Annotated in this window: 51 protein-coding genes and 2 tRNA genes (2 of these 53 only partly in view); 24 read left to right on the forward strand and 29 right to left on the reverse strand. The window is 59.0% G+C overall.

Features of this window, described 5'->3' with window-relative positions; translation table 11 throughout:
• Both P2081_RS09095 and P2081_RS09100 read right to left on the reverse strand, forming a co-directional pair.
• Positions 1-181 carry the 5' portion of a PaaI family thioesterase gene (locus P2081_RS09095; RefSeq protein ID WP_278922557.1) on the reverse strand. The gene continues 338 nt to the left of window position 1, outside the view, so 181 of the gene's 519 nt are visible here — the first part of the coding sequence; it begins with the start codon at positions 179-181; the stop codon falls past the left edge of the window.
• Positions 178-600: a PaaI family thioesterase gene (locus P2081_RS09100; RefSeq protein WP_278922558.1), complete on the reverse strand. Its 423-nt coding sequence runs from the start codon at positions 598-600 to the stop codon at positions 178-180. The genes P2081_RS09095 and P2081_RS09100 overlap by 4 nt, the downstream gene beginning before the upstream one ends.
• A 127-nt stretch (positions 601-727) precedes the next feature.
• Here P2081_RS09100 and P2081_RS09105 point away from each other — a divergent pair, with 127 nt between their 5' ends.
• From P2081_RS09105 to P2081_RS09145, 9 genes are all read left to right on the forward strand, one after another.
• A complete protein-coding gene (locus P2081_RS09105) occupies positions 728-1,102 on the forward strand; it encodes a MerR family transcriptional regulator (protein ID WP_232402046.1) in 375 nt (124 codons plus the stop codon).
• Between the two features lie 429 nt (positions 1,103-1,531).
• On the forward strand, positions 1,532-1,936 hold the full coding sequence (locus tag P2081_RS09110) for a MerR family transcriptional regulator (protein WP_278922559.1): 405 nt from the start codon (positions 1,532-1,534) through the stop codon (positions 1,934-1,936).
• A gap of 75 nt (positions 1,937-2,011) precedes the next feature.
• Positions 2,012-3,793, forward strand: coding sequence for an acyl-CoA dehydrogenase C-terminal domain-containing protein (locus tag P2081_RS09115; protein ID WP_278922560.1), 1,782 nt, complete (start codon positions 2,012-2,014; stop codon positions 3,791-3,793).
• Positions 3,794-3,882: 89 nt separating this feature from the next.
• Positions 3,883-4,095 carry a hypothetical protein gene (locus tag P2081_RS09120; protein WP_278922561.1) on the forward strand — a complete coding sequence of 71 codons (213 nt, stop codon included), beginning with the start codon at positions 3,883-3,885 and terminating at the stop codon, positions 4,093-4,095.
• A gap of 42 nt (positions 4,096-4,137) precedes the next feature.
• Entirely contained in the window at positions 4,138-5,289 is a 1,152-nt protein-coding gene (locus tag P2081_RS09125) for an acyl-CoA dehydrogenase family protein (RefSeq protein WP_278922562.1), read from the forward strand.
• 280 nt (positions 5,290-5,569) lie between these two features.
• Entirely contained in the window at positions 5,570-6,202 is a 633-nt protein-coding gene (locus P2081_RS09130; RefSeq protein ID WP_278922563.1) for a glutathione S-transferase family protein, read from the forward strand.
• 10 nt (positions 6,203-6,212) lie between these two features.
• Positions 6,213-7,424 carry an acetyl-CoA C-acetyltransferase gene (locus P2081_RS09135; RefSeq protein ID WP_278922564.1) on the forward strand — a complete coding sequence of 404 codons (1,212 nt, stop codon included), beginning with the start codon at positions 6,213-6,215 and terminating at the stop codon, positions 7,422-7,424.
• Positions 7,424-7,909, forward strand: a complete 486-nt coding sequence (locus P2081_RS09140; protein WP_278922565.1) for a cupin domain-containing protein — start codon at positions 7,424-7,426, stop codon at positions 7,907-7,909. Before P2081_RS09135 ends, P2081_RS09140 begins: the two co-directional genes overlap by 1 nt.
• A complete protein-coding gene (locus P2081_RS09145; RefSeq protein ID WP_278922566.1) occupies positions 7,906-10,110 on the forward strand; it encodes a 3-hydroxyacyl-CoA dehydrogenase NAD-binding domain-containing protein in 2,205 nt (734 codons plus the stop codon). Before P2081_RS09140 ends, P2081_RS09145 begins: the two co-directional genes overlap by 4 nt.
• Positions 10,111-10,220: 110 nt before the next feature.
• On the opposite strand, the gene P2081_RS09150 is transcribed toward P2081_RS09145, so the two are convergent.
• From P2081_RS09150 to P2081_RS09165, 4 genes are all read right to left on the reverse strand, one after another.
• A complete protein-coding gene (locus tag P2081_RS09150; protein ID WP_278922567.1) occupies positions 10,221-10,736 on the reverse strand; it encodes a fasciclin domain-containing protein in 516 nt (171 codons plus the stop codon).
• 290 nt (positions 10,737-11,026) lie between these two features.
• The gene (locus tag P2081_RS09155) at positions 11,027-11,689 is read right to left on the reverse strand and encodes a Hint domain-containing protein (protein WP_278922568.1); all 663 of its coding nucleotides are present in this window, start codon (positions 11,687-11,689) and stop codon (positions 11,027-11,029) included.
• A 105-nt stretch (positions 11,690-11,794) separates the two neighbouring features.
• Positions 11,795-12,484 carry a sulfotransferase family 2 domain-containing protein gene (locus P2081_RS09160; RefSeq protein WP_278922569.1) on the reverse strand — a complete coding sequence of 230 codons (690 nt, stop codon included), beginning with the start codon at positions 12,482-12,484 and terminating at the stop codon, positions 11,795-11,797.
• A 57-nt stretch (positions 12,485-12,541) separates the two neighbouring features.
• Complete coding sequence (locus P2081_RS09165; RefSeq protein WP_278922570.1) at positions 12,542-13,474, reverse strand: DMT family transporter; 933 nt, start codon at positions 13,472-13,474, stop codon at positions 12,542-12,544.
• A 77-nt stretch (positions 13,475-13,551) separates the two neighbouring features.
• Between P2081_RS09165 and P2081_RS09170 the strand changes: the two genes are divergently transcribed.
• A complete protein-coding gene (locus P2081_RS09170) occupies positions 13,552-15,180 on the forward strand; it encodes an AMP-binding protein (protein ID WP_278922571.1) in 1,629 nt (542 codons plus the stop codon).
• Between the two features lie 203 nt (positions 15,181-15,383).
• On the opposite strand, the gene P2081_RS09175 is transcribed toward P2081_RS09170, so the two are convergent.
• The 5 genes from P2081_RS09175 to P2081_RS09195 form a co-directional block, all read right to left on the reverse strand.
• Positions 15,384-16,448, reverse strand: coding sequence for an NAD(P)H-dependent flavin oxidoreductase (locus tag P2081_RS09175; RefSeq protein ID WP_278922572.1), 1,065 nt, complete (start codon positions 16,446-16,448; stop codon positions 15,384-15,386).
• A gap of 198 nt (positions 16,449-16,646) precedes the next feature.
• On the reverse strand, positions 16,647-17,513 hold the full coding sequence (locus P2081_RS09180; protein ID WP_278922573.1) for a LysR family transcriptional regulator: 867 nt from the start codon (positions 17,511-17,513) through the stop codon (positions 16,647-16,649).
• Positions 17,514-17,774: 261 nt separating this feature from the next.
• Positions 17,775-18,650 carry an RNA polymerase sigma factor SigJ gene (sigJ, locus tag P2081_RS09185; protein WP_278922574.1) on the reverse strand — a complete coding sequence of 292 codons (876 nt, stop codon included), beginning with the start codon at positions 18,648-18,650 and terminating at the stop codon, positions 17,775-17,777.
• Positions 18,647-19,189, reverse strand: a complete 543-nt coding sequence (locus tag P2081_RS09190; RefSeq protein ID WP_278922575.1) for a hypothetical protein — start codon at positions 19,187-19,189, stop codon at positions 18,647-18,649. The genes sigJ and P2081_RS09190 overlap by 4 nt, the downstream gene beginning before the upstream one ends.
• The gene (locus P2081_RS09195) at positions 19,186-19,572 is read right to left on the reverse strand and encodes a hypothetical protein (RefSeq protein WP_278922576.1); all 387 of its coding nucleotides are present in this window, start codon (positions 19,570-19,572) and stop codon (positions 19,186-19,188) included. The genes P2081_RS09190 and P2081_RS09195 overlap by 4 nt, the downstream gene beginning before the upstream one ends.
• 373 nt (positions 19,573-19,945) lie before the next feature.
• On the opposite strand from P2081_RS09195, the gene P2081_RS09200 reads away from it, so the two are divergent.
• Positions 19,946-20,956 (forward strand): hypothetical protein, encoded by a 1,011-nt coding sequence (locus P2081_RS09200; RefSeq protein WP_278922577.1) that lies wholly within the window; start codon positions 19,946-19,948, stop codon positions 20,954-20,956.
• A gap of 240 nt (positions 20,957-21,196) precedes the next feature.
• Here P2081_RS09200 and P2081_RS09205 read toward each other — a convergent pair whose 3' ends face one another.
• The 6 genes from P2081_RS09205 to P2081_RS09230 all read right to left on the reverse strand — a co-directional run bounded on the left by P2081_RS09205 (position 21,197) and on the right by P2081_RS09230 (position 27,661).
• Positions 21,197-22,591 (reverse strand): SPOR domain-containing protein, encoded by a 1,395-nt coding sequence (locus P2081_RS09205; RefSeq protein ID WP_278922578.1) that lies wholly within the window; start codon positions 22,589-22,591, stop codon positions 21,197-21,199.
• A gap of 150 nt (positions 22,592-22,741) precedes the next feature.
• On the reverse strand, positions 22,742-23,374 hold the full coding sequence (gene upp / locus P2081_RS09210) for a uracil phosphoribosyltransferase (protein ID WP_278922579.1): 633 nt from the start codon (positions 23,372-23,374) through the stop codon (positions 22,742-22,744).
• 90 nt (positions 23,375-23,464) lie between these two features.
• Complete coding sequence (locus tag P2081_RS09215) at positions 23,465-24,676, reverse strand: phosphopentomutase (RefSeq protein WP_278922580.1); 1,212 nt, start codon at positions 24,674-24,676, stop codon at positions 23,465-23,467.
• Positions 24,676-25,980 (reverse strand): thymidine phosphorylase, encoded by a 1,305-nt coding sequence (locus tag P2081_RS09220; RefSeq protein ID WP_278922581.1) that lies wholly within the window; start codon positions 25,978-25,980, stop codon positions 24,676-24,678. The genes P2081_RS09215 and P2081_RS09220 overlap by 1 nt, the downstream gene beginning before the upstream one ends.
• Before the next feature lie 3 nt (positions 25,981-25,983).
• Positions 25,984-26,376 carry a cytidine deaminase gene (locus tag P2081_RS09225; protein ID WP_278922676.1) on the reverse strand — a complete coding sequence of 131 codons (393 nt, stop codon included), beginning with the start codon at positions 26,374-26,376 and terminating at the stop codon, positions 25,984-25,986.
• 160 nt (positions 26,377-26,536) lie between these two features.
• Positions 26,537-27,661, reverse strand: a complete 1,125-nt coding sequence (locus tag P2081_RS09230) for a cupin domain-containing protein (RefSeq protein WP_278922582.1) — start codon at positions 27,659-27,661, stop codon at positions 26,537-26,539.
• Positions 27,662-27,844: 183 nt separating this feature from the next.
• On the opposite strand from P2081_RS09230, the gene P2081_RS09235 reads away from it, so the two are divergent.
• From P2081_RS09235 to P2081_RS09245, 3 genes are all read left to right on the forward strand, one after another.
• Positions 27,845-30,118: an NADP-dependent malic enzyme gene (locus P2081_RS09235; RefSeq protein WP_278922583.1), complete on the forward strand. Its 2,274-nt coding sequence runs from the start codon at positions 27,845-27,847 to the stop codon at positions 30,116-30,118.
• A 167-nt stretch (positions 30,119-30,285) separates the two neighbouring features.
• Positions 30,286-31,038, forward strand: coding sequence for a sirohydrochlorin chelatase (locus P2081_RS09240; RefSeq protein ID WP_278922584.1), 753 nt, complete (start codon positions 30,286-30,288; stop codon positions 31,036-31,038).
• A gap of 167 nt (positions 31,039-31,205) precedes the next feature.
• A tRNA-Cys gene (locus tag P2081_RS09245) sits at positions 31,206-31,279 on the forward strand.
• A 365-nt stretch (positions 31,280-31,644) separates the two neighbouring features.
• Here P2081_RS09245 and P2081_RS09250 read toward each other — a convergent pair.
• From P2081_RS09250 to P2081_RS09260, 3 genes are read right to left on the reverse strand one after another with little or no spacing between them, the layout of a single operon-like run.
• Positions 31,645-31,842, reverse strand: a complete 198-nt coding sequence (locus P2081_RS09250; RefSeq protein ID WP_278922585.1) for a hypothetical protein — start codon at positions 31,840-31,842, stop codon at positions 31,645-31,647.
• A gap of 52 nt (positions 31,843-31,894) precedes the next feature.
• Positions 31,895-32,902 (reverse strand): tyrosine-type recombinase/integrase, encoded by a 1,008-nt coding sequence (locus P2081_RS09255; RefSeq protein ID WP_278922586.1) that lies wholly within the window; start codon positions 32,900-32,902, stop codon positions 31,895-31,897.
• Entirely contained in the window at positions 32,889-33,026 is a 138-nt protein-coding gene (locus P2081_RS09260) for a hypothetical protein (protein WP_278922587.1), read from the reverse strand. Before P2081_RS09260 ends, P2081_RS09255 begins: the two co-directional genes overlap by 14 nt.
• Before the next feature lie 1,010 nt (positions 33,027-34,036).
• On the opposite strand from P2081_RS09260, the gene P2081_RS09265 reads away from it, so the two are divergent.
• Both P2081_RS09265 and P2081_RS09270 read left to right on the forward strand, forming a co-directional pair.
• Positions 34,037-35,335, forward strand: a complete 1,299-nt coding sequence (locus tag P2081_RS09265; RefSeq protein ID WP_278922588.1) for a hypothetical protein — start codon at positions 34,037-34,039, stop codon at positions 35,333-35,335.
• Positions 35,336-35,640: 305 nt separating this feature from the next.
• Positions 35,641-36,408, forward strand: a complete 768-nt coding sequence (locus tag P2081_RS09270) for a DUF8608 domain-containing protein (RefSeq protein WP_490363264.1) — start codon at positions 35,641-35,643, stop codon at positions 36,406-36,408.
• Between the two features lie 169 nt (positions 36,409-36,577).
• On the opposite strand, the gene P2081_RS09275 is transcribed toward P2081_RS09270, so the two are convergent.
• Entirely contained in the window at positions 36,578-36,808 is a 231-nt protein-coding gene (locus tag P2081_RS09275) for a thermonuclease family protein (RefSeq protein ID WP_278922590.1), read from the reverse strand.
• A gap of 760 nt (positions 36,809-37,568) precedes the next feature.
• Here P2081_RS09275 and P2081_RS09280 point away from each other — a divergent pair.
• The 3 genes from P2081_RS09280 to P2081_RS09290 all read left to right on the forward strand — a co-directional run bounded on the left by P2081_RS09280 (position 37,569) and on the right by P2081_RS09290 (position 42,902).
• A complete protein-coding gene (locus tag P2081_RS09280) occupies positions 37,569-41,072 on the forward strand; it encodes an ATP-binding protein (protein WP_278922591.1) in 3,504 nt (1,167 codons plus the stop codon).
• Positions 41,073-41,100: 28 nt separating this feature from the next.
• Positions 41,101-41,358, forward strand: a complete 258-nt coding sequence (locus P2081_RS09285; RefSeq protein WP_278922592.1) for a DUF4242 domain-containing protein — start codon at positions 41,101-41,103, stop codon at positions 41,356-41,358.
• A 116-nt stretch (positions 41,359-41,474) separates the two neighbouring features.
• Positions 41,475-42,902, forward strand: coding sequence for an FAD-binding oxidoreductase (locus P2081_RS09290; RefSeq protein WP_278922593.1), 1,428 nt, complete (start codon positions 41,475-41,477; stop codon positions 42,900-42,902).
• Positions 42,903-43,308: 406 nt separating this feature from the next.
• Here the strand turns inward: P2081_RS09290 and P2081_RS09295 are convergent.
• Positions 43,309-43,395, reverse strand: a tRNA-Leu gene (locus tag P2081_RS09295).
• A 229-nt stretch (positions 43,396-43,624) separates the two neighbouring features.
• On the opposite strand from P2081_RS09295, the gene hemN reads away from it, so the two are divergent.
• Positions 43,625-44,980 (forward strand): oxygen-independent coproporphyrinogen III oxidase, encoded by a 1,356-nt coding sequence (gene hemN, locus P2081_RS09300; protein WP_278922594.1) that lies wholly within the window; start codon positions 43,625-43,627, stop codon positions 44,978-44,980.
• A 139-nt stretch (positions 44,981-45,119) separates the two neighbouring features.
• On the opposite strand, the gene proS is transcribed toward hemN, so the two are convergent.
• Entirely contained in the window at positions 45,120-46,475 is a 1,356-nt protein-coding gene (gene proS / locus P2081_RS09305; protein ID WP_278922595.1) for a proline--tRNA ligase, read from the reverse strand.
• A gap of 263 nt (positions 46,476-46,738) precedes the next feature.
• Between proS and P2081_RS09310 the strand changes: the two genes are divergently transcribed.
• From P2081_RS09310 to P2081_RS09320, 3 genes are read left to right on the forward strand one after another with little or no spacing between them, the layout of a single operon-like run.
• Positions 46,739-47,836, forward strand: coding sequence for an AI-2E family transporter (locus P2081_RS09310; protein ID WP_278922596.1), 1,098 nt, complete (start codon positions 46,739-46,741; stop codon positions 47,834-47,836).
• 1 nt (position 47,837) lies between these two features.
• Positions 47,838-48,557 (forward strand): P-loop NTPase family protein, encoded by a 720-nt coding sequence (locus P2081_RS09315; RefSeq protein WP_278922597.1) that lies wholly within the window; start codon positions 47,838-47,840, stop codon positions 48,555-48,557.
• Between the two features lie 57 nt (positions 48,558-48,614).
• On the forward strand, positions 48,615-50,159 hold the full coding sequence (locus tag P2081_RS09320) for a Ppx/GppA family phosphatase (protein ID WP_278922598.1): 1,545 nt from the start codon (positions 48,615-48,617) through the stop codon (positions 50,157-50,159).
• Positions 50,160-50,204: 45 nt separating this feature from the next.
• On the opposite strand, the gene P2081_RS09325 is transcribed toward P2081_RS09320, so the two are convergent.
• Genes P2081_RS09325 through P2081_RS09340 form a run of 4 tightly spaced genes read right to left on the reverse strand, consistent with a single transcriptional unit; the run spans position 50,205 to position 52,966 of the window.
• Positions 50,205-50,609 carry a hypothetical protein gene (locus P2081_RS09325; protein WP_278922599.1) on the reverse strand — a complete coding sequence of 135 codons (405 nt, stop codon included), beginning with the start codon at positions 50,607-50,609 and terminating at the stop codon, positions 50,205-50,207.
• A 31-nt stretch (positions 50,610-50,640) separates the two neighbouring features.
• Positions 50,641-51,636 (reverse strand): endonuclease/exonuclease/phosphatase family protein, encoded by a 996-nt coding sequence (locus tag P2081_RS09330; protein WP_278922600.1) that lies wholly within the window; start codon positions 51,634-51,636, stop codon positions 50,641-50,643.
• Entirely contained in the window at positions 51,617-52,315 is a 699-nt protein-coding gene (locus P2081_RS09335) for a molecular chaperone DjiA (RefSeq protein ID WP_278922601.1), read from the reverse strand. The genes P2081_RS09330 and P2081_RS09335 overlap by 20 nt, the downstream gene beginning before the upstream one ends.
• 48 nt (positions 52,316-52,363) lie before the next feature.
• Positions 52,364-52,966, reverse strand: coding sequence for a VOC family protein (locus tag P2081_RS09340; RefSeq protein WP_278922602.1), 603 nt, complete (start codon positions 52,964-52,966; stop codon positions 52,364-52,366).
• 261 nt (positions 52,967-53,227) lie between these two features.
• On the opposite strand from P2081_RS09340, the gene P2081_RS09345 reads away from it, so the two are divergent.
• Positions 53,228-53,698: a hypothetical protein gene (locus tag P2081_RS09345; protein ID WP_278922603.1), complete on the forward strand. Its 471-nt coding sequence runs from the start codon at positions 53,228-53,230 to the stop codon at positions 53,696-53,698.
• A gap of 116 nt (positions 53,699-53,814) precedes the next feature.
• Here the strand turns inward: P2081_RS09345 and scpA are convergent, their stop codons facing one another.
• Together scpA and P2081_RS09355 are read right to left on the reverse strand one after the other, a co-directional pair.
• On the reverse strand, positions 53,815-55,944 hold the full coding sequence (gene scpA, locus P2081_RS09350) for a methylmalonyl-CoA mutase (protein WP_278922604.1): 2,130 nt from the start codon (positions 55,942-55,944) through the stop codon (positions 53,815-53,817).
• Positions 55,907-56,673 carry the 3' portion of a hypothetical protein gene (locus tag P2081_RS09355; protein ID WP_278922605.1) on the reverse strand. The gene runs 169 nt beyond the window's last position, so only the last 767 of its 936 coding nucleotides appear in the window; its start codon lies off the right edge, out of view; its stop codon occupies positions 55,907-55,909. Before P2081_RS09355 ends, scpA begins: the two co-directional genes overlap by 38 nt.

Consider the following 56,673-nt stretch of genomic DNA (forward strand, 5'->3'; position numbering starts at 1 on the left):
GCAAAAACGGATTGCCAATGTGTTTGTCGCTAAAGTTCAGCTGCGCTGTCAGCTCGTCGCCGCGACGATCAAAGGTGACGTTGAGAAATCGGATATAGGGCACCGAGTCGAGCAGAGCATTCAGCGCCGCATCGCGCCGCTGCTTGACCACCTGGATTGGTTCTGGACGGGGGCGATTCAAAATCCACTCTCCACTGTAAAGGCACCAGAAGCGGTTGCGACTGGACGATCGGTATCGTCATCGCTGGCCACCGCCCGCACAAAAGCAACGCTGCGGGTGATATGATGACAGGTGGCGCGGGTGGTGATGCTTTGCCCCGGCGTGGCACCGCGCATGTAGTCGATGCGCAGATCAATGGTAGCGGTGCCGCCAGGGGCATCAGGGTGACACATCACCGCAGCACCGCAACAGGTATCCATCAAGGCCGACACCGCCCCGCCCGCGATGACCCCGCTTTGCGGATCGCCGATAAGCTTTTCATCGTAGGGCATTGAAATACATGCAGTTCCATCGCCAATTTCTTCCAGGACCATCCCCAGCTCTTTGGCATGCGGTATCGCCTGAATGAACTGACGCGCGAGATCTGTCTTGTCTGCCATATGGCTGTTTCCTATCCTGACTTGGCCCATTTGTGGCCCCGCTCGAAACAAAGCGCAAGCCCACAGCACGCAGGGAGGTTGCACAGGTCATTTCAAGTGCATAGGTTGCGCGCAAGGGAGATGATGGATGACCGAAGCAAGATTGTCATTCAAGGAAATGTGCGCAGCCTTTGACGTTACGCCGCGAACCTTGCGATATTATGAGTATATTGAACTGCTGAAACCCGATCGCGAGGGGCGATCACGGTTTTACGGTGCCCGAGAGCGCGCCCGGATGAAGCTGATTCTACGTGGCCGCCGATTTGGCTTTCAGTTGGAGGAGATCCGCCAGTGGCTGCTGATCTACGAAAACGAAGGCAATCAGGCCCAGATGCAGGCTTTCATCGAGATGGCCGACCACCAGATGGGTGAGTTGCAGCAGCAACGCGAACAGCTGGACGAAGCCCTGGATGAGCTGGGCAGCCTACGCGCCACCACCAAAAGCCTTTTGTCGCAAAGCTGACGCCCGGCTGCCCTACCAAGGGTAAGCGCCAAACAGACGCGGCCAAGCAGATGATCCGCGCGCCCTGCCGCATCAATTGCTGCACAGGGCCTTTCCAATATGTTGACCCAGGATAGCGTGCCGCCCCAACCGGGCAGCACGCTGCTTTGTCATGTCCGGTTGACGACCTAGATCAAGCGACGCGCTGCCCGCTCTAGCACCGCCCGCGACCGGAACAGGCGTCACGACAGGTGACCGTGACGTCACCTTTGAAAGTGACGCGGCGTCCAGCTTACGTCAACGTCAAGAAGATGTTGTAAATCGCCTCAACCCGGGCCAGCTTGGTCAGGCAGGCCTTGCCGGTTCCCCCCGTTTCCCGGGGCCGATCCGCTGGCCAGCATTGCACTGGCAAACCACCGCCCCGCCCGGCACCGACAAAGAGTGACGACGATGACAGAAGAAGAGACAAAATCGATCCGTGAGATGTGCGACGCCTTTGGCGTGACCCCCCGCACCCTGCGCTTTTATGAGGCCAAAGAGCTGCTGTTTCCCCAGCGCGACGGGCAAAAACGCCTGTTCACCAAAAGAGACGGTGCCCGGCTAAAGCTGATCCTGCGCGGCAAGCGCTTTGGCTTTAGCCTGGAAGAAATCCGCCAGCTGCTGGATCTGTATCACATCGGCGATCAACAGATCACCCAACTGTCGCGCACCTATGAAATCGCCTGTGATCGCCTTGCCGATATGATGCGCCAGCGCGATGAACTGAACGAAGCCATCGAAGAATTGCAGGACCAGTTGAAATGGGGCGAAAAAGTCATCGCCTCGATGAAATCCGACCAGGAGGCCGCCGAGTAGCGGCCGCCCCCGCGCACCCCGCCAGCCTGCACGGGCAGGCCTATTGACCCGAACTCTGCCACCACGAGGACCGCAATGACCGTCTATTCAGCCCCCACCAAAGACACCCAGTTCATCCTGCATGACGTCTTGAAAGTCTCTGAGGCCGCAACTCCAGGCTACAACGATCTGGAACGCGACTTCACCGCCGCCATCCTGGAAGAAGCCGGCAAGATCAGTTCCGAGGTATTGCACCCGCTGAACGTCGTGGGCGACACCGAAGGTTGCCGCCTGGAAAATGGCGTGGTTTCAACCCCAACCGGGTTCAAAGCGGCCTTTGAACAGGTCAAGGAAGGCGGCTGGACCGGGCTGGACATGCCCGAACAATATGGCGGCCAGAACATGCCCTATGTGCTGGGCACCGCCGTTGGCGAGATGTTCTCCTCTGCCAACCAGGCCTTTGTGATGTACCAGGGCCTGACCCATGGGGCCGCCGCCGCGATCCTGGCACATGGTACCGATCAGCAAAAAGACACCTATCTGCCCAAGATGGTCTCGTGTGAGTGGACCGGCACCATGAACCTGACCGAACCGCACTGCGGTACCGATCTTGGTCTGATGCGCACCAAGGCAGAACCGCAGGATGATGGCAGCTACAAGGTCTCAGGCCAGAAGATCTTTATCTCGGCGGGGGATCACGACCTGGCCGACAATATCATCCATCTGGTGCTGGCCAAGATCCCCGGCGGCCCCGAAGGCATCAAGGGTGTGTCGCTGTTTATCGTGCCCAAATTTGTGGTCAATGACGATGGCACACCGGGGCCACGCAATGGCGTTTCCGTAGGCAATATCGAGAAAAAGATGGGCATCCACGGCAATTCGACCTGCGTGATGAACTATGATGAGGCCACCGGCTATCTGCTGGGAGATCTGCACAAGGGCATGCGCGCCATGTTCACCATGATGAACGAAGCCCGCATCGGCGTTGGCATGCAGGGCGTTAGCCAGGCCGAAGCCGCATACCAGAATGCGGTGGAATACGCCAAAGACCGGCTGCAGGGCCGCGATGTCACCGGCGCCAAGAACCCCGACGGCCCGGCCGACCCGCTGATCGTGCACCCTGATATCCGCCGCTCTCTCATGGATCAGAAAAGCTTTGTTGAAGGCGGCCGTGCCTTCCTGCTCTGGGGTGCGGGGCTGATCGATCAGGCGCACCGCGATGGCAACAAAGACGCCGACGGGCTGATTTCACTGCTGACGCCGGTGATCAAGGGCTTTTTGACCGACGAAGGCTATGACATGACGGTCAAGGCCCAGCAGGTCTTTGGCGGCCACGGCTATATCGAAGAACACGGCATGAGCCAGTACACCCGCGACGCCCGCATTGCGCAGATCTATGAAGGCGCCAACGGTGTTCAGGCGCTGGATCTCGTCGGCCGCAAGCTGGCGGTTGATGGCGGCAAGCACCTGATGGGTTTCTTTGAGATGGTAAAAACCTTCTGCAAGGACAACGCTGATCTGAACGAAGCCTATAGCAAAGACTTTATTGCGCCCCTGAAATCCGCCTCGAAGGACCTGCAGGCCGCCAGCATGTATTTCATGCAAAACGGCATGAAGAACCCCAACAATGCCCTCGCAGGATCGACTGACTTCATGCATATGTTCGGCCATGTCTGCCTGGGCCTGATGTGGGCGCAGATGGCCAAAGCCGCAACGGAATGCCTTGATGCTGGGGCCTCTGACGCGGCGTTCTACGAGACAAAAATCGCCACCGGCCGGTACTATATGGCACGGAGGCTGCCCGCCACCAAACTGCATCTGGCCCGGATCGAAACCGGTGCCGATACAGTCATGGCCCTGGATGCGGCAAACTTCTGATCCATATGAAAAACCGGGCCTCCCCTGACAACCTTAGGGGAGGCCCGCCCCAGCCCGGGGGCTTTGACACCACCAACAAGGAGCCTCCGATGCCAAAACGTTTTCGCCTGACCCGCCGCTTTCCCGTCGCCATGACAGAAGATGGCTACCGTCGGCTGAAACGTTTTGCATCCGAGGCAGGGCTGGACGAAGGCGAAGCCCTGTCATTTCTGTTTGAAAATTTCGACAGCGTGACAGACCAAGAAAACCTCGGCCACCGGCTGCGACTGTTCAACAGCGCGCTGGAGGATCGCAAAAGATAGGGGTCCGGCGCTTCAGCGCCAGAATGGGCCAAAGGGAGCACTATGACGCGCGAAACACGTTCCGCCTGGATGACCGACGAGCACCAGATGCTTGCTGATATGACAGCACAGTTCATCACCAATGAATGGATGCCCAAATACGAGACCTGGCGCAAACAGGGCATGATGGACCGTGACACCTGGACCCAGGCGGGCGAGCTGGGCCTGCTCTGCCCCTCTATCCCGGAAGAATACGGCGGTGTTGGCGGCGATTTTGGCCATGAGGCCGCAATCCTGATCGAAGGCAGCCGCGCCAATCTGGCCAGCTGGGGACATGGTATCCATTCCGGAATCGTCGCCCACTATATCCTGGAATACGGCACCGAAGAGCAGAAAAAACGCTGGCTGCCCAAAATGATCAGCGGCGAACTGGTCGGAGCCCTGGCAATGACCGAACCCTCAACCGGCTCCGACGTGCAGCGGATCAAGACCAAGGCAATCCGCGACGGCAATGCCTATCGGCTTTCGGGTCAGAAAACCTTCATCACCAATGGCCAGCATGCCAACCTCATCCTGGTGGCGGCCAAGACCGATCCCAGCCTCGGGTCCAAAGGGGTGTCGCTGGTCGCGGTGGAAACCGACGGTGCCGAAGGCTTTTCGCGCGGCCGCAACCTCGACAAGATCGGTCTGCACGCAGCAGACACCTCTGAGCTCTTCTTCGACAATGTGGAAGTCCCACCAGAAAACATCCTCGGCCAGGAAGAGGGCAAGGGCTTTTATCAGATGATGCAGCAGCTGCCGCAGGAACGTCTGATCATCGCCTGTGGCGCCGTCGGCGCGATGGAGGGTGCTGTGGAGCGCACCATCGCCTATTGCAAAGAGCGCGAAGCCTTTGGTGGCCCGCTGACCCAGTTCCAGAACACCCGGTTCAAACTGGTTGAATGCCTGACCAAAACCAAAGTCGCCCGCGCCTTTCTTGATGAATGCATGGCCGAACACCTGCGCGGTGAACTGACGGTGGAAAAGGCGGCTATGGCCAAATACTGGATCACCGACACCCAGGGTGAAGTGCTGGACGAATGCCTCCAGATGCACGGCGGATATGGTTTCATGCAGGAATATGCGGTCGCAGAAATGTGGACAGACGCCCGGGTGCAACGGATCTATGGCGGCACCAACGAAATCATGAAGGAATTGATCGGCAGGTCATTGTGACACAACACCGGTTTCGCTCAACAGGACCTGATGGATGCCTCCGGCGGAGGTATTTATGGCAAGATGAAATCAACGGCGCGTCCCTGCCCCCAAGCCTTCGCCAAATGGGCAGGGACGACTTCACCTTACGCGGTCATCGGCTCCTCAGCCTGTACCGCGCCATAACAATAGCACACAATCATAGAAAGAGTGTTAATTCTCTTTCATCTTACTCAAAATACCTCACGGGGGTCCGGGGGTGTGAAACCCCCGGTGCCACATTGGCGACAAGGAGAACAACGTGACGATTAAACTGCATTGTTTTGGCGAGTCGGGGCATTCCTACAAAGCGGCGCTGGCACTAGAGCTGTCGGGTTTGGACTGGGAGCCAGTATTTGTTGACTTTTTTGCCGGGCAGCACCGCGGTGAGGACTATCGCAACCTAAATGTCATGGCAGAGGCTCCGGTGCTGATTGACGGTGATATCCGCCTGTCACAGTCCGGGGTCATCCAGCAGTATATCACCGATAAGACCGGAAAGTTTGGCGGCGCACCAAAGGATAAGTACGAGGTGCTGCGCTGGGTCTTGTGGGACAACCACAAGCTGTCTTCACAGGTGGGCATGACCCGGTTCTTGATGAACTTCGTTCCAGCGGACAAACGCCCGGCGGAGATTATCGGCTTCATGCAGGGGCGCCTGAAGGCTGCCTTTGCCACACTCAACGCCCATCTGGCGGGCCGCGACTGGCTGGTTGGCGATGGCATGACCAATGCTGATCTGACCTGCTGTGGCTATCTGTTCTATGACGAGCCCTTCGGGTTTGACCGCAAGGACTACCCCAATATCGACGCCTGGCTGACGCGCATCAGTGAAACGCCCGGCTGGAAACATCCCTATGACCTAATGCCCGGCAATCCGTCGGACCGCGCTTGAGGAGAGACTCATGACCGAAGCTTATATTTACGACGCCATCCGCACCCCGCGAGGCAAGGGCCGCAAAGACGGTTCCCTGCATGAAGTGACCTCTGTGCGCCTGTCAGCTCTGACACTGAACGCGCTGAAAGAACGCAACAATCTTGAAGGCCATGCGGTTGAGGATGTGATCTGGGGCAATGTCACCCAGGTGATGGAACAGGGCGGCTGCCTGGCACGATCCGCAGTGCTGGCCTCGGACCTGGATGAGAGCATTCCCGGCCTTGCCATCAACCGGTTCTGCGCCTCTGGCATGGAGGCGGTCAATCTTGCGGCCAACCAGGTCAAGGGCGGTGCTGGCCAGGCCTATATTGCTGGTGGTGTTGAAATGATGGGCCGCGTCGCCATGGGCTCTGATGGGGCGGCCATCGCGGTGGATCCTTCGCTGGCGATGGAGACCTATTTTGTGCCCCAGGGCATTTCGGCCGATATTATCGCCACCGAATATGGCTTTACCCGAGAGCAGGCCGATGCCCTGGCGGTGGAAAGCCAGCGCCGGGCCAAGGCCGCCTGGGACGACAACCGCTTTGCAAAATCAGTCATTCCGGTGCGTGATCAGAACGGTATCCTCATTCTGGATCGTGACGAATACATGCGCCCAGGTACAGACATGCAGTCACTTGGCGCGCTGAATGCATCGTTCCAGATGATGGGCGAACAGATGCCCGGTTTTGACAAGGTGGCCATGATGAAATATCCGCATCTGGAGCGGATCAACCACATCCACCATGCTGGCAACTCTTCGGGCATCGTCGATGGTGCTGCGGCTGTGCTGATAGGCAACAAGGAGTTTGGCGAACAGTATGGCCTGAAGCCACGTGCCCGCATCAAGGCCACTGCCAAGATTGGTACCGACCCGACCATCATGCTGACAGGCCCGGTGCCAGTGACGCAAAAGATCCTTGCTGACAATGGCATGGTGATTTCCGATCTGGATCTGTTTGAAGTCAACGAGGCCTTTGCCTCGGTGGTGATGCGCTTCCAGCAGGCCTTTGATGTGGATCCGGCAGTGGTCAACCCCAATGGCGGATCCATCGCCATGGGCCACCCGCTGGGCGCAACGGGTGCCATGATCATCGGCACATTGCTGGATGAGCTGGAGCGTCAGGACAAGGAAATGGGCCTGGCGACGCTGTGCATTGCCTCTGGCATGGGTGCAGCCACCATGATCGAGCGCGTCTGATGCCCAAGCTGGACCTGGCACAAATTCCCTTCAAGGGTGGATCAAGCTACCCCGGTCAGCTGGCCGAGGCGGTTGTCGGCCGGTCCAATCAACGGATCGGCGATGCTGCAGGGCTGACTCAATATGGCGTCAATATCGTGCGGCTAGAGCCCGGCGGACTATCCTCGCTGCGCCACTATCACATGCGGCAGGATGAATTCCTGATGATGGTCAGTGGCAGCTGCACCCTGATTGACGATCAGGGAGAGCACGAGATGCTGCCAGGTGACTGTGCCGCCTTTCCCGCCGGTGAGGCCAATGGCCATCACCTGAAAAATAATACCGACGCGCCGGCCAGTTTTCTGGTGGTGGGCACGCGGACCCCGACTGAAACCGCTTACTACAGCGATATGGACATGATGGTGAAGAGCGACGCCAATGGTAGCCGCTTCACCCGTAAAGACGGCAGCCCGCTGACGGCTGACCAGATCGGAGACGAGACATGAGTGAGTTTACGCTTTCCAAGGACGCAAACGGCGTCGCAACAATCACCTGGGATGTTCCCGGCAAAACCATGAACGTGATGTCCTTTGACGGGCTCACCCAGCTCGAGGCCTGCATTGATGAGGCCCTGGCGGATGATGCCATCAAGGGCGTGGTGATCACCTCGGGCAAAGAGGGCACATTTGCCGGCGGCATGGACCTGAACCTGCTGGCGGTAATGAAGGAAGAGGCCGGCGATGAGCCCGCCCGCGGCCTGTTTGAAGGCACCATGAAAATGCATGCCCTCCTGCGCAAGATTGAGCTGGCCGGGATGGATCTGAAAACCAAGAAAGGTGGCAAGCCAATTGCGGCTGCCCTGCCCGGCACCGCTGCTGGTATCGGGATGGAGCTGCCGCTGGCAACCCATCGCATCTTTGCCGCCGAGAACCCAAAGGCCAAATACGGCCTGCCGGAAATCATGGTTGGCATCTTCCCCGGCGCCGGCGGCACCACCCGCATGGTGCGCAAGGTTGGCGCCATCGCCGCCGCGCCGCTCTTGCTGGAAGGCAAGATGCTGGACGTGAAAAAGGCCAAGGCTGCTGGCTATGTTGACGAGATCGCCGCTGATCCCGTTGCCGCCGCCAAGGACTGGGTGCTGAATGCATCCGCGGCGGATCTGGTGAAACCCTGGGATGCCAAGGGCTACAAGATGCCCGGTGGCGCGCCCTATCACCCTGCGGGTTTCATGAACTTTGTTGGTGCCTCCGCCATGGTGCACGGCAAGACCCAGGGCGCGTTTCCAGCCGCCAAGGCGCTGCTGTCCGCCGTCTACGAGGGCGCGCTGGTGGATTTTGACACTGCGCTCAAGATCGAAGCCCGCTGGTTTACCTCGGTGCTGATGAACCCCTCTTCCGGTGCAATGATCCGCTCGCTCTTCATCAACAAGGAAGCGCTGGAAAAAGGCGCGGTCCGTCCCAAGGATGTCCCTGATCAGCGGGTGCAGAAACTGGGCGTGCTGGGGGCCGGCATGATGGGCGCCGGCATTGCGCTGGTCTCGGCCCAGGCCGGGATCGAGGTGGTGCTGGTCGACCGCGATCAGGCGGCCGCCGACAAGGGCAAGGCCTATACCGAAGGCTACCTCGACAAGGGGATGAAGCGCGGCAAGGTCACCGCCGAGAAGAAAGAGGCGATGCTGGCCCGCATCACCGCCACCCCTGATCTGGAGGCGCTGAAAGGCTGCGATCTGATCATTGAGGCGGTCTTTGAGGACCCAGCCGTCAAGGCCGAGATGACCAAGAAGGTCGAGGCGATCATCCCCGAGGATTGCATCTTTGCCTCCAATACCTCGACCCTGCCGATCACCGATCTGGCCAAGGCCTCGGTCCGGCCCGAGCAGTTCATCGGCATCCACTTCTTCTCACCTGTTGAGAAGATGCTGCTGGTGGAAATCATCAAGGGCAAAGAGACCGGCGACCGGGCCGTGGCCAAGGCGCTGGACTATGTGCGCCAGATCAAGAAGACGCCCATCGTCGTCAATGACGCGCGCTTCTTCTATGCCAACCGCTGCATCATTCCTTATGTGAATGAAGGCGCGCGGATGATCACCGAAGGTGTCTCGCCCGTGTTGATCGACAATGCCGCGCGTCAGCTTGGCTTCCCCGTTGGTCCCATTCAGCTCACCGATGAGACCTCGATCGATCTGGGCGCCAAGATAGCCCGCGCCACCAAGGCGGCGATGGGCAACGAATATCCCGACAACCCCGCCGACGACATGATCTTCTGGATGGAAGGCCTGGGTCGTCTGGGGCGCAAGGCCAATGCCGGCTTCTTTGACTATGACGAAAAGGGCAAGCGCATCGGCTATTGGAAAGGCATGCAGGACAAATACCCGCTGCTGGAAGATCAGCCTGACCTCATCGAGGTGCAGGAACGTCTGATGTTTGCCCAGGTGCTGGAAGCGGTACGGGCGCTGGAAGAAGGCGTATTGGAAGACATCCGCGAAGGTGACGTAGGCGCAGTTCTGGCCTGGGGCTTTGCGCCCTGGTCCGGCGGCCCGCTCAGCTGGCTGGACATCATCGGCACGCCCTATGCTGCCGAACGTTGCGATCAGCTGACCGCAGCCTACGGCGAACGGTTTGCCTGCCCGGATCTGCTGCGTGAGATGGCCGCCAAAGGTCAGACCTTCTACGGTCGTTTCAACCCGGATGCAGCATCCGCCGCCTGATCCGGCCTTGGGTTAAAATCAACGCCCCCCAGATCACTGGGGGGCGTTTTGCTTTGGATTACTTGACGATCATCCACCTTGGGACAGTCCAAGGGGCCTGAAGTCATGCGTTACTTGCAGCTGGGGTTATTGCCCGGCATCAAGACCTTGTCGACCACATGGATCACGCCGTTGTCGGCCATAATATCGGCAACAACCACATTGGCCACCTGACCGCTACCATCCGCGATGGTTACACCAGAACTGCCAGAGGTAATGCAAAGCCGCTCTGTCGTCAGGATCGGCTTGAAAGAGGTGGTGCCAGTGGGAAAAATATCGGAAGACAGCTTCCGGTCATCGACATGGTACAACAGGATATCCGTCAGCTGCGCCTTGTTCTCTGGCTTGAGCAGGGTTTCGACGGTGCCTTCGGGAAGGGCTGCAAAGGCATCGTTCAACGGCGCATAGACAGTAAAGGGACCGGGACCGGATAGAGTTTCGGCCAAACCTGCAGCCCCAACTGCTGCCACCAGCGTCGAGAAACGTTCATCACCTGCGGCGATCTCGACAATCGTCTGAGCACTGGCGGCAGCCGCCGAGATGCACAATGTGAGGGCTGTTGCGGCAACTTTAAATTGAGTTTTCATTTTCTCTCTCCGGGTTGTTGAACGCGTAGCTGTTCTGAAGTGCTGAACATGTAGGGATTACGCCGGAGCATCCGATATGGATCATCGCCTTCACGTTTTTGTGAATTAGCCACGCCAAGTTGCTGTAATTAAACAATTTCCCAAAACACACGCCATATTGCCATTGGTCAATCGCACTGCAAGCCAAGAGGCCGAACAGCCCCTAAGGAACACCAATGCCCCCAATGCCATTTGGCAAAGGGGGCATTCGTTGCTCTAATAGGGGCTGAAAATCGCTCGGTTGGTTGGGGTCAGATCTGGAAACTGCCCGGTGCCATGGCGGGAACGCCGATATTGGTCATCAGCGTCTCTGTCAGGGACATTGCTGAAATCAGTTCCTGGGCTTCATCAATGGGCAGCACCCGATACATGTCCTCTTGCAATTCGATCCCGATGGTCAAAAGATCACGCGGCGCCGGGCAGTAGCCCAGCAGGCCCGCCTCCAGATAGATCACCTCGTCCTGTTCAAAACGTGGGGCCACCAGTTGCAGGGAATCGTCCGGGTGCAGGCGGCAGATGCCGCGATAGCCATCCAGCGTCGAGGCAGGCACCACGGCAAAGGGATCGCCCTGGTGATCCTCGATCAGATCGCTTTCCAGCAGCACCCCCTGGTCGGGCATCAGCCACATTGGCACCCGGTTGCCCAGCGCATCGCGCGGCACATGCAGCGGGCAGCGGCTGGGGGAAATCACCCCGGCCTCCAGATGTATGGTCTCGCGTAGCATTTCCACCACCGTCTGCATCCCGTGATCGAAGGTCAGTACCCGATCCCCAGCGCAGAGCGCCTCTACCGGGCGCCAGCCAAGATTAGAGGCCACATGGGTTCCGCTCAGGAAACCGCCCAGTCCAACCGGCACCGGCGGGATGGTCAGCTCAAACTCAGGGCTCATCCGTTTTTGGAACCAATCCAGCATTTCGATCTCTCCTGTGCGGCGGCATCAACAGGCAGGGCTTGGCCCCGGTGTCGTGCTGCAATGCGTGTCTATGCGGCGGCCGGGCCAGAGAATCGCCAGGGGCAATCAGTCGGCAGACCCGCGCGTTTGATCCAAGGCTAGATCGAAATCGTTAAAAGAATATTCAAATCTGTGTATTTCCTCCTGACAGGCACAGGCCAGGGCTGCCTGACTGTCGGGCTGATAATAGCCGCGCCAATCCCGCTGTCGCTCGGATGTGTTTTCCCGCTTTAATTCAAGGCTAAATCCAAGATGATCAAACAGTGGCACCGCGTCGGTGGCAAAGTGCTCTAGCCGAATATAAAGCTGGCATTGTTCCGTGCCGTCGCTATGGCGCATATAACTGGGGGCAGTGTGCTGCGCAAAGCTGCGCAAAATCGCAGGGTGCAGGATAAAATCGCGAAACGTCAGCGCCTTGGCCAGCGCGACTGCCGGATGATCAAAGCCCTGCCCCTGTAGCCAGTGATAATAGCTCACCGCACGATCCCAGGGGTTGCGCACCAGGGTAAAGGTAAACAGCCGCTGCAGCTCTGCCGCGGGGCGCAGCCCGGCGATATCGGCAAGGGTGGCATGTTTCCAAAGGCGCCCGGCGGTTTTCACCCCCTTCAGGCGACGGCGGCGTTTCTTGGCCTTCGGGGTGTCACCCAGCATCATATCATCTGCCATGGCGCGCGCCTCAAGCGCCAGCGCCAGCGCGGTGCCACCGGTCTTGGGGATGTGAATAAACAGGTAGTTGCGGCCAGGCGACAAGATCATTGGCGCAGTCTAGGCCATGGCGCTGGGGAAGAAAACAACTGGCCCGGCCTGCGCGGCCTAAGCCCCCCTGGCGGACCGCAGCGCCAGCGTCGATCCCGCCAGAACAATCAGGCCAATGCCCATCATCTGGCCCAGGTTCAGCGCCTGACCATAGATCACCCAGGCAATACCTGGCCCCACCAAAAGTACCGAATATTCAAACACCGATACAAAAGAGGCCTCGCCCAGTTGATAGGCCTTGGTGATCAAAAACACGCCCGCTACCGCAGCAAAGCCCTGCAGCAGGATCAGATGCGATATCTCCCAGATCGGCCAAACCCAGCCCCGCGTGATAAACCCATCGGCGCCCATCGGAACCGACAGCGGCCAGATCTTTAGCGCGAACAGCAGCAGAACGCCAATCGCACCCTGCGCCAGCAGATAGATGAACAGCATAGACACCGTACTTTCCTTGCTGCACATGCTGCCAGTTACAACCGACCCCAGTGCATAGAACACGCCCCCGGCAATCGGCAGCAGCATCAGCCAGTCGAAGGCTGCCAAATCTGGTTGCAGCACAAACAGCACCCCGACAAAGCCGCCGATGACAGCGGAGATACGGAACGCCCCAATGCGCATCCGCATAAACAGGACCGACACCACCACAATAATGATCGGCGAGGTAAACAACCCTGCCAGCGCCTGGGCAATCGGCATCAGCGCCACAGCGGAAAAGTAAAAGACCATCGAAACCGCCACCAAGAGCGCCCGTAGCGTCACCGCGCCCAGTCGCTGGGGACGCAGCGACCCAAAGCCCATTTTCGACATCGACCAAAGGATCGGCAAGGCCACCAGGGTGCGCAGCAGGTAGAACTGCCCCAGGCCGATCTGTTCTGCCATAAGTGGCACCACATTGTCGGTTACGCCAATGATGGCCATGGCAGCCAGCATTGCCTGGGCGGCTGTGGTTTGATTGCTGGTAGAAGATGGAAGAGACGCGATTTGTTTCATGCCTCTTCCATTGCCCGCAACTTTCCTCATTATCTGTTCCAAAACCGACAAGAAACAGAATCACAGGAGGAACGCTGATGGGATGGATGGCTGACGAAACCGGGCTGGAGAAGACCGCAGCAAACCATGTGGCGCTGACACCGCTGTCACATCTGCGTCGCGCGGCCCAGGTCTTTGCAGACCATACGGCGGTGATTTATGGCAGCCATCGCGTCAGCTACCGGGAATATCATGCGCGGTGCACCCGGCTGGCCTCGGCGCTGGCGGCGCTGGGGGTTGCCCCCGGCGATGTGGTCGCCACGCTGATCCCAAACCTGCCCGCCCAGGCCGAAGCGCATTTTGGCGTGCCTGCCTGCGGTGGTGTGCTCAACACCATCAACACCCGGCTGGATGTGGACACTGTTGCCTATATCCTTGAACACGGTGGCGCCAAGGTGCTGCTGGTGGACAGCGAATTTCTGGAGCTGGCCACTGCGGCCCTGGCCCGGATGCAAGGCGATGCGCCCATCCTGATCGAAACCCCCGATCTTGAGGCCGGCTTTGCCGCCAGCGGCGACCACCAGACCTATGAGGACCTGCTTGCAAGCGGCGATCCCGGTTTTGACTGGATCATGCCGCAGGATGAATGGGAAAGCCTGGCGCTGAACTATACCTCTGGCACCACCGGCCGCCCCAAGGGCGTGGTGTACCACCATCGCGGCGCCTACCTTATGACCATGGGCACGGTGGTGTCCTGGCGCATGGTGCTAAAGCCGGTTTACCTGACGATTGTGCCGCTGTTTCATTGCAATGGCTGGAACCACACCTGGATGATGCCTATGCTGGGGGGCACAGTGGTCTGCTGCCGCAATATCACCCCAGAGGCCATCTACGATGCCATCGCGGACCACGGGGTCACCCATTTTGGCGGCGCGCCGATTGTGCTCAACCTGTTGGTCAACGCCAAGGAAGAACAGCGCCGCGCCTTTGATCATCAGGTAGAAGTCTTTACCGCCGGCGCCCCCCCTGCCCCTGCAACCCTGCAAAAAATTGAAACCCTCGGCTTTCACATCACCCAGGTCTATGGCCTGACGGAAACCTATGGCCATGTCACCGAATGTCTCTGGCAGGGCGGTGACTGGGATAATCTGGATCAGGCCGGACGTGCCGCCATCAAGGCCCGTCAGGGCATCGCCTTTCCGATGATGGAAGACATCACCGTGGTAGACGAAAACATGCAGCAGATCCCGCGAAATGCCAGCGATCAGGGCGAAATCGTCATGCGCGGAAATTCGGTAATGAAGGGCTATCTGAAAAACCCCGAAGCCACCGCCGAGGCCTTCGCCGGGGGGTATTTCCACTCTGGTGATATCGCGATTCAACACCCCGACGGCTATATCCAGATTGCGGACCGCGCCAAGGACATCATCATTTCAGGCGGAGAAAATATCTCTTCCGTTGAGGTCGAAGGCGTGCTGATGGGCCACCCGGCGGTGAACCTTGCAGCAGTGGTGGCAAAGCCCGACGACAAATGGGGCGAAGTGCCCTGCGCCTTTGTCGAGTTGAAAGAGGGCCACGAGGTGAGCGAGGCCGAGATCATCGCCTTTTCCCGTGAAACCCTGGCCGGGTTCAAGGCCCCCAAACGGGTGGTCTTTCAGGAACTGCCCAAGACCTCGACTGGCAAAATCCAAAAGTTTGAACTGCGCGGGATCGCAAAATCCCTCTAGCCAATGCCCCGCTGCTGCGGCGGGGGCCTCAGCTGGTGCATCAGTTTCGACCGATCATATGGCTTGGCGCTTGTCGCCACGCCACCACCCCATGACCCTGATGGAAGCGCGGCAGCTCTAAGCACGAGCGGGGCATTTCGGAGAGTACCTCCCCCCGAACAGGGCGCACTGAATACCGCGGCCTGTTCGGGGGCAGGTCAATTTCAGCCTGCCTGTATTTCCGAGATCAAATCATGCATCAGCTGGGTCGCTGACATGGCCCGCGACAAGGGCGCCCCCTGACCAGCCCAATGGGCACCATATCCAGCATCGCCATGATGCGACGCAGCCGCGTTCAGGGCTTTCCCGGCGTCGTAGGTCACCGGGTAGTCGGGCACCGACGCATCAGGGATATGCTTGCCCCATTTGGTAAATCGATTGGCCAGACACCGGGCCGGGCGACCCGAAATCACCCGCGTCATGCAGGTGTGCTGCGCGCTTTCCCCGGCCAGCGCCTCTCGATGGGCTATCGGTGCAGCACTTTCGTCAGTCGCAATGAACGCGGTGCCAAGCTGTGCTGCCACGGCGCCAAGATTCAAGGCAGCACGTATACCGACACCATCCATGATACCTCCGGCAGCAATGACCGGAATGTCGAGTTCTTGCGCCAGAATGCGGGTTAGAGCGAAGGTGCCAAGTTGATCATCCTCGGCGCTTTCATCGAAACAGCCGCGATGCCCTCCGGCCTCCCAGCCCTGTGCAACAACGGCATCCATTCCGATGGCTGCGGCCTGACGGGCCTCGTGCAGGTTGGTGGCGGTGGCCAGCATCAGGATATTACGGCCCTTGAAAGTCTTGATTTGGGACGGCGTCGGCAGGCCGAAGTGAAAACTGACAACTGCTGGACGTTCCTCTAGCAACATGTCGAACATCGCACCGCCATCCAGGAATGACCTGTAGACCTCTGCCAGTTCCTTCGGAGGGGATGCTGCAAACCGCTCGAACTCAGGCTTTACAAGGTTCAGCCAGGCTGTTTCTTTTTCGGCGTTGCGGGTCGCCGGGCGGTGGCAAAAAACATTGGCATTGAAGGGCCGATTGGTGAGCATTCGTGTCTGGCGGATCAGATCGCGGGCTTTTTCGACTGTCGATGCGCCAATCCCCAAAGAGCCCAGCCCGCCGGCAGTGGACACTGCCGCAGCCATCTGGGGTGTGGCAACACCCGCCATCGGGGCCTGAATGATCGGGGCGGTCAGGCCGAGTTGGGCGAAGACAGTCAAGTCACGGGACATGGGGCTTCCTTATGCGCGGGCTGGGGGCACAATGGTTCTACGGTCACAGGGCAAAAATACAGGCCGGTGTCTTTGAACTTCAGAGTGCTCTCTTCCATGATTGAGATGATCATACAACGCTCCATCAATCTATAGTAGCGTGAAAAAATGATACATAGGATCACAATTTCAGAAGGATAAGCATCACGAAGAACCGCTCTAACTTGCAAACAGTGTCTTGCGTGCGGTCTGTAAAAACACCTCCACCGCGCCATTGCGGACAGATTTGGGATTCAGCATGGCATAGGTATCGATGAAACGCGCAGGATCGTCCAATGTGTGAATGCGCAGCAGGTTGCAAACCTGGCTGCCGGCGACGACAGAACGTGGCAGGCAACTGATGCCAACACCGGATGCAACACATCCCAAGATGCCTTCAAGCGTCCCCAGTTCGAAGACTTCGTTAGGTGCCAGGCCGGACATGCGCATCCAGCGCCGAGTGTAGTCGCGGTACGAACATCCCAGCTTGAATACGATCACCGGAAGAGAGCGCAGATCTTTCAGGGTTTCGAACTCAAGCGCAGAAATCATCACCATTTCTTCGGCAAACAGCGCGTGCCCCTGAAGATCGACATGCTTAAACTTGCCACCAATCAATGCCATATCAATCTGGTCAAGAAGAAGTTTTTCGATCAATTCATCAGTGGGCCCTGATTTGATCTGCAACCGAAGGTTTGGATTTTCACTGCGAAATGACGACAGGATCCCGGGCAAGCGTACTGCGAGTGTGCTTTCCATGCTACCGATCCTTAGCAAGCTGACCGAGCTTTCGAAGGCCTCGACCGAAGCGCGAGCGCGTTCTTCTGCCCGAATGACGTCTTGCGCGTAGGGCAAGAATGCCACGCCTGCCGCTGTCAACGCCATTCCCGCCCGGCTCCGGTTGAACAGGCTGACACCCAACTCCGCTTCCAATGCCTTGATCCGGGTCGTCACATTGGACTGGACGCAGTTCAATTTCTTGGACGCACCGCCAATGGTTCCGATCTCGGCAACAGTGGCAAAGGTGTGCAGTGTTTTGAGTTCCATTAAGTTCTCATTTTCAAAATGTATCGCTTCACTTTGTTCTGCATAAGGGATGGATCGCCACCTGTCTAATATATGGGCCGTTTACTCTAGGGGACATTACCGGGATGAAGCGGCAAGCACACAGGGGAGACGTTGAAAAGGTCAGCCAGCCGCCGACAAATCCGGCAGGGCGCAATCCGGCGACGGCAGAGCGCCCAATTTAACTGGCTTGTGCTTTAACTGGCTTCTGCCGCGCAGCCAAAGACTGTGTTGGCGATTTCACTATTGTTCAATATCCCCAAGTTTGTCTGGGTTTCTCATGATATATAGCCACGCAATTTTTCCGTCCTGATCGGGCGCCAGAGTGGTAACGGAATCCAGCTGCCCGAATTGGTAGCGCAAGAAGGCGGGTTTGGTGTTCACGTATGCTATCCGGGTCGTCCAGCCCGTTTCATCGCGCGCTTTTTCATACAAAGCGCGGAACACCTGCAAGATCTCGTTGCCACCGACCAATGGGCGCCGTGCGGCGCGTCTTTTCGCCCCCCCGTCAGAAAGCGCCACGGAATTGGGTGTCAGCAATGACAGCGCCGCATCAAAGTCTTCGGCCATGATCGCCATGAAGAAACGTTGGCTCAAATCTGCGACCTCTTCCGGAGTGGCATCAAAACGGGGGCCAGAGTCCTGCAACTTCTTTTGCGAACGGCTGACAAGTTGGCGACAGGCGGCTTCCGTTGCATCAAGCGTGGCTGCAATGTCCGAATAGCTGGCGTCAAATGCCTCTCGTAGAATGAATGCCGCACGCTCCCGTTCGGTGAGCCGTTCCATGGCCCAAAGCAATGCCAGCTCGCACTCCTGGGCAAGTTCAAACTGATGCACGGGCTCTTGGGTTTCACATTGAATAAGGGGTTCAGGAAGCCAGGGGCCTACATAGACTTCCCGTTGCCGATGCGCGGTTCGCAACGTATCGATGGCGACATTCGTGGCGACCCGGCGCAACCAAGCCGCCGGATTGTCAATTTGGGTCATGTCGGCTGCTGACCATTTCAGCCATGTGTCTTGTACAGCATCCTCGGCACCCGCACGTTCACCCAGCATGCGATAGCATAGTGAGATCAGTTTTGGGCGCTCTGCTTCAAATATGTTCGCGACGATGTTCATGATTGATGCAATGCCGTTATTGCCCTGTCCTCGATAATCACGCGGCTACAGGTCTGACCAAAACCAAGGCCACGTTTCAACACCGGGTATATTCGCCCGCTTGATGCCGCAAAAGACGCCGCAGTGACCGCCGCCGCACCAAAGCGCGCTTCGATTTCCTTTCGCAGTTCCTCCAGTTCGCGGGCGTCCGCAATGGCCGCCTGTGAAAACCGGAAACCAAGGCCGACATCACCCGCAGCCTTGGCATTGCCTTGCAGGCAAAGCGCGATTTCCTCTGCCGGAACCGCTGCCTCAAGCGCCATGTCGACGATCAGCTGCACACAAGGCCCGCAGTCTCCGTCCAGCGTCGATGCAATCATTGCGCCTGCCCAGACGTTTTGGGCCTCTTTTGGGCCACGATATTGGCTGTAAAACGGTAGCATAGACAGCCGCACCCCCGCCGATGCCGAAGTATCAACGATATGGCTCATGTAGCTCGTATCGTATTTATATCGCGAGGCGAACCGCTGAATACCAGATTTTAGAAGCGCACGGATCATATTTTCACCCCTTCTGACATCAGGTTGACTGCGGAAATGAACCCTGCAAAAGCCGGTATCTGGATGCCTATCAGATTGGTGAGGGCAACCAAGTCCGTCGGCGTACCGCGATGAAACCATATCCAAATATGAAACAGCGCATGCAGGACAAGCCAGGACGCACCGCAGATTCCGGCCGATTTGTCATGTTTGGCACCAGCCCATATCAAAGCCACCCCGCTTGCCAGATAGGCAAGGCCGACATCCTTCGCAAAATGAAAGTTCATTGGTCCCGTCTGTGCGACCCCCGGTATCGTTTGATACCAGTGCTGCGTGGCACCCCAGATATAGGCCGCCGTTAGAACTGAAAGCCCACCGTCCCCGATCAAAATCAAATGTCGCATCTTATCTCCAATCTTGAGGTTTCAGAGATAAGACGATCCAAAGATCGAGTTTGTGACGCGCTTCCGAAAAAAACCTGGCGCAAGGGCAGCGAACTCTTGCTTCGGCCCGGTCGCCCCTTTTATCGATGGTGTGGCAAAGGCTAGGTCGGGGGCAAGGAGGCGTGCCGTTTGGGGCAAGATGGTATGGCGCGGCCTGTTGATAGGATGCAGCCCGCCTGCTGCGTCGCATCAAGACACGCGCCGTTTCACGATCTGCCCGCGCAGCCCCTGAAAAATCTCTGTACTGACGGTATTTGGCAGCGAAGCCATTTGCCGCACCATCATTGGCCATGCTAGGCTTGTTCAACGAAAACAGGCAAGACAGGCAGGCTGAATGACCGTTCTCAGGGAATTCGAACGACTTGAGGCTGCAGGCCTTTGGCGTGCAGGCCCCGATGCGCAGCGTCGAGACGTCATAATCTCGGTTGGCGATGCCACGCTTACCATAACCGATATGCAGGATCGCCCGCTGGCCCATTGGTCGCTGGCGGCCGTCGAGCGTGCAAATCCCGGCGCCTTTCCGGCGCTGTTTCACCCCGATGGCGACCCGGGTGAGCAGCTGGAAATCCCGCAGGATGAGGTCACCATGCTGGAGGCCATCGAAAAGGTGCGCCATGCCATTGAACGCGCCCGCCCCCACCCCGGCCGCCTGCGGGTGGTCAGCGTGCTGGGCAGCCTTGCTGTGGTTGCGCTTCTGGTGCTTTTCGGCCTGCCCGGACTGATGCAGCGCCATGCGGTGAAAGTGGTCCCGGAGATCAAGGCCAAGGCGATCGGTCAGGCGCTTTTGGGCCGGATTGAGCGGGTTTCAGGCCAGGCCTGTGCCACGCCTGAGGCAACCCCTATCCTGACCAAACTGGCGCTACGCACCGGGCTGCGCCAGTTGGTCATCATGCGATCCGGCGTCGCCAGCAGCCTGCATTTGCCGGGGGGCATTGTGCTGCTCAACCGCAGCTTTGTCGAAGATTATGAGGACCCTGCTGTGGCGGCCGGTGCAATCCTGGCCGAACGCACCCGCGCCGATCTGCATGACCCGCTGGCAGAGCTGCTGGACGCCGGGGGCTTTTTTGCCTCGTTCCGCCTGCTCACCACCGGAGAGCTGACACGCGCCAACCTCGATAGTTATTCGGAAACCGTGTTGGCAGCGCCGCGCCCGCCCCTGCCAGATGATATGCTGCTGGCCGAATTCGCCCGTGCGGCCATCCCGTCCACGCCCTATGCCTACGCGCTGGACATCACTGGCGAAACCACCCTGGGCCTAATTGAGGCCGACCCCATGGCCGGCCGCGTACTGGAGCCAGTCCTGAATGACCGCGACTGGGTGCAGCTGCAAAACATCTGCGGCTAGGTCCAAGTCATGGGTCTGGGTCTGGGTCTGGCGACAGTGGCCAATAGGTTAATATAAGCCCTCCCCCTCTCTGGTTTTTAAAAGACCTGTTGCAACGGAGATGTGCCGCCACGCCCCCCCCCAATTGGCCCGCAGATTGGTGCACTACACCGAACTAGGCCGTGATGAGCGGGGGGCAAAGGGTGCGACCGCGCCAGGCCGCTATAGCGCGCGCGGCCGAAAAACTGCAGGTGTCACACTCTAACGGCTGAGACGGGCGCCGCGATAGCCCGCAGCGCGCACCCGGTTCAGCGCCTGTTCAGCGCGGGTGCTGTCATGAAAGGGACCAGCCAGAACCACCTTGTAGGGCACACCTTTGCGCGACAACGCGCCCAGACGTACTGGCAGCCCGGTTGCGGCTAAAACCTGCGCCGCCCGCCGGGCCTCTGCCGCATCGGCAAAGGTTGCAGCGCGCACATATCGTGCAGGCGCTGCGGCAGCAGCTGCGCCTGGCGCAGAGCGGCTCGACAAACGCAGGGCCAGACCATGCCGGTCCTCGCCCTCAAAACGATCATGTCGCCTGTTGTCAATCTTCACCACCGGACGATCAAGTGGCAGCGTCCGCAGGCTACGAGGCGGGCCGGCATCCCAAACCGCAGCCATCTGCGCATCGCCGCGTGGGGTGCGCACACCACGCATCGGATTCATGCGATCATCCCTGCGCTCAACCGCGACATAGCCCTCAGGCACCTGGGTCCGCCCGGTCAGGATGGCGGGGCGCAAATCCCGTTCGGCGCGCCGCAGGTTCAAGCGATCATCATCCCAGGCGGCGGTATATCCGGGCGGCGGGGTCATCCCCAAACTATGGCGCCGCTGCTCATAGACATGCACCGGCAGAACCCGTGTATTCGGCGACAGAACCAGCGAGGACTGCGGACCAATGCCGCTGCCAGACCCATATGTCACCGGCGACTGCGCCTGTGGGCCACAGCGGGTACCGGCCTGACCGGAATATTGCCGACTGATCGCAGAAGCCCCTGCGCATCCAGTCTGAACGCCGGATTGTCCACTGGCTTGCACATTGGCCGCCCCTGTGCCTGCGGCGGAACTGGCCTGCGCGGCGGGCCGGGTGCGCGCCGTAGTGGGCGCAGACGGTACAGGGGTGGTGGCGGTCCGCGGCGCGGTGGTCACCCGTGCGGTGGTTGTCTGTGGCGTGCGCCGTGGCTTGGCCGTGGTCACGACTGCGGGTGGCGTCGCGGCAGCGGTACGCGGCTTTGGCGCCGGTTTGGCCACCGGGGTTGCAGCGGCAGCGGTCTGGGGCGCGGGCTTGGCCGGGGCATCCAGGGTGATCATTTCTGGCGCGGCGCTTTGGGTGGGACGCGCAGTGGCCCCGGCAACGGTCGTGGGCTTGTATCCACACAGTTGCTTGCGATTGCGTGCCACCCGCGGCACCCAGTTCACATTGCCGTCAATGCCGGCCCGGATATAGACGCAACCACGGCTATCGACAAACTGTTTACCACGAAAGGATGCCGGGGGAAATTCAGCGGGGGGGCGGACGGCACGCAGGGTCTGCGCCTGCAGCGCAGTGTCTGCCACCGCCAAAGCAATAGTGCCCGAGATGATGGTCAGCGCGACAATTCTAGTTAGTTTCATATCTGTGCCCCACAAAATATAGGGTCAGGATGCCTGAATTTTCAAAAGTAGTAAAGCCGCGTTAGGCAACAATATGGCGATGATCCAGCACAGTGCTGCCGGATCATCGCCATATTGAAACAGATCAAAAATCAGGCCTGCGGCCCAGTCTTACTTGGTGCCGAACATACGGTCGCCCGCATCCCCAAGGCCCGGCATGATATAGCCTTTCTCGTTCAGTTCGCGGTCGAGCGAAGCCGTGACGATTGGCACATCGGGGTGGGCTTCTTTCATGCGGGCAACGCCTTCGGGGGCGGCCAGCAGGCAGAGGAAACGGATATTGGTGGCCCCTGCCTCTTTCAGCAGATCGATCGCGGCGACCGAAGAATTGCCAGTGGCCAACATGGGGTCCACTGCGATAACCATGCGATCGCCCAGCTCTTTGGGGACTTTGAAATAATATTGCACCGGCTGCAGGGTTTCTTCGTCACGATACAGCCCAACAAAGCCCACACGGGCGGAAGGCACCAGGTCCAGCACCCCATCAAGCATGCCATTGCCCGCCCGCAGGATCGACACCAGCGCCAGCTTCTTACCTGCGAGGATCGGCGATTGCACGGTTTCCATCGGGGTCTCGATGGTGGTTTCGGTCAACGGCAGTTCGCGGGTGATTTCATAGGCCAGCAACTGGGTGATTTCATGCAGTAAGCGCCGAAAGTCGGCGGTCGAGGTCGCCTTGTCGCGCATCAACGTGAGCTTGTGCTGCACCAATGGGTGATCAACAACGGTCAGATGGTCGCTCATTTTGGCTGTCTCCTACTATGAATTCCGACTTTCCTTGCGCGGTCTTATGCGGGCTCCCCCCTTGGGGGCAAGTCTGTTTTGATCCGCTGGTCAAAGAAAACTCTGGCCGGGCCCGCGGTTTTCGACCCCCAGATGTGCCGCAACAGAGGCCGCGACATCGACAAAGCGGCAGGTTCCCAGGCTACCAGTACCACACCCCGCCACCAGAACGGGCACCTGTTCGCGAGTATGATCGGTTCCGGGCCAGCTGGGGTCATTGCCATGATCCGCCGTCAACAGCAGCATGTCATCCTGGCGCAAACGCAGCAACAGCTTGCCGAGTTCGGCATCAAACCATTCCAGCGCACGGGCATAGCCAGCAATATCGCGGCGATGGCCATAAAGGCTGTCGAACTCGACAAAATTGGCAAATGTCAGGCTACCGTCCTCGGCCCCTTCGATGCTGCGAGCCAGATGCTGCATCAGTCGTACATCCGGGCCTTTTTGCAAGCTATCAATACCCTGCATCGAGAAGATATCGCCAATTTTGCCAATGGCATGCACCCGGTGACCGGCCTCCTGCAGCCAATTGGTCAACACCGGTGCAGGCGGCTGAATAGCAAAGTCGCGCCGGTTGCTGGTCCGGCTGAACCCGGTTTCTGACCTGCCGATAAAGGGGCGCGCAATGACGCGGCCCACCTTCATGGCATGCAGTCGGGGGGCCACCATTTCGCAGAGCGCCAACAGCCGGTCCAGGCCAAAGCTTTCTTCGTGGGCGGCGATCTGAAACACGCTGTCGGCAGAGGTATAGCAGATTGGCTGCCCCGTACGCATATGTGCCGCGCCATGGCGGGCAATAATGTCCGTACCAGAGGCATGGCAATTGCCCAGAATTCCGTCCGACCCGGCCGCCTGCGCGACATAGTCGGCCAGTTCAGCCGGAAAGGCAGGGGTGGTATCGGGAAAGAAGCACCAGTCCCAGGGAACCGGCAGGCCGGCAAGCTCCCAGTGACCCGAGGGGGTATCCTTGCCCTGGCTCACCTCGGTCGCCGCGCCCCAGCGTCCCTCTGGCGGAGCGGTAAGGCCGGGAAAGGGCTGCGGCGAGGCCAGCCGCATCGCGGCCCCCAGGCCAAGGCGGTCCAGGTTCGGCAGATGCAACGGCCCCGAACGCCCTGTCTCGGCCTGGCCGGCAGCACAAGCCTGGGCGATATGCGCCAGGGTATTGGCTCCAAGATCCGGCAGATCGCCATTGTAAAAATCACTGGCATCCGGTGCCCCGCCAATGCCCACGGAATCCATCACCACCAAAAAGGCACGCGCCATCAGCTGACCCTTTCATATACAAGCGGCGGCAGCTCTGGAGCACGATCCGCCAGGGTCAAGGCCTGCAACAGGCTTGCCTCGGCCTCCAGGGCGGCGCTTTCGCGCGCAGCATGGATCCGCGCCACTGGCGCCCCGGCATCAACCCAGTGCCCCAGCCGCACGAGATCGGAAATGCCGACAGCCGGATCCACCTGATCCGCCTCCACCATGCGGCCGCCCCCCAGCGCGACCACTGCAAGCCCCAGCGCCTCGCCATTCAGGGCCACAACAAAGCCAGAGCGGGGCGCCGTGACCTCGCGGATGACCGGGGCCACAGGCAGATAGCGTTGCCAGTCGCTGGCAAAATCCACAGGTCCGCCCTGGGCCGCCACCATCTGGCCAAACCGCTGCGCCACCCGGCCACTCAGCAAAAGATCAGAAATCTGGCGCGCCCCCATAGCCACATCCGCTGCCAGCCCTGCCCGGACAAGCAGCTCTGCGCCAAGTGCAGCGGTAATATCGATCAGCGGACAGGTCTTGCCCGCAGTCAAGGCCCGCATCACCTCGGCCACCTCCAGCCCATTGCCAAGTGCTCGCGCAATCGGCTGGTTCATATCGGTGATCAGCGCCGTGGTCTTGCAGCCCGCCGCAGTCGCCGTCTCGACCAGGGACCGCGCCAGGGCGCGGGCCTCTTCAGGGGTTTTCATAAAGGCACCAGAACCAAGTTTGACATCCATCACCAGGGCTTCGGGGCTGGCGGCGAGCTTCTTTGACAGGATAGACGCCGTGATCAGATCAAGGCTTTCGACCGTGCCCGTGACATCGCGAATAGCATAGAGCCGTTTGTCCGCCGGGGCGATCCGCCCGGTTGCCCCGACAATGGCACAGCCAACCTGCGCAGTGATCGCCTGCAGTCTTTGTTCGGAAATCTGCGTCGTGACGCCGGGGATGGCCTCCATCTTGTCCAGCGTTCCCCCAGTGTGGCCCAGCCCGCGGCCGGAAATCATCGGCACGTAGACACCACATTCGGCCAGGGCCGGCGCCAGCAACAACGAAACACAATCCCCCACCCCGCCGGTCGAGTGCTTGTCCATCACCGGCCCCGGCAGATCCCAGTGCAGCACATCGCCGCTGTCACGCATCGCCAGGGTCAGCGCCCGCCGCCCCGCAGGCTCTAGCCCCTGCAGGCAGACCGCCATGGCAAAGGCACCCGCCTGGGCATCACTGACATGACCATTGGCCAGCCCCTCGACAAACCATCCCAGCTCGGCCTCGCTGGGCTGCTGTCCCCGGCGTAATTCGGCAATGATGGCACGTGCATCCATCGATCAGCTCCGCTCCATATGACCCGCGTCAAAGGCACCGGGCAACAGGTCGCCAATGGTAGTTTGCTGCTCCAGCCCATCGATGGTGCCCAGGGTCACCATCACCGAAGGGCCGCCAAACTCTTTCAGCTTTTGCCGACACCCGCCACAGGGCGGCACCGGTGCGGGGCTGTCCGCAACCACATAGACCTCGGCCAGGTCGCGCTCTCCGGCGGCGACCATCGCGGCAATGGCGCCGGCCTCAGCGCAGGTGCCTTCGGGATAGGCGACATTTTCCACGTTGCACCCCACGTAGACCGCCCCCGAAGCACTGCGCAGTGCCGCCCCGACCTGGAAATTCGAATAGGGCGCATAGGCGTTCTGGCATACGGCGCGGGCGGCATCTTTCAAGGTCATCATCAGGTCTCGCTGGCTTGGGTCAACAGGTGGAAAGGCAACAGGATAGGGGCAAGCGCGGGCAAAGGTAAAGCCTGCGTCCTGGGCCACAGCAGGGGGCGCCCTGTCTGATGGCCCCGTCTGATGGCCCCGGTCAGGTCAACCGGTCAGGTCAAATCGGTCAGGCAGGTTCTGCCCCCGGTTCCGCCCCAGCCTGCATCAGGGTGGTCTTGAACACCCCCGGCAGGCTGACCTCCAGCAGTTCCAGATCGGCACTGGCCGCGCTAAGCCGGGTTTGCATCCCCGGCGGAATCACAAAGGCGTCGCCCTGCTCCAGCGGGTAGGGATCGCGCCCCTCGCCTTCCAGCGTCACGCTCCCATTCATTACGAAGGTGAAATGGATGTCGGTATCATGCGCAGCCCAGACCGGATCACCTGCACCGGTCGCCGGGCGCACCACCTGCACGCCTGCAACGCCTTTGGTATTTGCGGCGATGGTGGTGTCGCGGCAGTCAAACCCCGGCAAACGGAAGGGTTGCCAAGCGGCACCTTCGGCCCTGTTGTAGACAAACCGCTGTCCCTGCCATTCGCGCTCGGGCCGCAGATGCTGCGTTGGCAGGGTCATGTCGTGGTCGATCTCGGTCACATGTTCTGCCGGAACGCCGATTTCAATCACCTGCACATTGTCACTGGCCTCCAGCACCCGGTGGCGAATTTCCGGCGGCTGGATAAAGCAATCGCCAGCGGTAAGCCGCATCTTGTCCCCCTGATCTTCATAGAGCACATCAACCCAGCCGTGGATGCAAAAGATCAGCTGAAAGCCAACCCGGTGGAAATGCACCATATCCGGCACCGGCCCGCCATCGGGGATGCGGATATGGCTGGCAATGATAGAGCCCCCCAGCCGATCCGGCACCAGATCACGATAATGCATGCCCGCCCGGCCAATCACCCAGGGGGCCTGATCCTTGAGGCGGCGCACCACAAAGCTGTGCACGGTTTTGGGCATCACCATGGGCGGGTGGCGCTCTTCGATTTCAATCCGGGTGCCATTGGGCGCAGTCAGCCGTCGCTGGCCATCGGCAAATCCGTCCGGATCGTCACACAGGATGCGCAGGGTGCCAGGCGGCTCGCTTGCTGCCCGGTCGATGCACAGGCGCAGACCGTGCCCGGAAAACACGGCAACCTGGGGATCATCCGCCGGATAGATCATATCCATCTTCATTCCAAGAACCTTGGTGAAAAACGGTATGTCATCGCGCAGCTCCTGCGTTGGCAGGCGCATTTCTGCTATGATTTCATTCATCTATTTCCCCTTTATCACTGGGGCTGGTTCTGTGATCTGTCAAGTCTGCCCCCCCTTTGCGCCACAGTGCGGCGAAGTTTTCCATTGCGCAAGAGAGGCCAGATCACGTTAGCTGGACAAAAGCCGGTTTCCCCGGCGTCTAAATTGGTTTAACGTTAAACTATACACCCTGTGGAGCCCCCTATGTCTGACACCCCTTCGCTGCGCGATGCCGCCCTGCGCTATCACGAATTCCCGCGTCCGGGAAAATTGGAAATCCGCGCCACCAAGCCGATGGCCAATGGCCGTGATCTGGCACGCGCCTATTCCCCCGGCGTGGCCGAGGCCTGTCTGGAAATCAAGGCAGATCCGGCGAATGCGGCGCGCTATACCGCGCGGGGCAATCTGGTGGCGGTTGTTACCAATGGCTCTGCGGTGCTTGGCTTGGGCAATATCGGCGCATTGGCTTCAAAACCGGTGATGGAAGGCAAGGCCGTTCTGTTCAAGAATTTCGCCGGCATCGATTGCTTTGACATCGAACTGAACGAGAGCGACCCGGAAAAGCTGGCCGATATCGTCTGCGCCCTGGAACCCAGCTTTGGCGCCATCAACCTGGAAGACATCAAGGCCCCTGACTGCTTCATCGTGGAAAAACTGTGCCGCGAGCGGATGAATATTCCAGTGTTTCACGATGACCAGCACGGCACTGCCATCGTGGTGGGCGCGGCAGCGAAGAACGCGCTGCATGTGGCGGGCAAGCGGTTTGAAGACATCAAGATCGTCTCGACCGGCGGCGGCGCAGCAGGAATTGCCTGCCTGAATATGTTGCTGAAACTTGGGGTGAAGCGGGAAAATATCTGGCTATGCGACATTCATGGGCTGGTCTATGAGGGCCGCCAGGAAGACATGAACCCGGAAAAAGCCGCCTTTGCCCAGGCCAGCGACCTGCGCACTCTGGATGACGTCATTGGCGGGGCCGACCTGTTCCTCGGCCTGTCTGGTCCCAATGTGCTGAAACCCGAAATGGTGGCAAAGATGCGGCCGCAGCCCATTGTCTTTGCCCTGGCGAACCCCAACCCCGAGATCCTGCCAGAGGCCGCGCGCGCCGTGGCACCCGACGCAATCATTGCAACCGGACGCAGCGATTTTCCCAACCAAGTCAATAACGTGTTGTGCTTCCCCTTTATCTTTCGCGGCGCGCTGGACGTTGGCGCCAGCGAAATCAACGACGAGATGCAGATCGCCTGCGTCGAAGGCATCGCAGAACTGGCCCGCGCCACCACAAGCGCCGAGGCAGCCGCCGCCTACAAAGGCGAGCAACTGACCTTTGGTGCCGATTACCTGATCCCCAAACCCTTTGATCCGCGGCTGGTGGCCGTGGTCTCTTCGGCAGTAGCTGAAGCCGCGATGAAAAGCGGCGTGGCTGCCCGGCCGATTGACGATCTGGAGGCCTATAAACAGCGGTTGAACCAGTCGGTGTTCAAATCGGCGCTGCTGATGCGTCCGGTCTTTGATGCCGCCCGCGCTGCCGCCCGCCGGATTGTCTTTGCCGAAGGAGAAGACGAACGGGTGCTGCGCGCCGCCCAGGAAGTTCTGGAAGAAACCACCGAAACCCCCATCCTGATTGGCCGCCCAGAGGTGATCGAAGCCCGCTGCGAACGCCTTGGCCTGCGAATTCGCCCCGACCGCGATCTGCAGATCGTGAATCCGGAAAATGATCCGCGCTACTACAACTACTGGAACAGCTACCACCAGATCATGCAGCGCGAAGGCGTCACGCCGGATCTGGCCAAGGCGATCATGCGCACCAATACGACCGCGATTGGTGCCATCATGGTCCACCACGGCGAGGCCGACAGCATGATCTGCGGGACCTTTGGTGAATATCGCTGGCATCTGAACTATGTAAACCAGGTGCTGGGTGGCGAAGGCTATGCGCCGCACGGTGCCCTGTCGATGATGATCCTTGAGGACGGGCCGCTGTTCATCGCCGACACCCAGGTGCGGATCGAACCCACCCCGGAACAGATTGCCGAAACCGTCATGGGGGCCGCGCGGCATGTGCGCCGCTTTGGCATCGAGCCACAGATCGCCCTGTGCTCGCAATCACAGTTCGGCAATATCGCCTGCGACACGGGCGCCCGCCTGCGGGCCGCGATAGAGATCCTCGATGCCAAGCACTGCGACTTTACCTATGAAGGCGAGATGAACATCGACACTGCGCTCGACACCGAGTTGCGGAGCCGGATCTTCCCCAATTCACGACTGAACGGCGCTGCCAATGTCCTGGTCTTTGCCCATGCCGACGCGGCCTCTGGCGTGCGCAATATCCTCAAGATGCGCTCTGACGGGCTTGAGGTTGGGCCAATCCTGATGGGCATGGGCAACCGCGCCCATATCGTCAGCCCGTCGATTACTCCACGTGGCCTGCTGAACATGGCCGCCATTGCCGGTACCCCCGTGGCGCATTACGGCTAGGCAAACAGCCCTTGGAGAGGGGGGGGCAGCCCCCCCCCTCTCCTCCCCTGCCGCCCCGCCAGAAGGCCGCGACAGCAGGTGAATATGACCAAAGCCCCCTAGCGTCGGGCAAAAGGCCACATATATCGGGGCCAGCGACAGCCACTCCCAGCAAAACAGAGCCCACAATGCCCCCTTCTCCCAGCGTTCCAGCAGACCGACTCCTGCAGGCAAGCACAGCCCGCAGCGCGACCAAAACAGTGGTAATCGTGGCGCATGGCCAGCCCTCTGCCCCAGAGCCCGCCGAACGCGCCCTGGCCCAACTGGCAGCGCAGGTTGCCCGGTTCCTGCCCGGCTGGGATATCCGCTCTGCGACCCTGGCGCAGCCCGACCGCCTGGAGACGGTGATGCGAAAGGGCGCCCTGGTCTATCCCTTCTTCATGGCTGACGGCTGGTTCACCACCAAGGTTCTGCCACAGCGGCTGACCGCTATTGGCCACCGCCAGCTCCCACCATTTGGTCAAGACCCAGCCCTGCCAGAATTCTTGGCCAGCATGGTTCAACAGGCCCTTGCCGCGCAGACCGCAACAGCAGAAAACCACACCGCCCAAGACAGCCTGCTGCTTGCCGCACATGGATCTGCCCGCGGCCCGAAGGCGGCAGCAGCCACCGAACGCTTTGCCACCGCACTGCGCCCCCTGCTGCCCGGCCTGGATCTGGTCACAGGTTATATTGAGCAAGCCCCCTATCTGGCTGATATAGCTGAGATAATGCCGCCTCAAAGCCTCTGCTTGCCGTTCTTTGCCCAGTCTGGCGACCACGTCACACAGGACATTCCCGCAGCCCTCGCCAAGGCCAAGTTTCAAGGCAGGCTGCTGCCAGCCCTCGGCACCGCGCCCCAGATCGCACAGCTCATCGCCAAAGCCATTCGGCGCGCCTGACCCAGCCCCAGCACCCGAAATTTTGAGCCGCGAAACATCCGAAATTGACAGCTCGTTTTTTCAAGGTTCTTTGTCACTTTGGCCCTTGCGAAGGCAACCGAACCTAAATAGAAGGTGTGTCAGACTGTGTGGCAGGACACCACCCGCCACGGTTAAGTCATTGAAAAGGCGAGTTGGCGGAGTGGTGACGCAGCGGATTGCAAATCCGCGTACACCGGTTCGATTCCGGTACTCGCCTCCATTTAAAATCAATCACTTAGCCAAATTTTGATAGCTGACACTATCGGCGTCTAAACAAATGTCTAAACATTCTGTTTTTGTTCTGTTCTGCTTTGCGTCTCTCGAGAACATGCCCGTTCACTAGACAGAAAGTCTCACTTGACCAGTTGGGCCGCTAGATTGGGCAGGCGTTTTACCGTCCACTGCAAAGGAAACTACAATGCTAGACACCATCGGCCTGCCAGGCCTTTTCCTAATCGTCGTGATAGTGATCGTGTTTATTGTTGTTAGATGGCTCACAAGCCTCTAAGCGGTACCAGGTGAACTCATGCACTGGCAGTGCGACACCATCATGTCGCGAAATCCGCACCTCAGATGCAGTCTGGTTCAGGCATCCCCAAGAGCAATCAAAAGCAGAATGGCCAGCAAAGGGCTGCCTACAATCGAAATCAACACCCAGATTACAGGATCCCGCCTTCGAGCGCGCGCCATGTCGGCTGGAAGAAAGACAAACAGCCATAAGATGAAGTAAAGTGCGGCAATGGCCGCAGCCAGTCCAACAAGCCCACCGAGCAGTTCAACCATAGAAACACAATCTTCAATTAGAACGAAATCGCTTAAGGTTCTAACGTGGTGTTTAAGCGCCAAACTTTCCAGTTCGTTTTTGCTGCGCCTGAAGCGCGCGAGCCTTTTGCCGCACTTTTTTAGTGTAATGCAGAACCATTGCCGGGCTTTGACCAGTCACCGAGGCCACCAGCTCATCGCTGCAGCCCGCTTCTACAAGCTCACAGGCTGCGTTGTAGCGCCAGCTATGGATATCGTAGCGAATGGCACCAATGCGCTCCCTGACGTTTCTGACAGCCTGTGATGCACCGCGATATGACCAACGATTGGTTCCGCGCTCATTGGTCAAGATAAACACCGAATGCCGACTAGCGCCATTCAGCGCTGCTTGCAGTTCCGGCAGGATCGGAACCCAGAGTTCCTTGCCAGTCTTGTTCTGGCGAATAACAAAGCCACCATCCTGAATATCGGACCAGCGCATCTCCAAAACGTCTCCGATCCTCTGCCCCGTCCCGAGGCACAGTTCCATAAGCAGCCGTTCCCGCGTTCCGAAGGCGCATGCACCGCGATAAGCTTCAAGCAGCTCCTGAGGCCAAGGATCACGCTGCTGCTTTTCCGATTTGATCTCTGACACGCCCTTGGCTGGGTTGCTATCGCACCAGCCGAGATCCACACAATGCTCCATGAGGACCCGCAGCACACGCAGCGAGTAATTCGCGAAGTAAATCTTGTCCGCATTCGCGTCCCGCAACCGGATGACGTCTTTGCGCTTCATGTTAACTGGATTGGCATCAGCCATGATTGACAGGAAGAATTCCAGATATTTGTCATAATCGAGCGCAGTTCTTGGCTTGAGCCGCGTATAACGTGGCGACTTTCGGTAATCACTGATCAAAGCTGAGAAGCTCCGAACGTTGACCCGCTTGGGCTCCGCCCTGCCCGCAAGAATGTCGGCATATTCCTTCCAGAAATCAGCCGACCCAAAGTCGTGCTGGAACTTTCTGGACGGCCAGCCACGACGCTGAAAGTATAGCCCGTTTCGCTGCCGATAGACATGCTTGGGAAGTTCACGCTTTGCCATGACGCATTTCTATCCTCTCAAATTCGTCAACGGTTGACCCGCTTTCGAATTTAACCTCGATCCGCCGACCTTCGACAACAACGGCCGAGACGGCCTTTCCGGCACGTTCAAGTGCTTGGAGCAAGCTGATTGCTTTCTGTTCTGTAATTGCCGAACTCACTTGTCAGCCCTTTCCCTTAAGGCGGTTTGCGCGACCCACGGGACGAATGGGGAAGCCCATGCAAACCTCTGTTGAAAGAACTCTAAAGCATTGGAATCGTAGCTGACAAACGGAACTGCGCCCGTTTTCTACTGACACTCTTTTGGCCTGAAATAAGCGGCTCCAAAAAATGATTCAATTCCAGAGGCGTGTCAGGATATTGCAAGGGGTTCGCAAATTGAGTGAAACATTACCACACGCGCTTGTGATGGTGTTGAAACATTTTGCTGAGTACCCAGCCTAAAACCCGAGCTCGAAACAGCAAATGTTACAGAAAAAGAGTGTCAGTAAATGTATACAGGAACAAGGGGGGAGGTGTTTGTGGCTCGCCCTTCTCTTCCTCCGATACTTAAAGTCTCCGGAAGAAAAGGGCTTGAGGCGAAAGAATAGCAGGCGTGCGGGCAAAATGGAACGCTCAAGGCACCGCTTCCACTCTTTGGCGCCCCCACTTCCTGCAGCAAAGCCATAGGGGCCCTCTTTGCTAGCGTCTAAGCGCCCCTATGGCTGCGAAAACTCTTCTCCCACCGAAGGAGCTGAAAACCGCAGGAGGTCAGCAATGCGCAGTAACCGGCCTTTGCAAAGTCCGAGTTTTCCCCAAAATCACAGTTCGCTACCGCTGCCACGCCCCGTTGGAAACGGCCATTGATGAAGCCTCCGTCGAGGTCTCGAATGTGACGTACGGCTCAGTAGACGAAGTCGGCCCTGACTGGTTCTTATCGATCTGCTGGCCGCGGAGAGGCGCTATATCGACAGGTCCCCCTGAAATAACAATCCATAGCTGTAGTGTTCAGTTACAACGCCGGAGAAAGAGCGCGATTTCTATTAGCCGCACACGGAACTATTACCCCGACTGCATCAACCCCGCATCGCACCTTGGAGTTGACCAAAAATTCGCATACATCTTGTTGAAAGTGTGCGAATTGAAGGAACTTATAGTGTCCCGTTGGTCTAACGAATTTGAAAACCATCCCATTCACGAGCTATTAAATCAAGCTGACGAGTACCTTGAAACAGGAGTGGAAGACACGGACGCGGCGCTTGAGGACGAACGCCGAAGAATTAAGAATGTGTTGGGCAACCTGCGCGAAATTGTAGCCGGGTTGGACCCAGAGTATTATCCCAAACAGATTCTAGACCAAATTCACCAGCATTTCACTCCCCATGTGCTTGGGCAGCTTAAAGCCTATTCAGCCAACCCAGCTGTTGACCAACTACGCGCCGCGAACGACCAGGCGACAGCGCAGGTGGCGAATACCTATATTCTTGCGGCAATGTCCCGCCCGCAAGAAGCTAAAGAGGCCATTCAGAATGCTCAGGATGCTTTTGGCTCCTTTGCCTATTCAATGGAAACCACCGCAAACGAGTCAGACGAACGCTTTACAAAGCATGAAGCAGAACTGGCGTCAGTTGGCAAGAAAGTGGCGACGTTGATGCAAGCACTCAATGAGCTGGATGCGTCCGCAAATGACAAACTGACAGAATGGCAAGACGACTTTACTGAAAAGCAAACGACACGCGCAGAAGAGTATTCCACGGCACAAATTGAGCGAGAAAAGAAGTTTGCAATAAACCTTAAGGAGCAACAGGAGAAGTTTGACCAAGAGCGAACCGATACCCTCGCCAAACAACAAGCTCACTTCGACACCGCATTTCAGGATTTCAAGAAATCGGCTGGAAGCGCCAACAAAGACATTCACGAAAAGCAGGAAACTATCCGAAAATTGCATGATTTGGTGACCGATGAAACGGTGACGGGTGGATACCATAAGAGCGCAAGAGATGAGGGGAAGGCGGCAAATTTTTGGCGACTTTCTTCCATTGGGTGCCTTCTGATTACGGCAATATGGCTTGGTTTGAAGGTCAAGTCTGGATTTGCGCCTTTAGAGGGTGGTGGGGTGAATTGGCCCGACGTAATCGCTGCGTCGTCACTCACAGCCATATTTCTCTACGCAGCGGGCTACACGTCCCGCCAATCGAAGATGCACCGCGACAACGAGACGTTGCTGCGCTCTTACGCACTTGAAACACAAGCCTTGGACCCGTTCATTGCAAGCTTGGATTCGAAGGAACAGCAGGCGGTCAAAGCAGAACTGGTACGGCGCATGTTTGGACAACAGAACGCGAACGGCACTAAGGAACCAACGAAGTTAGATGATGGTACGGTAAAGACATTGGTGGATAAGGTTTCTGATACCGTCAGTGATGTAGTGGGCAAGGTCGTGGATAAAGGATGACAAATGTGGGCGTAACCTCGCTGTCGCAGCGACCGGCCAGAAGCGGACACTCGCCGGGTACGCTATCGCCGCGGTGCAGTTTCCTCAAACCGGACCCCTATGGCGTCGTGCGGCATGATCGGGAAGGTGAAGGTTCCCTGAGCAGACGTTCTCAAAAAAGCGGGATGAAATGGGTCTTCTTAAGCGACGGTTGTGTCCAGTTTACCAAATTCGGACCTTATACCGGATACGGCACCTATTTTGAATTGGTGCGAAACAGAATCGGTAATACTCGCGTAAACTAACGAGCGGAATGGAGTTCTATGATGGCAACTGACCGGTCCATTTGGCAGAGATACGTCGACGAAAATTTCAGCAAATCCTATCCATGTCCACGTTGCACCAAGGGGCGGGTTCGGCGTGGAACTAACGATGTTATTCTAGTTGAACCACATCATTCAAAACGAGAACACGTGAGTGAGGATTGGGAGCCTGACTGGATCAGAATGTCATTCACGACCATGTTGAACTGCGATCAAGAAAGTTGTGGTGAAGTTGTCGCGGTCAGCGGTCGCGCAGTTGTTGAGCACTATTGTCATTACGGATGGGGTGAAGAACCGGAAGACAGTGGTTACGCGACTTGGTTGCGGCCAACCAGTATGTTTCCTGCTCCTCCGCTTTTTCCAATAGCCAAAAATATACCTAAGAAGGTCAAGGACGAACTGAAGTTGGCATTCCAGCTTTTTTGGACAGATCGTTCGGCATCAACATCAAGACTACGCACAAGTCTTGAGCGTGTGCTCGACGATCAAGGTGTTGCGATGAGCGAACCAGACAAAAGCGGAAAACTGCGGCGTCTCACACTCTTCGAACGGATAGATCGTTTTGGCAAAGCGTCTCAAGATGTGGACATAGCAGAGTCGATGACTGCAATGCGTATTGTTGGAAATCTCGGAACACACGGCGACGAAGTTGTCGACGGGGATTACTTCGATTTGTTGGACGTTTATGAAGACGCACTTGCAGAGATATACGACCAAAAAACGGCCAAGCTCAAAGCCAAGAAGGCGGCCCTTATTGCACTGAAGCATTAAGGTCAAACTCTGTTCGATTTAATGGGTCGCGATGAGCGCAATTTAGTGTCAGTTCTTGCAGTTTATGGTCAAACGCTGGGTGGCCGTTCCGAAGTTTGGAGCCGTTCGCCGCGCCCGCAGTACTGGAGCTGGGTCCGACAGTCAGCATTGGGCTGACTGCCGCCAATACCTACTTATTGAATACCTGCATATGCCCTCTTTGGCGTGCCGCCGCCTTCCAGTGTTTTTTACGCACGCCTTCGGGCTCAAGATGGGCGTATTTTCCGCCTGAAAACTTTGGCCAGTCCAAAGCTAGCCCTAAGCGCACCATTTCTGCGCTCAAGTCGCGCCCGTCTGGTAGGAAACAGGTTGCGACCAGACGATCGTAAGAGAGCTCTGGTTCGATCTCTGCTGTGATCACCTGCCCTCTACAAAGCTGAACAAGCTCCCACTTGGCTTACGAAAGAGGGAAATTTCGATCTAAACATTCACGCAATGTTCCCCGCATTTCAGCCTTATATCTAAACATAATTCCACGTATTTCCAGACAGATACCTAGTCTTGCAAATCCGCGTACACCGGTTCGATTCCGGTACTCGCCTCCATTTAAAAGCAATCACTTACATCACTCCTTGCCATGTTTGAGGCCCCGCGTTTACAGGGGTGTTTACATTTTTGTGTCTTGAGACAGTGATTTTGCTCGATTGAGCATGCGCAAGGCCGCATCGCTTTCGTCCGGGCTAACCTGCGCATAATGCTCGATTGCCTGCGCCACGTAGCGAACTGCCCCCCCTTCAGCACCGCGATCTGGCGCAGAGACAGATCGGCATTCAGCAATCTTGTCGCGGCCGCCCCGCGTGTATCGGACAAAGTCTGCTCTCGGCCATCGATCCACGGGAGGGCTCTGCCATCCTGGATCGGGCGAATAGTTGCCGATCCAGGATGGCGGTACAGAGGCGTCCTGACCCCACGATATCCGCCTGCTTTCGACCAGACCGATCAAACGATCAAATCGTTCAAGGCCTAGGATTTTCCGGCAATACATTCACGAATATTGAACTTAAGAAGTCTGCGCGGATTCACCATAGTCAACCAAAAGCTGCATCATACGCCTATAAACAACCGCCCAACGGCGCGCACCATACCTTGAGGGAATCGCACCTTAGTGCCATAATATTGAAATGGGCAAAACTGTTGAAAGCTGGCTACGTGGTCTAGGCTTGCAGCGATATGCGGATGTGTTCCACAAGAACGACATCGGCATGCGCGCCCTGCCCCACGTCATGGAAGAGGATCTGGCACACCTCGGCGTCAGCCTCGGGCATCGCCGCCTGCTGATGGCCGCTATCACGGATCTAACCGCCAAGCCCACCGCCGCAGAGCAGAGCCAAGCAGCAGCAGTTGAACGGCGCCACCTGACGGCTTTTTTTGCAGATCTCGCGGGCTATACCGAGATGACAAACAGATATGGTCCGGAAAAAATTCGACGGCTTATTCAGGACTATCAGGATACCGTCGCCCGCAGCGTGTCGCGCTTTGGCGGCAATATCGCAAAGTATCTGGGCGATGGGCTTCTGGTCTATTTTGGATGGCCGGTCGCCTATGAGGACCACTCCTATCGCGCCCTTGCAGCCGGGCTGGATACGCTGCAGCGGGCGCAACAGCTAAAAGCCCCGGACGGCAGCCCCATCTCTGTGCGGATCGGTGTCGCCAGCGGGCTGGTGGTTGTCGGCGATCTGGTGGGCCAGAGCACCCGCGAGGAAGGGGCAGTGACCGGGCACATCATGAACCTTGCCGCCCGCCTGCAGGCGCAGGCCCCGGTGAACAGCCTGATCATTCCGGCGGATATGAAGCCCTTGCTGGGCAATGCCTTTACCTTCAAAACCCTTGGCCCGCTGCACTTGAAAGGGTTCGACACACCGCAGGACGCGCTGCAGGTGCTGGGCGAAACCAGAGCAGAGAGCCGATTTCACAGCCTGCATCATGCCTATGACAACCGCATCGTCGGTCGCGCCCATGAACGGGGCATGCTGGAGCAGATCTGGGCACGTGTACGGGCGGGCAGTGGCGAGGCTGTGGTGCTGTTCGGCGAGGCCGGGATCGGCAAATCGCGCCTGGTAGAGGATTTCCTAGACCGTCAGGTGCCCCTTGAAAACACCGACATCATCCGGCTCAACGGATCGCCCTATTTCACCACCACCCCATTTCACCCGGTGGCAGACCGCATCTCGCATGACGCGGATCTGGCCCCGATAGACACACCCGAGGAAATGGCGGCAAAGCTGCGGGACTTGCTGGAGCGGCGGAGCACCCCCGATCTGGATCGGGTGCTGTCGGTCTATGCGATGCTCGCGGCACCGCAGGCCAGGGTCGCGGCTCCGGTGGCCTCACTGGCACCAGCAGAGCAGAAGGAACTGATCAGCCACACCCTGCTGGAGGTGATCCGGATCCGGGCCTCTGTAAAGCCGGTGCTGATCGTGGTGGAGGATGCCCATTGGATCGACCCCTCGACGGCGCGGCTGATGGACCGGATCGTGGCCACCTGCAGCGAGATTCCGATCATGGTGCTGCTGACGCACCGGCCAGAGTGGGACAGCGGATGGCAGACCCGGCACAGCAATGCCACCATCCTGCACCTGTCCAGTCTCGATGCGGTTCAGGCGGCAGAATTGGTGGCGCAGGTCACCACCCATGTGCCCGACCAGACGATAATTGCCGAAATCATCAACCGCACCGATGGGGTGCCGCTCTTTATCGAAGAGGTCGCCCGCACGGTCTGCTCCAACGCCAACAAGGCCCCTACGGAAGTGCCCGCCTCGCTGCAGGGGGCCATGATGGCGCGCCTTGATCTGGTGCCGGAGGATGCCAAGATCGCTGCGCAGATGGCCTCTGTCTTCGGGCGCGAATTCTCCCCGGATCTGTTGGCCCGGGTCATGGACTGCCCGGAAAGCGCGGTAATGTCGATGCTGGCAGAGCTGTGCCGCTCCGGACTGATTTACGAAAGCGATCAGCGTCGCGATGCCTATATCTTTCACCACGCCTTGCTGCGGGACACAGCCTATCATTCAATGGTGTCAGAGGATCTGAAAAACTGTCACCTTCGGGTGGCAGAGGCCCTGCTGGATCTGCGCCCCGCGTTGGTCGCACGCGAGCCGGAGCTTGCAGCCCGCCATTTTTCCGAGGCCGGTCAGCACCAGCCCGCCTGCACCTACTGGCGCGCAGCAGCGGAGAAAGCGCTCGCCCGCTCGGCTGGTGACGAAGCCGCCGCCTGCGCCGAAGCCAGCCTTACCGAGGCCAAGCATCTGGGCAACAGCGCCCTATCCGAGCAGATCACCGCCCTGATCCTGATCGGGCGCAGTCATGAAAACACCGGCCGCCTCAGCGACGCGCTGGATACGCTGCACCTCGCCGCGCAAATGGCGCAGGACGCCGGGCTCGATGCTTTGGTGAGCAAGGCAGGATATTGGCTGGCGGACGCCTCACTGATGTTCAGCACCGGCGTAGAAGCAGCCTATGAAACCTGTTTTAATGCGCTCAAGAAGGTTCCCCCAGAGGATGAACCCGAACGATGCCGCCTGCTGAGCCAATTGGCCCGTTGCGCGATGCACCTTGGCCGGTTTAGCCAGAGTGCCGAATACAGCAAGGCGGCCGTGAGCCTGGCCAGCCGCCTTGGCGACAGCAAGGCGCAATTCGCCGTGATGATGTCACGCCTCTTTGCCCCGGTGGCTGCCCGCGATCTGCAAGAGGTTACCAACTGGCGCAGCCGCCTTGCCGACATGCAGGATCTTGCCGACACGCTGGGCGACATCGACCGGGGACGCGACCGATCACTGCGGTTCTATGTGGCGATGGAGATGGGGGACCGTGACCTGGCCGAGAAGGCGCTCGACAGTCTGAACCAGGTTGGACAGACCCGCAATCATCCGCAGCTGAACTGGATCAGCCAGCACGCCCGCGCCATGCTGGCCATCCTCGACGGTGATTTTGCCGGTGCCGAAGCCTATGCCAAAACCGCGCTGAAGATCGGCCACCAAACCCATGGCACCCATGTCGAAGGCGTCTATGGCATGCAGATGTTCACCCTCCGACGCGAGCAGGCTCGACTTCACGAAGTCGCCCCGGTGATCCGTAGACTGCTCGACGATCACCCAGATGAGATGGCTTGGAAGCCAGGTTTTGGCGTGGTCGCTGCGGAGCTGGGCCACAAGGACGCCGCCCGCCGCATTCTGGTGGAAATTGCCAACACTGGCTTCGACCTGCCGCTGGATGCGCTTTACTCGACCACACTCGCCTATCTTGCCGATATCTGCACCGAGGTCTGCGAGACCCGAATGGCGGCGCAGATCTACGAGCTGCTGCTGCCCTATCGTGACATCACCGTGATGGCGGGGGTCACCACGGTTTGCAACGGTGCTGCCGGACGACGGCTTGGCGCTCTGGCCGCCCTTATGGGGGACTGGCAGGCAATGGAAGACCATTTTGAAACGGCACTGGCGCTCGATAGCCGGATGCGCGCCGCACCGTGGGCGGCCCATACAAGGTCCGCCTATGCCTGTGCCCTGCGTCGCCGCGGGCGTCCACAGGACGAAAAGGCAGCCACCCTGCTTTCGGTTGCGGCGATGGAGGCCGGAATGAAATACGGCATGACCGCCCTGACCACGCACTTGCGTGGGCAGGTTAACTAAAAACCCAACTGGCAGATTGGAGGACGAGATGCCACGCTTTCTGATTGAGAGAGACTTCGCCCGGAAGCTTGAAATTTCAGACGATGCAAAGCTGCACATCAAGGAAATCAACGACACGGAAGGGATCGAATGGATTTTTTCCTTCCTCAGCGCTGACAAACGCAAGACGTACTGCCTCTATGAAGCGCCGGATGAAGAATCAATCCGACGTGCGTCAAAACGGCTGGATATCCCGGCCGATGTGATTACGCCCGTAGACAAAGTAGACCCAGGCCTGTTCGCCTGATCCCGCCCAATCAGGCCCTCATCGCAAGCCTGTTTTGACACCCTGAGTGCGCAACAAAAAACGACCCTTGGCATTGCAGGCAAGCGACCTCCACCCGAACCGGAGGACCTTGACCCATGCCAGTTTTCACATCCCTCACCGGAGCCCCCACAGAGATTTCAGATGCCGCCGTCGACACCTTTGCCGCCAGCCTGCGCGGCGACCTCTGCCCTCCGGGCAGCGACGGCTACAAGACGGCCAGAACCCTGTGGAACGCGATGAGCGACCGGCACCCCGCGCTTGTGGTCCGCGCGCTTGGCGCAAGCGACGTGCAGAAGGCCGTCACATTCGCGCGTGAGAATGGTCTGCTGCTTGCGATCCGCTCTGGCGGGCATCAGATCGCCGGGCATGCGGTAGCAGACGGGGCCTTGCTTCTGGATCTGTCCCTGATGCGCTCGGTTCAGGTTGACCCGGCGCGGCAGCGCGCATGGGTCGAACCCGGAGCGCTGCTCGGCGATGTCGATAAGGAAACGCAGGCCCATGCCTTGGCGGTGCCGACCGGCATAAACTCCACCACCGGCATCGCCGGGCTGACACTGGGAGGCGGTTTCGGCTGGATCACCCGCAAGTACGGGTTGACCATCGACAATCTTCTTTCGGCAAGGGTCGTGACGGCGGACGGACAAGTCATGACGGCGAGCGCCGAGGAAAACCAAGATCTGTTCTGGGCCCTGCGTGGCGGTGGCGGCAACTTTGGCGTCGTGACCTGTTTTGAATTCCAGCTGCATCGGGTCGGCCCGGAGGTGCTTTCCGGGCTGGTGGTGCATCCGCTGTCCGCCGCCGAAACACTGCTGCCGGCCTTTGCCCGGATCGCCGATCAGGCGCCGGATGAGCTGACGATCTGGAGCGTGCTGCGCCTGGCCCCGCCGCTGCCCTTCCTGCCAGAGAAGTGGCATGGCACGCCGGTGCTGATCTTCGCGGCCTGCTATGTCGGAGATATGAAGGCGGGCACCCAGGCACTGGCCGAGTTGCGCGGTCTCGGCACCCCAATCGCCGATGTCATCGGTCCACATCCGTTCACCGGCTGGCAGGCCGCCTTTGACCCCCTACTAACGTCCGGCATGCGCAACTACTGGAAAAGTCACGATTTTGACAGCCTGCCTTCCGAAGCCATCAGCACGCTCACCGCCTCAATTACCAGCCTTCCGGATCCGTCCTCGGAAATCTTTATCGCCCATTTAGGGGGCCGGATGGCAATGATCTCAGAGACGGCAACCGCCTTCCCCTCGCGCGCGGCCCATTTTGTGGTTAACGTTCACACCCGATGGGAAGCCCCGGCGCAAGACGAGAGCTGCATCGCCTGGGCTCGCACCCTGTTCGACGATCTCGCCCCATATGCGATGGGCAGCGTCTATGTGAACTTCATGCCCGAAGATGAGGCCGCACGCCTGTCCGGTGCCTATCGGGGAAACATGCACCGCCTGCATCAGGTCAAGACACGTTACGATGCCGACAACCTCTTCCGCGTAAACCACAACATTACGCCCGAGAATAAATCACACTGAATCTGTCGGGCGGAATCGGTAGCGCGCCCTTCCGGCAATCCTGCCCCTATGCGTTCCGACAGGACCAGTGCGGCTGCCTGTGCAGTGGAACGACAAGGCATCAGTGGATCAAGACGGTTGATCTGTTGGTCGGTGAAACGGACGAGGACTGAACAGAGTGCTGGAATAGTCCTGCCGCGACAACGGTTTGACAACATTCTTCACCCTCGGAGCGGGAGCGCGAGGATGTGCCAGCCTACATTCTTGGGGGTAACCACAATAGGTGTGGGAAAGTGCCCTAGCCTTCATAAGGCGCAGACAGATCAATTGTCACGCGGTTGGCTATTAGACCTGCCGGTGACAAAAAGGCGGTCTAGAGGATGGTGTGAAAACCGGTATTTAGCCCAACCCGTCTTGCTTGACTAAATGGTGCCCAGGAGAGGACTCGAACCTCCACATCGTTGCCAATACTAGCACCTGAAGCTAGCGCGTCTACCAATTCCGCCACCTGGGCAGGTGTCGTGAGAGGCCGTATAAGACGATGCAAGAGGCAGGTCAAACGGAAACGCACCGTCGTAGAAAAAAACTTTGCAGACCAGGGATTCTTGGCAAAATCCAACTGAACTCCCCATTCTATCAATATCTTACTCAGGCCAATATTTCTGCTAGCGGGGCGCAAATATTTCTTTGCTTATTTGATCCTGCGCAAGGTCGAGCGCCGCGATAACCGACAAAACAGATGTATGAAACAGATTGATCGCCTTGCTGCGCTTGGGCTTTTTGACAGCCGCGTGCCCCGCTACACCTCTTATCCCACCGCCCCGGTGTTCAGCCCCGATATCGGGCTGGACCTCCAGCGCCGCGCCCTGGCTGCGCTGGATCCAGCCGTGCCGGTCTCGGTCTATATCCACATCCCCTTTTGCGAGCGGCTGTGCTGGTTCTGCGCCTGTCGCACCCAGGGCACCCAATCGATCAGCCCGGTTGAAAGCTACCTGACCACCCTGGAGGCAGAGCTTTCGCTGCTGGCGCAGGATTTGCCTGCCGGGCTGCGCATGGGGCGGCTGCACTGGGGGGGCGGCACACCGACCATTCTGCCACCGGCGCTGATCCACCGTCTGGCCCAGGCGGTAAAGGCGGTGTTCCCGCATACGCCGGATTGGGAATTTTCGGTCGAAATTGACCCCACCCTGGTGGATCGCGACAAGATTGCCGCCCTCGCCGCCGAGGGCATGAACCGCGCCAGTATCGGCATTCAGGATTTTGACCCGCTGGTGCAACAGGCAATTGGCCGGGATCAACCCTATGAGGCAACGCTGGCCTGCGTGGAGGATCTGCGCGCGGCCGGGATTCAGTCGCTGAATGCCGATCTGGTTTATGGGCTGCCGCATCAAAACAGCGACCGCATGGCCGACACCCTGGACAAGGTGCTCAGCCTCAAGCCTGATCGCATTGCGCTGTTTGGCTATGCCCATGTGCCCTGGGTGGCAAAGCGGCAGAAACTGATCGACGAAACGGTACTGCCGGGGGATCTGTCACGCCACGCACTTGCCGGACAGGCGGCTGATGCCTTTGCTGCCGCCGGGTTCACGGCCATTGGCATTGACCACTTTGCCCGGCCCGATGATGGCCTGGCAAAGGCGGCTGAAACCGGACATCTGCGGCGCAACTTCCAAGGCTACACCGAAGATATCTGCCCCAGCCTCATTGGCATTGGTGCCTCGTCCATCTCGCGCTTTGCCGAAGGATACGTCCAGAATGCCCCTGCCACCCCTGCCTATATCAAACGGATCGAAGCAGGTCATCTGGCCGGATCCCGCGGCCATGAAATGACTGACACAGATCTAATGCGGGCCCGCGCCATCGAAATGATCATGTGCGATTTCACCCTGGACCGGCAGGCGCTGCGCCAGCAGTTCGGGGCCGAAGCCGACAGCCTTCAGGCCGATCTTGCGCGGATACAGGCCCGGTTTGGTGATTTTGTCACCCTCAGCGATGACAGACTGGAAATTCCCCCCGAAGGCCGCCCCCTGACCCGGCTGATCGCCAGCCTGCTGGACGCCCATATGCCCAGCGACGCCAAGTTCAGCCGCGCCTCTTAGCGGGCAAAAAACTGGCCTGCCGCTGCCACCTTGGCGACGTCGCGCCAGGGGCAGCCAAAGCGGGTCCAGCCCGGCACAAACAAAAAGGGGGCAGCCCAAATGGCTGCCCCCTTGTTTTAATACCCGATGATCTGACGGATCAGAAGCCGCGACCGGCCTGATGCGGCGCATAGATTGCTGCAATTTTCTTCACCGCCTCTTCGGGCGACAGTTCTTCGCTTTCGCCACTGCGGCGCGAGGTGAGCTCTACCACGCCGTTTTTGAGGCCGCGCGGGCCAACAGTGATGCGCCAGGGCAGACCGATCAGGTCCATGGTGGCGAATTTGCCGCCCGCACGTTCCTTGCGGTCGTCATATAGCGGTTCCAGCCCCAGCGCGGTCAGCGCGGTGTAAAGCTGATTGCAGGCGGCGTCGGCCTCATCATCCCCTTGTTTCAGATTGACGATGCCACAGTGGAACGGCGTGACGCCTTCGGGCCAGATAATGCCCTTGTCATCGTGGCTGGCCTCGATGATGGCGCCCAACAGACGCGACACCCCAATCCCGTGGCTGCCCATGTGAACCGGCACAGGCTTGCCATCGGGGCCTTGTACCGTGGCGCCCAGCGCTTCGGAATATTTGGTGCCAAAGTAGAAGATCTGGCCAACCTCGATCCCGCGCGCCGTCCGACGGCGTTCTTCCGGGACTTCGTTGAAAAGGGCTTCGTCATGGGTTTCATCGGTGCGGGCATATTTGGAGGTAAACTCCTCCAGCACACCCTGGCACTGTTCGACACTGTCGTAATCGATTGCACGATCGCCAAAGCTCAGATCGGTCACCGCGCTATCATAAAAGACTTCGCTTTCGCCGGTTTCAGCCAGCACCAGGAATTCATGGGTGTAATCACCGCCAATTGGGCCACCGTCGGCCCGCATTGGAATCGCCTGCAGCCCCATGCGTTCATAGGTGCGCAGATAGCTGACCAGATGGCGGTTATAGGCGTGCAAGGCGTCCTCTTTGGACAGGTCGAAGTTATAGCCGTCCTTCATGTAGAATTCACGGCCGCGCATCACGCCAAAGCGTGGGCGGATCTCATCGCGGAATTTCCACTGAATCTGATACATGGTCAGCGGCAGATCCTTGTAGCTGCTGACATGGGCACGGAAGATATCGGTGACCAGTTCTTCGGCTGTGGGGGTAAACAGCATATCGCGGCCATGACGATCCTGCACCCGCAGCATTTCCTGGCCGTAATCGTCATATCGACCAGATTCGCGCCACAGATCTGCGCTCTGCATAGTGGGCATCAACATCGGCATGTGACCAGCGCGCAGCTGTTCTTCGTGCACGATGCCTTCCAGCTTTTTCAGCACCTTGAAGCCAAGCGGTAGCCAGGAGTAAATCCCGGCCGAGGATTGTTTGATCATACCGGCCCGCAGCATATAGCGGTGGCTGACGATCTGGGCCTCTGAAGGGTTTTCTTTCAGGACAGGCAGGAAATAGCGGGACAGGCGCATGTTAGTCTCATTCTTACGAAGGGTTTTCCCAGCGGTCTAAGCCATGACAGCCCCGCAAGCAATCATGCTTTGCCAATTGCCGAGGCAGGACCGCTGCCAAACCGATCACTACGCCAGCCCCTGCTGCCGATTGCCCCCCAGGCAGCCTACGCAGCCCGGCTTTTGCTAAAATTTTGCCACAGGGTCACGGCTCGGCCCTTGCGCTGCGGGCTGCCATCAGGAAAGAGTGGGGTCAACGCACCGCGCCCTGACCGAGTAAGCTGATGGCCCTGCCCGCAAAAAAACAATTCAAGTACTGGGGCATTACCTCCGCAGTTCTGGCGATTTTGCTCTGGTCGCTTGGCGATGTGTTGTTGCCCTTTGTTCTGGGAGCGGCCATTGCCTATATGATCGACCCGGTTGCTGACCGGCTGGAAGCCCTGGGACTGAGCCGCACCGCCGCGACCAGCCTGATCGTCGTGGTGTCTGTACTGCTGTTCTTGCTGATGCTGCTGATTGTCCTGCCCACCCTGATTACCCAGCTGGCCGATCTGGTGCGCATCCTGCCGGAACTGTTTCGCGATCTGCGCAGCTTTGCCCAGACGCATTTTCCATCGGTCTTTACCGAAGGCAGCCGCGCCCAGCAGACCATCGCGTCGATTGCCGGCACCCTGCAGGGCAAGGGCATTGATCTGGCCGAGGGCATCGTCGGCTCGGCGGCCTCTGTGCTCAATTTGATTGTCCTGCTGGTGATCGTGCCTGTTGTGGCCATCTATCTCTTGCTGGATTGGGACCGGATGATTGCCCGGATTGATGCGCTGTTGCCGCGGGATCATGCGCCAGTGATCCGTCGGCTGGTCTCAGAGATTGACCAGGTTCTGGCCTCTTTCATTCGCGGCATGGGCACCGTTTGCCTGATCCTGGGCTGCTACTATGCAGCAACGCTGATGCTTGTCGGGCTGAACTTTGGCCTGGCGGTTGGCTTCATTGCCGGGCTGGTCACCTTTATACCCTATCTTGGCGCGCTGATCGGCGGTGCCCTCGCTATTGGCCTGGCCTTGTTTCAGTTCTGGGGCGACTGGTGGTCCATTGGCATCGTTGCCGGCATCTTTGCCTTTGGTCAGGTGATGGAAGGCAATTACCTGACCCCGAAACTGGTTGGCGGCTCGGTCGGGCTGCATCCGGTCTGGCTGCTGCTGGCGCTATCGGTCTTTGGCGCGTTGTTTGGCTTTGTTGGCATGCTGGTGGCTGTGCCTGTCGCGGCATCACTGGGTGTGGTTGCACGTTTTCTGGTGGGGCAGTATCTCGACAGTCGGCTGTACCAGGGATTCAGCTATCAGGCCCTGCAAGGGCAGGCAGAACACAAGCAAGACGAGCAGTAATATGGCACGACAACTCAGCTTTGATTTGCCGGTGAAACCCACGCTGGGGCGAGATGACTTTTTTGTTGCCCCGTCCAATGCGATGGCCGTCGCACTGTTGGATCCCGCCTTTGCCTGGCCCAGCGGCAAACTGGTGCTGACCGGGCCAGCGGGCGCGGGCAAGACCCATCTGGCCCATGTCTGGGCAAATCAAGCCGGTGCGCGCATCCTGTCAGCAGGCAGCCTGCGCGAAGATCAGGTGCCCGCCCTGGCCCAGTGCCCGCTGGTGGTTGAAGATATACCAGCCATTGCCGGCAACCTTGAGGCCCAGAACGCGCTGTTTCATCTGCACAATCTGGTGCTGTCCAATGGCCATGCGCTGATGCTCACCGGTCGCGCCGCACCCAACCTGTGGCAGCTGACACTGCCAGATCTGCAAAGCCGGGTTCAGGCTGCCACCCATGCAGAACTGCAGGCGCCAGACGACGCCCTGCTGGCGGTGGTGCTGGCGAAATTGTTTAACGACAGGCAGGTTACGCCAAAACCTGATGTCATCCCCTATCTGGTGGCCCATATGGATCGTTCTTTTGCTGCCGCAGCGCTGATTGTCGATCAGCTCGATAATCTGTCCCTGTCCGAAGGCCGTACCCTGTCACGCCCCCTTGCCGTGCGGCTGATGTCGCAGGATCCCCCAATCAACACCCAGCCAGAAACCAGAGATGTCGCAGTCACAGTCGATTGACCTGGTTCTGGGCTTGCCCCACCCTAGCCAAAACAACACAAAACCGACGAGGTGCCCATGACCGAAGCCCAGGACACCCCCACCGCCGACTGGGGGCCCTTTGGTCAACCCGTCTTTGAAGACCCCAGCGCCCGCGCCCTGTCGCGGGTTGGGGTGGTTGATGTCGGCTCCAACTCGGTTCGGATGGTAATCTTTGACGGTGCCGCACGCAGCCCAGCCTATTTCTACAATGAAAAGATCATGTGCGCGCTGGGGGCTGGCCTGTCCGAAACGGGCAAGTTGAACCCCGGGGGCCGTCAGCGCGCCCTCTCTGCCCTGCGCCGTTTCCAGCACCTGGCCCATGGCATGGGGCTGCCGGGGCTGTCGGTGGTGGCCACTGCGGCGGTGCGCGATGCCAAGGATGGGCCTGACTTTTGCGCCGAAGTGCTACGCGAAACCGGCCTGAAGATCTGGGTCATTGACGGGCGCGAAGAGGCCCGTCTTTCAGCCCAGGGCGTGTTGCTGGGCTGGCCTGGCTCTTACGGGCTGGTCTGCGATATCGGCGGCTCTTCGATGGAATTGGCCGAAATCCACGATGGTGAGGTCGGCAAGAGGCTGACCTCTTCGCTGGGGCCGCTCAAACTGCGCGACATCAAGGGCGGGCGACGCGGGCGACAGGCGCATATCTCGGCGGTGATGACAGAGCTGAGCGCAGAGATGGGCAAACAGACCGACCGGCTGTTTCTGGTGGGGGGCAGCTGGCGGGCGATTGCCCGCGTCGACATGATGCGGCGCGGCTATCCGCTGAAGGTGCTGCATGAATACCGCATGACCGCACGCGATGTGCGCGAGACGATGAAATTTATCGATGCAAGCGATATGGAGGAGCTGCGCAACGCCTGCGGTATTTCCAACGCGCGTATGTCGCTGGTGCCCTATGCGATTGATGTGCTGTCGCGGCTGGTGAAAACCTTCAAGCCCAAGGATATCGCCATCTCCAGCTATGGCATCCGCGAAGGGTTGCTATATGAACAAATGCCGCAAAGGCTGCGCAACCGCGATCCCCTGGTGGAATCCTGCCGCTTTGCCGAATCCAAGGATGCCCGCCTGCCCGGTTTTGGCAAGACGCTGTATGACTTTGTACTGCCCTTGTTCAGTTCTGGTCCGCAGACGCAAAAGCGCCTGATCAAGGCCGCCTGCCTGCTGCATGATGTGAGCTGGCGCGCCCATCCCGATTACCGCGCAGAGGTCTGTTTCGACAATGCCACCCGCGCCAATCTGGGCGGGTTGAAACATTCGGAACGGATCTTCCTTGGCCTGTCGCTGCTGCACCGATATCGCAACAAGCGGCGCGGCACCGCCTTTGAGTATCTCTATGATCTTCTGGATGAAAAAGGCCAGAAAGAGGCCGAGATCCTGGGCAAGGCGATGCGGTTTGGCGCCATGCTGATGGTCAGCGTCGACGGCGACATTGGCAAGCTGAAATGGCAGCCGCGCAAACGGCATCTCTGTCTGGAACTACCTTGCGCCATTGAGGATCTGTTTGGTGAGGTCGCCGAGGGGCGGCTCCAATCCCTGGCCGATGCGCTAGAGGCCGAGCTGAGCGTAAAGATCATCTCTTGACCTCAGGCGAACAAAAACAACGCTACACGGGTTGCCCGCGCTTGATCACAGGTCGGTGCTTCCCTCGGGCAGCGGTGCCATCTCCTGCTCGGCTGGCGGGTCCGGTTCGGCTTGCGGCGGCTCTGGCTTGCGGCGAATGATGATATCGCCATTGGGCAAAATCTCGGGCACCTCATAGCGGCTCCAGTCTTCGACCTTGCCGGCAATCTCTGCCAGGGCGGGCCCCATTTCACGCAGAAAGCCTTGCATGGATGGGCCAATGGTCTCCATCAGCCCCTCCAGTTCCTGCAGAGAGGGGGCCATTTCCTGGCGCAGCCCTTCCCAGAACAGCTCGACGCCGCGCTCCATCAGGCTGGATCCATCCGCGCTGTCCTGAGCATGGGCCGGCGCGGCAAGCGGCGGGGTCAGCAGGCAGCTGGCGATCAGGGCGGGGGCAAGAAAATGTTTCATAAGTTGTATATATGACCTTTGCCATGGAATTTTAAGTCAGTTCCAGATCAAGCGAGACAGGAAAATGATCAGAGGCCGCCAAGAGGGCGGTACGAAGATCGCTATCTGCATAGCATGCGCCATCTTCAAACGGGTGCCAGATACGCCAGCGTGGTGCCCGCGCCGCCAGCTCAGGCGAGATCATGATATAATCCAGCAAGGCACCAAAGTAGCGTTTGCTTTCAGCATGATAAAACCGCGCCGTCGCGGGCTGCCCCCAGGCGCGCGGCTGCACCAGGCTTTGCGCATTCGGATCGGTCAGATCGGCGCCCATGACAATCTCAACCGAGGATTTGTCAAACAGGCGTTCATATTCATCAAGGCCCGGCCCGTCATTCAGATCACCCATCACGATCACCGGCTCTGCCGCCCGACGATGCTGCTGCACCCGACGACTCAGCCAGACGGCCTGGGCCAGTTGCTTGCGCCGGTTGGCAATCGAGATCCGCACCACCTCTTCTGGGGTCTTGGCATTATAGGGGGCCTTGGATTTCAGGTGGACGCCAATCATCCGCAGCGTGGTGCCGCCCTTGGTCGTGACCTGCAGCTCCAGCGGTGGCTTGGAAAAGCGTACCGGATCCTCGCGGTCATCGACATCCAGATCAATATGAAAGGTGGTATCAAAGCACGGCGCCTGCGAACTGGACTGCGGATCGACCTGAACCTGCAGCTGGTCCGGATCAAACATCAACGCGATTTCCTGCTCGGTATGCGTGGCAAAGCCAGACACCGCCTTGTTGCAACGCAGCCCTGCCTGGGCGGCAAAATTTTCCAGCGCACGGGTGCATTTCTGGCGGTGCCCGCTATTGGGGGCCTCGATCACCATCACCGCATCGGCATCAAGCCGATCCAGGACATGGGCAATGGCCCGCCCCTGGGTATAGCGGTCCACCCCGCGCCGCCGCGAAGGGCGTCCATCAAGCATCAGCTGGTCGTCGCCATCAAACAGATGCGAGAACCATTCGATATTATAGGTGACCAGGCGCATGTTTGGCACATCCGTTGATCGCATCCCAGGCGCGATTGATGTCGATCAGGCGCTTTTCGGCCAGGCGCACGGCCTCTTCCGGGACTCCGCGCCCGATCATTGCATCGGGGTGAGTATCGCGTACCAGCCGCCGCCAGTGTTTGCGAATTTCATCGCGGGGCATATCAGCCGAAACCCCAAGAACCGTATAGGGGTCCTTAGGGGCATCCGGAACAAACCGCGCCCGCAGTGCGCGAAACTGTTCGGGCGTCTGGCCAAAGATCCGGCTAACGTCCTGCAGAAAGTCATTTTCATTTGGGTGGTAGAACCCATCAGCCATGGCGATGTGAAACAGGCCCTCCATCAGATCGCACAGGGTGCTGGGATCTGAGGCAAACATTCGCTGAATACGGGCGGCATAGTCCTGGTAACCCGCGATATCGGTGCGGGCCATGTCAAAGACACGCGCCGCGCCGGCCTCATCAGTGCGGGCAATCTGAAAAACTTCGCGAAAGGCGGTGACCTCATCGCGGGTGACCTGGCCGTCGGCCTTGGCCATCTTGGCCCCCAGGGCAATTACCGCAATGGCAAAGGCCACCGAGCGTTCAGGCGGCGCCCGCAGGCGGTCGAACACATTGGCCAGGCTTTCACCATTGCCAAGCGCAGCAAGCGCGTCGGTTATTCTGGACCACAGAGACATATCAAAACCTTATCGCGAAAATCATCCTGTGTCTGCGCTGTCGCGCGGCTAGCGCAGCAGACGGCGCCCATGAGGGGTGTCAAATTCAGCCTCATAGCCGATCGGGCCGGTGGTAAAACTGACCCGCGCATCAGCAATTGGCAGCAGTTCTTGCAGCGCATCCGCCTCGGGGTGGGACAGGGTCAGATGATGCAGGCGACATCCCTGTTGCTGCAACCGGGGCGCCGGATGATCAGAGTGCCACTCGATCAGCGCAGGGAACAGGTTGTCATAGGGCAGGATACCATCCTGCGGCACCGCCATGTCCCATTTCAGATCGCCCCGCTGCAGGGCCACTGGCTCACCCGCCCCTGCGGGCAGCTGCGCCAGCAATCCCGGCAAATCCGCACAGCGGCAAATCCAATTGCTCAGGCGGGGCGCACCGGCAAAGCGATCCAGATCAAACCAGCAGGGCCGCCGCTGCGGTTCCGCCAGCGGGTCAATGGCGATGGCCTCCAGATACAGCCCATCAGCCAGCCCCAACAGGTGGTTATGGGTGCCAAACATCGCGTGCTGCCCACCCGGCTGCAGCGGCACGCCAAGGGCCTCTTCCACATGTGAGACAGCCTCTTGCAGGGTGGCACCGGCCACGGCCAGATGATCAAGTTCCATCACATTCTCCTATTTGCGCCGCAGCCTAGTCAGTCTTTGGCAACATACAAGTTGAAAGCTGTGCCTGCGGCAAGCGCGCCCTCTTTACGCGCCATTAACCACAAGCCCCTGATATCAATCAAATTATAAAGAAAAACAGCTGAAAGCGCACAGCATTTTAGCAACCTGAGCACAAAGCTATTTCCTTGTTTACCCGCTTCGATTTCAATTGGGCCGACCGCGAAACGCGGCCTGTTGAAACCCTGTAGGAGAGCCGCCCTGATGATGATCCAAGGATCCATGACCCAGGAGTTAATGTCGAACCTCTATAAGAAATCGACAAAGATGAACGAAGAGCAAGCTGCAAAACTCGCTGAGTTTCTATCCAGCTTTGACGGCGACAACCTTCTGGATGAAAATGCCCGAACCGTTGTGTTTCAGGTCAGGGAACAGGATTTGGCCGCAGGGCCTGATCTGGCCGCGTCTCTGGCTGGCGCAGGCAGCGGTGCCTCCAAGCGGGCAGCCCAGACTGGCATTGGCGAGTCTGACCGCCGCAACGGGTCACCGGCCCCGCCACAAGAAACCCAGGGGGTTGCCACGGTTGATGACGCAGTTGTCCAGTTGATTGCCGATGCGGTTGAGGCCTATGACGGAAGCCAGCCGGGAGAGGTAACTTTGGGACAGGCTGTTCAGACCGCATTGGAACAGGCCGGCTACGACAGCTCACAATCCCAGATCGACTTTTATTCCTGATCCTTGCAGCGTCAGGCGCACTCGCATCTGAAACAACCGACCAGAAAAAAGGGGCGCAGGAAATCCTGCGCCCCTCTTGTATGAGGTTTCGCTTTTCTGTTGCAGCACTGCTCTGCTTAGCCGCGCGCTTCGCGGATCAGTCTCAAGACATCCTGCGCCGCCTCGGGGATATTGGTGCCCGGTCCAAAGATCGCTTTGACGCCATTGTCATAGAGATACTGATAGTCCTGCTGCGGGATCACCCCGCCGCAGATCACCAAAATATCCTCGGCCCCCTGGGCTTTCAGCTCTTTCACCAATTGTGGTGCCAGGGTCTTGTGCCCCGCCGCCTGGCTAGAGATGCCAATCACATGCACATCGTTGTCAATGGCATCCTGCGCGGCTTCGGCCGGTGTTTGGAACAGCGGGCCCACATCCACATCAAAACCAATATCGGCAAAGGCTGTGGCAATCACCTTGGCGCCCCGGTCGTGGCCGTCCTGGCCCATCTTCACCACGAGAATACGTGGCCGACGCCCCTCCTCCTCGGCAAACTCTTCGATGGATTTCTGAATGGCGGCAAAGCCTGCGTCGCCTTCATAGGCAGCACCGTAAACCCCGGCCAGGGTCTTCACCTCGGCGCGGTGACGACCAAATTCTTTCTCCATAGCCATGCTGATTTCTCCTACAGAGGCCCGCATTCTTGCCGCCTCAACCGCTGCTTCCAGCAAGTTACCGCCTTCTTTGGCCCGTGTTGTCAGCTCATCCAGTGCCGCCTGGCAGGCGGTTTCGTCCCGATCGGCCCGCATCTTTTTCAGACGCGCAATCTGGCTTTCGCGTACGGCAACATTGTCCACATCCAAGATGTCGATCGGGTCTTCTTTTTCCTTGCGGTATTTGTTGACGCCAACAATCACCTCTTCGCCGCGGTCAATCATGGCCTGACGCCGCGCGGCGCTTTCCTCGATGCGCAGCTTGGGCATGCCAGAGGCAACCGCCTTGGTCATACCGCCCATTTCCTCGACCTCCGACATCAAGGCCCAGGCCTTGTCGATCAGCTCGTTCGTCAGGCTTTCGACGTAGTAGGATCCGGCCAGCGGGTCGACCACATTTGTGACACCGGTTTCTTCCTGCAGCACCAGTTGGGTATTGCGGGCGATGCGGGCGGAAAATTCAGTCGGCAGTGCGATGGCTTCATCCAGGGCGTTTGTATGCAGCGACTGGGTGCCACCCAGAACCGCCGACATCGCCTCATAGGCGGTGCGGATCACATTGTTATAGGGGTCCTGTTCCTGCAGCGACACGCCCGAGGTCTGGCAATGGGTCCGCAGCATCTTGGAACGGTCAGACTGGGCGTTGAATTCTGTCATCACCCGGTGCCACAGGGTCCGAGCCGCGCGCAGCTTGGCAATTTCCATGAAGAAATTGGTCCCGATGGCAAAGAAGAAGCTGAGCCGACCGGCAAATTTATCCACATCCATGCCCGCCTCGGTGGCGGCGCGAACATATTCGCGGCCATCCGCCAGGGTATAGGCCAGTTCCTGCACCAGGTTCGCACCCGCTTCCTGCATGTGGTAGCCGGAAATCGAGATCGAGTTGAACTTGGGCATCTCGTTTGAAGTATATTCAATGATATCCGAGATGATTTTCATCGAAGGTTCCGGCGGATAGACATAGGTGTTTCGCACCATGAATTCCTTCAGAATGTCGTTCTGAATGGTGCCCGCCAGCAAAGCCCGGTCATGGCCCTGCTCTTCGCCCGCCACGATAAAACTGGCAAGGATCGGGATCACCGCGCCATTCATCGTCATCGAAACGGAAACCTTATCGAGCGGAATGCCGTCGAACAGGATCTTCATGTCCTCGACGCTATCGATTGCCACGCCAGCCTTGCCGACATCACCGACAACTCGTTCATGATCGCTGTCATAGCCACGGTGGGTGGCCAGATCAAAGGCCACGGAAACACCCTGCTGGCCCGCAGCCAGGTTGCGGCGGTAAAAGGCGTTGGATTCTTCGGCGGTGGAAAAGCCGGCATATTGCCGGATGGTCCAGGGGCGGCCGGCATACATGGTGGCCTTGACGCCACGGGTAAAGGGGCCAAATCCTGGCAGCGTGCCCATATGCGGCAGCGCATCGGTGTCTTCAGCAGTATAGAGCGGCTTGACGTCGATCCCCTCGAGTGTCTTCCAGGTTAGATCATCGAGTGGGCGGCCACGGAGCTCTTTTTCAGCCAGAGCCCGCCAATCGTCGGTTGTGCTTGTCATGGGGTCTTCCTCTTGTCACATCACTGTGGGGCAGGTTCAGTCCCGCCGCCGGTTGTTCTGGGTCCTGGACCAGCTGGGCAAGGCCTTCGGCCCCACCCGCCAGCCACATCAGATCGTCTGCATAATTCTCGCGCATCATGGCGCATTGGGTCTCGTCAAAGGGGCGCCAGCGTCCCTCACCCTTGGGCAAGGCACCGGCGGCGCTGTCCATGAGATGCGCCCGCATATCCTCCAGCCGCATGGAGCTGTTGAGCCGCACCCGTGCATAGCTGCGCGGCGCCTCCTGCCCGCTCAGAACAGACAGCTGAACTTCGGGGCGGCCGCCAAAGGTTTCAAACGGCAGGACCTTGATGGTAACACCCGGCATCGCACAGGCAATATCGCTGATCACATCGCGCCAGCTGCGGCGACTGGTGGCAAGGTTTTGCACCTGCTGTGCAGAAGGCACCCTGTGGCCGCGCACCACCGCATAGGTCAGGGCCGAGGCCCAATAGGATTCCAGACTGCGGATATTCAGCGCAACCGTGTTCAGTTGCCCGTCAAAGGCCTCGGCGTAGCGCGCCATGCGTTCACCAACACCACTATACAGCCCGCCCAGACGCAGGTTGGTTCGGGTGCTGCCAATCAGGTTTTCATCGCTGATCACCAGGGTTTTGACCCCGCGGGCGCGGCTTTGGTGCAAATTCATCCTGATCCGCCCGCGCGCCCGTTTGGCATGTGCCTCAACGC

This window comes from Pseudophaeobacter profundi (genome assembly GCF_029697505.1).
In the GTDB taxonomy this organism is placed as follows: domain Bacteria; phylum Pseudomonadota; class Alphaproteobacteria; order Rhodobacterales; family Rhodobacteraceae; genus Pseudophaeobacter; species Pseudophaeobacter profundi.

What these genes read in the sequence shown, in the direction of transcription:
- P2081_RS09145 (WP_278922566.1), top strand. Translation starts at nt 7,906, where the DNA reads ATGAGTGAGTTTACGCTTTCCAAGGACGCAAACGGCGTCGCAACAATC.
- proS (WP_278922595.1), bottom strand. Translation starts at nt 46,475, where the DNA reads ATGCGCCTGTCCCGCTATTTCCTGCCTGTCCTGAAAGAAAACCCTTCA.
- P2081_RS09115 (WP_278922560.1), top strand. Translation starts at nt 2,012, where the DNA reads ATGACCGTCTATTCAGCCCCCACCAAAGACACCCAGTTCATCCTGCAT.
- P2081_RS09120 (WP_278922561.1), top strand. Translation starts at nt 3,883, where the DNA reads ATGCCAAAACGTTTTCGCCTGACCCGCCGCTTTCCCGTCGCCATGACA.
- P2081_RS09345 (WP_278922603.1), top strand. Translation starts at nt 53,228, where the DNA reads ATGATGATCCAAGGATCCATGACCCAGGAGTTAATGTCGAACCTCTAT.
- P2081_RS09280 (WP_278922591.1), top strand. Translation starts at nt 37,569, where the DNA reads ATGGGCAAAACTGTTGAAAGCTGGCTACGTGGTCTAGGCTTGCAGCGA.
- hemN (WP_278922594.1), top strand. Translation starts at nt 43,625, where the DNA reads ATGAAACAGATTGATCGCCTTGCTGCGCTTGGGCTTTTTGACAGCCGC.
- P2081_RS09310 (WP_278922596.1), top strand. Translation starts at nt 46,739, where the DNA reads ATGGCCCTGCCCGCAAAAAAACAATTCAAGTACTGGGGCATTACCTCC.
- P2081_RS09105 (WP_232402046.1), top strand. Translation starts at nt 728, where the DNA reads ATGACCGAAGCAAGATTGTCATTCAAGGAAATGTGCGCAGCCTTTGAC.
- P2081_RS09320 (WP_278922598.1), top strand. Translation starts at nt 48,615, where the DNA reads ATGACCGAAGCCCAGGACACCCCCACCGCCGACTGGGGGCCCTTTGGT.
- scpA (WP_278922604.1), bottom strand. Translation starts at nt 55,944, where the DNA reads ATGACAAGCACAACCGACGATTGGCGGGCTCTGGCTGAAAAAGAGCTC.
- P2081_RS09200 (WP_278922577.1), top strand. Translation starts at nt 19,946, where the DNA reads ATGACCGTTCTCAGGGAATTCGAACGACTTGAGGCTGCAGGCCTTTGG.
- P2081_RS09325 (WP_278922599.1), bottom strand. Translation starts at nt 50,609, where the DNA reads ATGAAACATTTTCTTGCCCCCGCCCTGATCGCCAGCTGCCTGCTGACC.
- sigJ (WP_278922574.1), bottom strand. Translation starts at nt 18,650, where the DNA reads ATGAACATCGTCGCGAACATATTTGAAGCAGAGCGCCCAAAACTGATC.
- P2081_RS09215 (WP_278922580.1), bottom strand. Translation starts at nt 24,676, where the DNA reads ATGGCGCGTGCCTTTTTGGTGGTGATGGATTCCGTGGGCATTGGCGGG.
- P2081_RS09140 (WP_278922565.1), top strand. Translation starts at nt 7,424, where the DNA reads ATGCCCAAGCTGGACCTGGCACAAATTCCCTTCAAGGGTGGATCAAGC.
- upp (WP_278922579.1), bottom strand. Translation starts at nt 23,374, where the DNA reads ATGAGCGACCATCTGACCGTTGTTGATCACCCATTGGTGCAGCACAAG.
- P2081_RS09220 (WP_278922581.1), bottom strand. Translation starts at nt 25,980, where the DNA reads ATGGATGCACGTGCCATCATTGCCGAATTACGCCGGGGACAGCAGCCC.
- P2081_RS09135 (WP_278922564.1), top strand. Translation starts at nt 6,213, where the DNA reads ATGACCGAAGCTTATATTTACGACGCCATCCGCACCCCGCGAGGCAAG.
- P2081_RS09100 (WP_278922558.1), bottom strand. Translation starts at nt 600, where the DNA reads ATGGCAGACAAGACAGATCTCGCGCGTCAGTTCATTCAGGCGATACCG.
- P2081_RS09110 (WP_278922559.1), top strand. Translation starts at nt 1,532, where the DNA reads ATGACAGAAGAAGAGACAAAATCGATCCGTGAGATGTGCGACGCCTTT.
- P2081_RS09190 (WP_278922575.1), bottom strand. Translation starts at nt 19,189, where the DNA reads ATGATCCGTGCGCTTCTAAAATCTGGTATTCAGCGGTTCGCCTCGCGA.
- P2081_RS09195 (WP_278922576.1), bottom strand. Translation starts at nt 19,572, where the DNA reads ATGCGACATTTGATTTTGATCGGGGACGGTGGGCTTTCAGTTCTAACG.
- P2081_RS09240 (WP_278922584.1), top strand. Translation starts at nt 30,286, where the DNA reads ATGCCCCCTTCTCCCAGCGTTCCAGCAGACCGACTCCTGCAGGCAAGC.
- P2081_RS09150 (WP_278922567.1), bottom strand. Translation starts at nt 10,736, where the DNA reads ATGAAAACTCAATTTAAAGTTGCCGCAACAGCCCTCACATTGTGCATC.
- P2081_RS09285 (WP_278922592.1), top strand. Translation starts at nt 41,101, where the DNA reads ATGCCACGCTTTCTGATTGAGAGAGACTTCGCCCGGAAGCTTGAAATT.
- P2081_RS09335 (WP_278922601.1), bottom strand. Translation starts at nt 52,315, where the DNA reads ATGTCTCTGTGGTCCAGAATAACCGACGCGCTTGCTGCGCTTGGCAAT.
- P2081_RS09340 (WP_278922602.1), bottom strand. Translation starts at nt 52,966, where the DNA reads ATGGAACTTGATCATCTGGCCGTGGCCGGTGCCACCCTGCAAGAGGCT.
- P2081_RS09125 (WP_278922562.1), top strand. Translation starts at nt 4,138, where the DNA reads ATGACGCGCGAAACACGTTCCGCCTGGATGACCGACGAGCACCAGATG.
- P2081_RS09235 (WP_278922583.1), top strand. Translation starts at nt 27,845, where the DNA reads ATGTCTGACACCCCTTCGCTGCGCGATGCCGCCCTGCGCTATCACGAA.
- P2081_RS09255 (WP_278922586.1), bottom strand. Translation starts at nt 32,902, where the DNA reads ATGGCAAAGCGTGAACTTCCCAAGCATGTCTATCGGCAGCGAAACGGG.
- P2081_RS09225 (WP_278922676.1), bottom strand. Translation starts at nt 26,376, where the DNA reads ATGACCTTGAAAGATGCCGCCCGCGCCGTATGCCAGAACGCCTATGCG.
- P2081_RS09165 (WP_278922570.1), bottom strand. Translation starts at nt 13,474, where the DNA reads ATGAAACAAATCGCGTCTCTTCCATCTTCTACCAGCAATCAAACCACA.
- P2081_RS09290 (WP_278922593.1), top strand. Translation starts at nt 41,475, where the DNA reads ATGCCAGTTTTCACATCCCTCACCGGAGCCCCCACAGAGATTTCAGAT.
- P2081_RS09180 (WP_278922573.1), bottom strand. Translation starts at nt 17,513, where the DNA reads ATGGAACTCAAAACACTGCACACCTTTGCCACTGTTGCCGAGATCGGA.
- P2081_RS09330 (WP_278922600.1), bottom strand. Translation starts at nt 51,636, where the DNA reads ATGCGCCTGGTCACCTATAATATCGAATGGTTCTCGCATCTGTTTGAT.
- P2081_RS09315 (WP_278922597.1), top strand. Translation starts at nt 47,838, where the DNA reads ATGGCACGACAACTCAGCTTTGATTTGCCGGTGAAACCCACGCTGGGG.
- P2081_RS09250 (WP_278922585.1), bottom strand. Translation starts at nt 31,842, where the DNA reads ATGGTTGAACTGCTCGGTGGGCTTGTTGGACTGGCTGCGGCCATTGCC.
- P2081_RS09170 (WP_278922571.1), top strand. Translation starts at nt 13,552, where the DNA reads ATGGGATGGATGGCTGACGAAACCGGGCTGGAGAAGACCGCAGCAAAC.
- P2081_RS09205 (WP_278922578.1), bottom strand. Translation starts at nt 22,591, where the DNA reads ATGAAACTAACTAGAATTGTCGCGCTGACCATCATCTCGGGCACTATT.
- P2081_RS09160 (WP_278922569.1), bottom strand. Translation starts at nt 12,484, where the DNA reads ATGATCTTGTCGCCTGGCCGCAACTACCTGTTTATTCACATCCCCAAG.
- P2081_RS09270 (WP_490363264.1), top strand. Translation starts at nt 35,641, where the DNA reads ATGGCAACTGACCGGTCCATTTGGCAGAGATACGTCGACGAAAATTTC.
- P2081_RS09155 (WP_278922568.1), bottom strand. Translation starts at nt 11,689, where the DNA reads ATGCTGGATTGGTTCCAAAAACGGATGAGCCCTGAGTTTGAGCTGACC.
- P2081_RS09175 (WP_278922572.1), bottom strand. Translation starts at nt 16,448, where the DNA reads ATGTCCCGTGACTTGACTGTCTTCGCCCAACTCGGCCTGACCGCCCCG.
- P2081_RS09230 (WP_278922582.1), bottom strand. Translation starts at nt 27,661, where the DNA reads ATGAATGAAATCATAGCAGAAATGCGCCTGCCAACGCAGGAGCTGCGC.